General features: G+C 70.2%; 48 protein-coding genes (1 of these 48 running past the window's edge). 19 read left to right on the forward strand and 29 right to left on the reverse strand.

What is annotated here, in order from left to right; all coding sequences use genetic code 11:
- Positions 1–357 (forward strand): transposase (locus ACT54X_RS00005; protein ID WP_476344373.1); only part of this gene is annotated, 357 nt, incomplete at its 5' end.
- 680 nt (positions 358–1,037) lie between these two features.
- Here ACT54X_RS00005 and ACT54X_RS00010 read toward each other — a convergent pair.
- The 7 genes from ACT54X_RS00010 to ACT54X_RS00040 form a co-directional block, all read right to left on the reverse strand.
- Positions 1,038–1,802 (reverse strand): ABC transporter ATP-binding protein, encoded by a 765-nt coding sequence (locus ACT54X_RS00010; protein WP_017758024.1) that lies wholly within the window; start codon positions 1,800–1,802, stop codon positions 1,038–1,040.
- Between the two features lie 43 nt (positions 1,803–1,845).
- A complete protein-coding gene (locus tag ACT54X_RS00015; protein ID WP_294365979.1) occupies positions 1,846–3,801 on the reverse strand; it encodes an ABC transporter permease in 1,956 nt (651 codons plus the stop codon).
- 30 nt (positions 3,802–3,831) lie between these two features.
- Positions 3,832–5,046 (reverse strand): ABC transporter substrate-binding protein, encoded by a 1,215-nt coding sequence (locus ACT54X_RS00020; RefSeq protein WP_476344375.1) that lies wholly within the window; start codon positions 5,044–5,046, stop codon positions 3,832–3,834.
- A 70-nt stretch (positions 5,047–5,116) separates the two neighbouring features.
- The gene (locus ACT54X_RS00025) at positions 5,117–5,701 is read right to left on the reverse strand and encodes an amino acid synthesis family protein (RefSeq protein WP_294365982.1); all 585 of its coding nucleotides are present in this window, start codon (positions 5,699–5,701) and stop codon (positions 5,117–5,119) included.
- 28 nt (positions 5,702–5,729) lie between these two features.
- Entirely contained in the window at positions 5,730–6,371 is a 642-nt protein-coding gene (locus ACT54X_RS00030) for an amino acid synthesis family protein (protein WP_294365984.1), read from the reverse strand.
- 24 nt (positions 6,372–6,395) lie between these two features.
- Positions 6,396–7,286 (reverse strand): UPF0280 family protein, encoded by an 891-nt coding sequence (locus ACT54X_RS00035; RefSeq protein ID WP_294365986.1) that lies wholly within the window; start codon positions 7,284–7,286, stop codon positions 6,396–6,398.
- Positions 7,287–7,307: 21 nt separating this feature from the next.
- Entirely contained in the window at positions 7,308–8,936 is a 1,629-nt protein-coding gene (locus ACT54X_RS00040) for a 6-hydroxynicotinate reductase (protein ID WP_294366007.1), read from the reverse strand.
- Positions 8,937–9,225: 289 nt separating this feature from the next.
- Here ACT54X_RS00040 and ACT54X_RS00045 point away from each other — a divergent pair, with 289 nt between their 5' ends.
- The 3 genes from ACT54X_RS00045 to ACT54X_RS00055 are packed head-to-tail and all read left to right on the forward strand — an operon-like array spanning position 9,226 to position 11,911.
- A complete protein-coding gene (locus ACT54X_RS00045) occupies positions 9,226–9,999 on the forward strand; it encodes a ferredoxin--NADP reductase (protein WP_017758775.1) in 774 nt (257 codons plus the stop codon).
- A gap of 5 nt (positions 10,000–10,004) precedes the next feature.
- Positions 10,005–10,766 (forward strand): TetR/AcrR family transcriptional regulator, encoded by a 762-nt coding sequence (locus ACT54X_RS00050; RefSeq protein WP_476344379.1) that lies wholly within the window; start codon positions 10,005–10,007, stop codon positions 10,764–10,766.
- The gene (locus ACT54X_RS00055; RefSeq protein ID WP_294366012.1) at positions 10,712–11,911 is read left to right on the forward strand and encodes an amidohydrolase family protein; all 1,200 of its coding nucleotides are present in this window, start codon (positions 10,712–10,714) and stop codon (positions 11,909–11,911) included. The genes ACT54X_RS00050 and ACT54X_RS00055 overlap by 55 nt, the downstream gene beginning before the upstream one ends.
- A gap of 18 nt (positions 11,912–11,929) precedes the next feature.
- Here ACT54X_RS00055 and ACT54X_RS00060 read toward each other — a convergent pair whose 3' ends face one another.
- The 5 genes from ACT54X_RS00060 to ACT54X_RS00080 all read right to left on the reverse strand — a co-directional run bounded on the left by ACT54X_RS00060 (position 11,930) and on the right by ACT54X_RS00080 (position 18,605).
- Complete coding sequence (locus tag ACT54X_RS00060) at positions 11,930–12,325, reverse strand: GtrA family protein (protein ID WP_234193479.1); 396 nt, start codon at positions 12,323–12,325, stop codon at positions 11,930–11,932.
- A gap of 34 nt (positions 12,326–12,359) precedes the next feature.
- Positions 12,360–13,307, reverse strand: a complete 948-nt coding sequence (locus ACT54X_RS00065) for a glycosyltransferase family 2 protein (protein ID WP_294366017.1) — start codon at positions 13,305–13,307, stop codon at positions 12,360–12,362.
- A gap of 49 nt (positions 13,308–13,356) precedes the next feature.
- Entirely contained in the window at positions 13,357–15,126 is a 1,770-nt protein-coding gene (locus ACT54X_RS00070; protein WP_476344382.1) for an ArnT family glycosyltransferase, read from the reverse strand.
- A gap of 49 nt (positions 15,127–15,175) precedes the next feature.
- Positions 15,176–17,893 (reverse strand): methionine synthase, encoded by a 2,718-nt coding sequence (gene metH, locus ACT54X_RS00075; protein WP_476345081.1) that lies wholly within the window; start codon positions 17,891–17,893, stop codon positions 15,176–15,178.
- Positions 17,894–18,164: 271 nt separating this feature from the next.
- The gene (locus tag ACT54X_RS00080; protein ID WP_476344384.1) at positions 18,165–18,605 is read right to left on the reverse strand and encodes a PACE efflux transporter; all 441 of its coding nucleotides are present in this window, start codon (positions 18,603–18,605) and stop codon (positions 18,165–18,167) included.
- Positions 18,606–18,709: 104 nt separating this feature from the next.
- Here ACT54X_RS00080 and ACT54X_RS00085 point away from each other — a divergent pair, with 104 nt between their 5' ends.
- A complete protein-coding gene (locus ACT54X_RS00085; RefSeq protein WP_476344386.1) occupies positions 18,710–19,618 on the forward strand; it encodes a LysR family transcriptional regulator in 909 nt (302 codons plus the stop codon).
- 195 nt (positions 19,619–19,813) lie between these two features.
- On the opposite strand, the gene moaC is transcribed toward ACT54X_RS00085, so the two are convergent.
- Entirely contained in the window at positions 19,814–20,296 is a 483-nt protein-coding gene (moaC, locus tag ACT54X_RS00090; RefSeq protein WP_354319188.1) for a cyclic pyranopterin monophosphate synthase MoaC, read from the reverse strand.
- Positions 20,297–20,388: 92 nt separating this feature from the next.
- Here moaC and ACT54X_RS00095 point away from each other — a divergent pair, with 92 nt between their 5' ends.
- The gene (locus ACT54X_RS00095; protein ID WP_476344388.1) at positions 20,389–21,996 is read left to right on the forward strand and encodes a M48 family metalloprotease; all 1,608 of its coding nucleotides are present in this window, start codon (positions 20,389–20,391) and stop codon (positions 21,994–21,996) included.
- A gap of 50 nt (positions 21,997–22,046) precedes the next feature.
- Here the strand turns inward: ACT54X_RS00095 and ACT54X_RS00100 are convergent, their stop codons facing one another.
- The 3 genes from ACT54X_RS00100 to ACT54X_RS00110 form a co-directional block, all read right to left on the reverse strand.
- Entirely contained in the window at positions 22,047–22,394 is a 348-nt protein-coding gene (locus tag ACT54X_RS00100) for a phage holin family protein (RefSeq protein ID WP_234193488.1), read from the reverse strand.
- Positions 22,395–22,455: 61 nt separating this feature from the next.
- Complete coding sequence (locus ACT54X_RS00105; protein ID WP_476344390.1) at positions 22,456–22,929, reverse strand: hypothetical protein; 474 nt, start codon at positions 22,927–22,929, stop codon at positions 22,456–22,458.
- Positions 22,930–23,011: 82 nt separating this feature from the next.
- Entirely contained in the window at positions 23,012–23,737 is a 726-nt protein-coding gene (locus ACT54X_RS00110) for a TerC family protein (protein ID WP_294366035.1), read from the reverse strand.
- A gap of 396 nt (positions 23,738–24,133) precedes the next feature.
- Here ACT54X_RS00110 and ACT54X_RS00115 point away from each other — a divergent pair, with 396 nt between their 5' ends.
- Together ACT54X_RS00115 and ACT54X_RS00120 are read left to right on the forward strand one after the other, a co-directional pair.
- Positions 24,134–24,610 (forward strand): DUF3717 domain-containing protein, encoded by a 477-nt coding sequence (locus ACT54X_RS00115; RefSeq protein ID WP_294366036.1) that lies wholly within the window; start codon positions 24,134–24,136, stop codon positions 24,608–24,610.
- Positions 24,611–24,628: 18 nt separating this feature from the next.
- On the forward strand, positions 24,629–24,934 hold the full coding sequence (locus tag ACT54X_RS00120) for a putative signal transducing protein (RefSeq protein WP_294366037.1): 306 nt from the start codon (positions 24,629–24,631) through the stop codon (positions 24,932–24,934).
- A 117-nt stretch (positions 24,935–25,051) separates the two neighbouring features.
- Here the strand turns inward: ACT54X_RS00120 and ACT54X_RS00125 are convergent, their stop codons facing one another.
- Both ACT54X_RS00125 and purB read right to left on the reverse strand, forming a co-directional pair.
- The gene (locus tag ACT54X_RS00125) at positions 25,052–25,612 is read right to left on the reverse strand and encodes a YaeQ family protein (protein WP_476344393.1); all 561 of its coding nucleotides are present in this window, start codon (positions 25,610–25,612) and stop codon (positions 25,052–25,054) included.
- Complete coding sequence (gene purB / locus ACT54X_RS00130) at positions 25,612–27,006, reverse strand: adenylosuccinate lyase (protein ID WP_076504976.1); 1,395 nt, start codon at positions 27,004–27,006, stop codon at positions 25,612–25,614. Before purB ends, ACT54X_RS00125 begins: the two co-directional genes overlap by 1 nt.
- A 114-nt stretch (positions 27,007–27,120) precedes the next feature.
- On the opposite strand from purB, the gene ACT54X_RS00135 reads away from it, so the two are divergent.
- Positions 27,121–27,735, forward strand: a complete 615-nt coding sequence (locus ACT54X_RS00135; protein ID WP_294366043.1) for a glutathione S-transferase N-terminal domain-containing protein — start codon at positions 27,121–27,123, stop codon at positions 27,733–27,735.
- A 416-nt stretch (positions 27,736–28,151) separates the two neighbouring features.
- Positions 28,152–29,015 carry a ferritin family protein gene (locus ACT54X_RS00140; protein WP_294366045.1) on the forward strand — a complete coding sequence of 288 codons (864 nt, stop codon included), beginning with the start codon at positions 28,152–28,154 and terminating at the stop codon, positions 29,013–29,015.
- Between the two features lie 58 nt (positions 29,016–29,073).
- Here ACT54X_RS00140 and ACT54X_RS00145 read toward each other — a convergent pair whose 3' ends face one another.
- Together ACT54X_RS00145 and glnE are read right to left on the reverse strand one after the other, a co-directional pair.
- Entirely contained in the window at positions 29,074–30,327 is a 1,254-nt protein-coding gene (locus tag ACT54X_RS00145) for a septal ring lytic transglycosylase RlpA family protein (protein WP_476344396.1), read from the reverse strand.
- Positions 30,328–30,334: 7 nt separating this feature from the next.
- Positions 30,335–33,070: a bifunctional [glutamate--ammonia ligase]-adenylyl-L-tyrosine phosphorylase/[glutamate--ammonia-ligase] adenylyltransferase gene (gene glnE, locus ACT54X_RS00150; RefSeq protein ID WP_476344398.1), complete on the reverse strand. Its 2,736-nt coding sequence runs from the start codon at positions 33,068–33,070 to the stop codon at positions 30,335–30,337.
- A gap of 127 nt (positions 33,071–33,197) precedes the next feature.
- Here glnE and ACT54X_RS00155 point away from each other — a divergent pair, with 127 nt between their 5' ends.
- From ACT54X_RS00155 to ACT54X_RS00170, 4 genes are read left to right on the forward strand one after another with little or no spacing between them, the layout of a single operon-like run.
- Complete coding sequence (locus ACT54X_RS00155) at positions 33,198–37,247, forward strand: YhdP family protein (protein ID WP_294366051.1); 4,050 nt, start codon at positions 33,198–33,200, stop codon at positions 37,245–37,247.
- Positions 37,244–38,062 (forward strand): carbon-nitrogen hydrolase family protein, encoded by an 819-nt coding sequence (locus ACT54X_RS00160; RefSeq protein WP_294366053.1) that lies wholly within the window; start codon positions 37,244–37,246, stop codon positions 38,060–38,062. The genes ACT54X_RS00155 and ACT54X_RS00160 overlap by 4 nt, the downstream gene beginning before the upstream one ends.
- Before the next feature lie 16 nt (positions 38,063–38,078).
- On the forward strand, positions 38,079–40,151 hold the full coding sequence (locus ACT54X_RS00165; protein ID WP_476344401.1) for an ATP-binding protein: 2,073 nt from the start codon (positions 38,079–38,081) through the stop codon (positions 40,149–40,151).
- 5 nt (positions 40,152–40,156) lie between these two features.
- Positions 40,157–40,792 carry a response regulator transcription factor gene (locus ACT54X_RS00170; protein ID WP_354319180.1) on the forward strand — a complete coding sequence of 212 codons (636 nt, stop codon included), beginning with the start codon at positions 40,157–40,159 and terminating at the stop codon, positions 40,790–40,792.
- Positions 40,793–40,902: 110 nt separating this feature from the next.
- Here ACT54X_RS00170 and ACT54X_RS00175 read toward each other — a convergent pair whose 3' ends face one another.
- Positions 40,903–41,571, reverse strand: coding sequence for a YiaD family glycine zipper/OmpA-like lipoprotein (locus tag ACT54X_RS00175; RefSeq protein WP_294366055.1), 669 nt, complete (start codon positions 41,569–41,571; stop codon positions 40,903–40,905).
- Positions 41,572–41,884: 313 nt separating this feature from the next.
- Here ACT54X_RS00175 and mltA point away from each other — a divergent pair, with 313 nt between their 5' ends.
- Positions 41,885–43,231, forward strand: a complete 1,347-nt coding sequence (gene mltA, locus ACT54X_RS00180) for a murein transglycosylase A (protein WP_476344403.1) — start codon at positions 41,885–41,887, stop codon at positions 43,229–43,231.
- A 156-nt stretch (positions 43,232–43,387) separates the two neighbouring features.
- A complete protein-coding gene (locus tag ACT54X_RS00185; protein ID WP_354319177.1) occupies positions 43,388–45,391 on the forward strand; it encodes a PhoX family protein in 2,004 nt (667 codons plus the stop codon).
- Positions 45,392–45,470: 79 nt separating this feature from the next.
- Here the strand turns inward: ACT54X_RS00185 and ACT54X_RS00190 are convergent, their stop codons facing one another.
- Positions 45,471–45,767, reverse strand: a complete 297-nt coding sequence (locus ACT54X_RS00190; RefSeq protein WP_244917632.1) for a hypothetical protein — start codon at positions 45,765–45,767, stop codon at positions 45,471–45,473.
- Positions 45,768–46,026: 259 nt separating this feature from the next.
- Between ACT54X_RS00190 and ACT54X_RS00195 the strand changes: the two genes are divergently transcribed.
- Entirely contained in the window at positions 46,027–46,530 is a 504-nt protein-coding gene (locus ACT54X_RS00195) for a hypothetical protein (protein ID WP_043117100.1), read from the forward strand.
- Positions 46,531–46,742: 212 nt separating this feature from the next.
- The gene (locus ACT54X_RS00200) at positions 46,743–47,927 is read left to right on the forward strand and encodes a metallophosphoesterase (RefSeq protein WP_476344405.1); all 1,185 of its coding nucleotides are present in this window, start codon (positions 46,743–46,745) and stop codon (positions 47,925–47,927) included.
- Here the strand turns inward: ACT54X_RS00200 and ACT54X_RS00205 are convergent.
- The 5 genes from ACT54X_RS00205 to ACT54X_RS00225 all read right to left on the reverse strand — a co-directional run bounded on the left by ACT54X_RS00205 (position 47,902) and on the right by ACT54X_RS00225 (position 54,057).
- Positions 47,902–49,461 (reverse strand): UdgX family uracil-DNA binding protein, encoded by a 1,560-nt coding sequence (locus ACT54X_RS00205; RefSeq protein ID WP_476344406.1) that lies wholly within the window; start codon positions 49,459–49,461, stop codon positions 47,902–47,904. The genes ACT54X_RS00200 and ACT54X_RS00205 overlap by 26 nt on opposite strands.
- A 178-nt stretch (positions 49,462–49,639) precedes the next feature.
- Positions 49,640–50,923, reverse strand: coding sequence for a putative DNA modification/repair radical SAM protein (locus ACT54X_RS00210; protein WP_476344407.1), 1,284 nt, complete (start codon positions 50,921–50,923; stop codon positions 49,640–49,642).
- Between the two features lie 51 nt (positions 50,924–50,974).
- Positions 50,975–51,952: a lysylphosphatidylglycerol synthase domain-containing protein gene (locus tag ACT54X_RS00215; RefSeq protein WP_476344408.1), complete on the reverse strand. Its 978-nt coding sequence runs from the start codon at positions 51,950–51,952 to the stop codon at positions 50,975–50,977.
- A gap of 5 nt (positions 51,953–51,957) precedes the next feature.
- Positions 51,958–53,247: a cardiolipin synthase ClsB gene (gene clsB / locus ACT54X_RS00220; RefSeq protein ID WP_294366069.1), complete on the reverse strand. Its 1,290-nt coding sequence runs from the start codon at positions 53,245–53,247 to the stop codon at positions 51,958–51,960.
- 27 nt (positions 53,248–53,274) lie between these two features.
- Positions 53,275–54,057: an endonuclease/exonuclease/phosphatase family protein gene (locus tag ACT54X_RS00225; protein ID WP_354319172.1), complete on the reverse strand. Its 783-nt coding sequence runs from the start codon at positions 54,055–54,057 to the stop codon at positions 53,275–53,277.
- 263 nt (positions 54,058–54,320) lie between these two features.
- Here ACT54X_RS00225 and ACT54X_RS00230 point away from each other — a divergent pair, with 263 nt between their 5' ends.
- Positions 54,321–54,740, forward strand: a complete 420-nt coding sequence (locus ACT54X_RS00230; RefSeq protein WP_476344409.1) for a serine/threonine protein kinase — start codon at positions 54,321–54,323, stop codon at positions 54,738–54,740.
- Between the two features lie 88 nt (positions 54,741–54,828).
- Here ACT54X_RS00230 and ACT54X_RS00235 read toward each other — a convergent pair whose 3' ends face one another.
- Both ACT54X_RS00235 and ACT54X_RS00240 read right to left on the reverse strand, forming a co-directional pair.
- Positions 54,829–55,359, reverse strand: a complete 531-nt coding sequence (locus tag ACT54X_RS00235) for a Spy/CpxP family protein refolding chaperone (protein ID WP_476344411.1) — start codon at positions 55,357–55,359, stop codon at positions 54,829–54,831.
- Between the two features lie 191 nt (positions 55,360–55,550).
- Positions 55,551–56,414: the 3' portion of a flavodoxin family protein gene (locus ACT54X_RS00240; RefSeq protein ID WP_354319171.1), read on the reverse strand. The gene runs 216 nt beyond the window's last position; the window shows 864 of its 1,080 coding nt (coding positions 217–1,080); the start codon falls outside the window, past its right edge — the gene reads right to left on this strand; its stop codon occupies positions 55,551–55,553.

Raw genomic sequence — 56,414 nt, forward strand, 5'->3', positions numbered from 1 at the left:
CTGGCGGCGCTGGCCGCAGCAGTCCAGTTGCGACGACCACCTGCGGGCTGCATTCATCACAGCGACCGCGGTGCGCCATATGCCAGCCGTGCTTACCGCAAGGCGTTGCAGGAGGCGGGCCTGCGCAGTTCGATGAGCAGTGCAGGCAACCCGTATCACAATGCCCAGGCCGAGAGCTTCATGAAGACGCTGAAGGTCGAGCAGGTCTATCTGGCCGGCTACGAAGACTTCCAGGACGTCGTCAGCCACCTGCCTCAGTTCATTGACCAGGTCTACAACGCCACCCGACTGCACTCGGCGCTGGGCTACGTCCCACCCAACGAATTCGAAGATCAACTCGCCCGGCAAGCAGCTTAGTTCTGTGCCACCTCTGTGGTCCAGCCGCAGGGGTTCACTCCAAGCTCCGCTCAGACAAATGCGACAAGTCAGATCACGAAGCGCGCGTGTCTTCGCACGCGCGCCACCCCCTGCCCTGCGCTTCTCGCCACCACCGAAATCGCCCCTGGCAGCCCAGCCCCGCCGCGCGGATACGTTGCGCTCGATGGGACGCACACGTGCCCGCGGCTCTGGCGAGGCAACCGCGCGAACTGAGTTCTGGCTCGTGGCGCAGGTGGGGGCGGAGGCGGAAGCGCCGACGGGGATGGAGACGGCGGTCAACGCAACAGCACGCGCTGAGGCACGGACACGCACCTGGGCGCAGGCAGAGGCGGAAGCGCCAGCGTCACCGCCGTCACTGACCACCGCATGTCCCGCCCTGGTCGGGGCCTGGCCTGGGGCGGCTGCGTGTGCGTCGCCGAGAAGCGGAGGTTGGCCGGGCTGCGGGCCTGCCGAAGGACAGGCCCGCTTCGTGAACTGACTCGCGGCGTTTGTTTGAGCGGAGCTGCCGCAGGCAGCGCAGCGAGTTATGCCGCGGCCCGGCTGCCCGAGCATCGCAGGGGAGTCGGCCCGCAGGGCCGACCGACGAACTCGCAGCCGCCCCAGGCCAGGCCCCGGCCAGGGCGCGCCCCGAAGAGTCCCGACGACGAGGCCCAAAAACATCAAGCCGCCTTCTTCTCGAAAGTCTTGCCCGAGCCGAAGTACACCTCCTGCACCTTCGGATGGTCCCGGATCTCCAGCGGCTTGCCTTCGGCGATCAGGCGCCCGCGCGCCAGCACGATCATGCGGTCGGCGTACGCGAACACCACGTCCATGCTGTGTTCGGTGAACAGCACCGCCATGCCGCGGTCGATCACCAGCTGCTTGGTCAGCGCCATCAGCGAATTGCGCTCCTTCGGTGCCATGCCGGCCGTGGGCTCGTCCATGAGCAGAAGCTTGGGGTCGTTGGCCATGGCAATGGCCAGCTCCACCCGCTTGACGTCGCCATAGGCCAGCACGCTGCAGGGCCGGTCGGCCTGCGACTTCATGCCCACCTGGTCGAGCAGCGCCAGCGCCTCGTCACGCTTGTGGTCGGACGCCCGACGCCACATCGCGAACAGCTTGGCGTCGTGCGACAGCAGCGCCATCTGCACGTTCTCCACCACCGTCAGCGACGAGAAGGTCTCGGCGATCTGGAAGGTGCGGCCCACACCCAGTCGCCAGATCTCGCGCGGCTTCTTGCCGACCAGCTCCGTGCCGTCCAGCGTGATGGAACCCTGGTCGGCCTTGAGCTGGCCGTTGACCATGTTGAAGGTGGTGGACTTGCCGGCGCCGTTGGGGCCGATCAGCGCCAGCAGCTCGCCCTTGGCCAGCGTGAAGCTGATGCCGTCGACGGCCTTCACGCCACCGAAGGACTTGCCCAGGTTCTGGACATGCAGCAGGGACATCAGAGCACCTCCAGGCCGATGAAGAACAAGTTGAAGGGTCGGCTCATCGCGCGCCCTCCCCCGCCGCAGCTGCGGCCTGCATCGGCGCCTTGGCCGCCTCGTCGGCCGCCACGTCGTCGCGCCGGCCGCGCCACTTGTCGGCCAACTGCTTGATCGAGCCCGCGATGCCCTGCGGGAACAGCAGCACCAGGATCAGGATGATGGCGCCCAGCATGGCACGCCAGTAGTCGGTGTTGCGCGCCACCATGTCGTGCAGCCAGGTGAAGGTGAAGGCCCCCACCACCGGGCCGGCCAGCGTCTGGATGCCGCCCAGCAGCACCATCACCAGGCCGTCGACCGAGCGGCCCACCGCCAGCGTCTCCGGCGAGATGCTGCCCTTGGAGTACGCGAACAGCCCGCCCGCCAGACCCGCCACCGCACCGGCCACCACGAAGGCCGCCCATTGCATGCGCTTGACGTCGATGCCGATGGCGTCGGCGCGCAGCACCGAGTCGCGGCCTGCACGCAGCGCGTAGCCGAAGGGCGAGAACAGCACGCGGCGCAGCCACCACAGGCCACCGCCCACCAGCACCAGCGTGAGCCAGTAGTAGGCGCGCTTGTCATTGAGCCATTCCGACGGCCACACGCCCGTGAGGCCGTTGCTGCCGCCGGTGAAGCTGTCCCACTGGTAGACGATGGCCCAGGTGATCTGCGCGAAGGCCAGCGTCAGCATGGCCAGGTACACGCCCGACAACCGCACGGCGAACCAGCCATAGACCAGCGCCCCGAGGCCCGCCACCACCGGTGCCAGCACCAGCGTGAGTTCCATCGGCAGGCCGGCGGCGCGCGCCAGCAGCGCCGCGCCATACGCGCCCAGGCCGAAGTAGGCGGCATGGCCGAAGGAATGCATGCCTGCCGGACCCATGATGAAGTGCAGGCTGGCCGCGAAGAGCGCCGCGATCAGCAGGTCGATCATCAGCACCGTGGTGTAGGGCGAGCTGGCCGTCAGCACCGGCATGGCGGCCAGCACCAGGGCCAGCACGCCCACCGCCGCCACGTAGGAGCCGCCCGCGCGGCGCAGCGGCTCTTCCTGCATGCCCACATAGCGGCTGGGCGCCTGCGGTCGGCCCATCAGGCCCCAGGGCCGCCAGACAAGCACCGCGGCCATGACCAGGAAGTCGACCACGAGCGTGAGCTTGGAGAAGGAAATGGCGATGCCCGCGATCTCGACCACGCCCAGCCAGATGCACAGGGCCTTGATCTCGGCGATGAGCAAGGCGGCTACGTAAGCGCCAGGGAGTGAACCCATGCCACCCACCACCACCACCACGAAGGCGGCGCCGATGGTGTTGAGGTCCATCTCCAGCGTGGCCGGCTCGCGCGGCAACTGCAGCGCGCCGCCCAGGCCGGCCAGCAGCGCACCCAGCGCGAACACGGCCGTGAACAGCCAGGCCTGGTTGACGCCAAGCGCGCTGACCATCTCGCGGTCCTGCGTGGCGGCGCGCACCAGGGTGCCGAAGCGCGTGCGGGTGAGCAACAGCCACACCAGGCCCAGCACCACTGGGCCGACGACGATCAGGAACAGGTCGTAGGCCGGGAACTGCCGGCCCAGGATCTCGACCGAGCCACGCAGGCCCGGCGCGCGCGGGCCCAGCAGCTCGTCGGGCCCCCAGAGCCACAGCACCGCGTCCTTGATGACCAGCACCAGCGCGAAGGTGGCCAGGAGCTGGAAGAGCTCGGGCGCCTTGTAGATGCGCCGCAGCAGCACGACCTCGATGACCGCGCCGAGCACGCCCACCGCGACGGCCGCCAGCGGCAGCGCCACCCAGAAGCCCGCGCCGCCCAGCTTGTCGGCCAGGGTGTAGGCGACGTAGATGCCCACCATGAAGAAGGAGCCATGCGCGAAGTTGACGATGCGCGTCACACCGAAGATCAGCGACAGGCCCGCCGCCACCAGGAACAGCGAGGACGCAGACGCCAGCCCGTTGAGGAGCTGGACGATCAGGCCGGAAAAACTCATGGCAAGGCTCTCTTCAGGGGGCAGCAGTGGTCAGTCCGCGCTGCGCGACTTCTTCACGTCGGCGGCGGGCGGCTGGAAGCGCGCATCGGCGCCGTCGTAGTAGACGTAGTCCACCATCACGCCCTTGCCGCCGTCGTTCTTGGTCTTGCCCACGAAGGCGCCCATGGTCGATTGATGGTCTTCGGCGCGGTAGCTGATCTTGCCGAAGGGGCTGTCCACCTGCAGGCCCTTGAAGGCGGCGACGAGCTTGTCGGCGTCGGTGCTGCCGGCCTTGGCAATGCCGGCGGCGGCCGACTTGATCATCGAATAGCCCACCACCGAGCCCAGGCGCGGGTAGTCCTTGAACTTGGCCTGGTAGGCATCGAGGAAGGCCTTGTGCTCGGGCGTCTTGATGCCGTAGTACGGGTAGCCGGTCACGATCCAGCCATCGGGCGCCTCGTCCTTGAGCGGATCGAGGTATTCGGGTTCGCCGGTCAGCACGCTGACCACCGTACGGTCCTTGAACAGGCCGCGGGTGTTGCCCTCGCGCACGAACTTCGACAGGTCGGCGCCGAACAGCACGTTGAAGATGGCGTCGGGCTTGGCATCGGCCAGGGCCTGCACCACGCTGCCGGCGTCGACCTTGCCCAGCGGCGTGGCCTGCTCGGTGACGAACTCCACGTCGGGCTGCGCGGCCTTCAGCAGGTTCTTGAAGGCGGCCACGGCCGACTGGCCGTATTCGTAGTTGGGGTAGACCAGCGCCCAGCGCTTCTTCTTCTGCTTGACGGCCTCAGGCACCAGCATGGCGGCCTGCATGTAGGTGCCGGGGCGCAGGCGGAAGGTGTACTGGTTGCCACCCTGCCAGGTCATCTTGTCGGTCAGCGGCTCGCCGGCCAGGTAGAAGAACTTCTTCTGCTTGGCGAAGTCGGCCAGCGCCAGGCCCGTGTTGGACAGGAAGGCGCCCGCCAGCACGTCCACCTTCTCGCGCGAGACCAGTTCCTCGGCCATGCGCACCGCATCGCCCGGGTTGGCGTTGTCGTCGCGGGTGATCAGCTCGATCTTCTTGCCGTTGACGCCGCCCTTGGCGTTGATCTCGTCCACGGCCAGCTCCATGCCCTTCTTGTAGGGCTCCAGGAAGGCCGGCTGGGCCTTGTAGCTGTTGACCTCGCCGATCTTGATGACGTTCTGGGCGTGGGCCGGCATCAGCGTGCCGGCAGCCAGGGCCAGCGCCGCGGCGGCACCGAAATGGAGGCGGAAGGGTTGCATGGGGAACTCCTCGTCGGATGGGATGGAAAACCGGGGGAAATGAAGCAGGCGAAGAATAGCCGCGCCGCGTTCAGCGAAGACCGTCCACGCCCTTGATCTCGGACACCTGCAGCCCGCCGATGCGCGGCAGCGGCCGGCCGCTGTCGGTCACCGCCACGGCCACCACGATCTCGCCCGCGCGCGGCGCGTCGCTCACGCGGGCCTCGACGGCGTCGAAATGGCTGCGCACGAAGGCTGCATCCTTATGGCCCAGCGGCACGTCGATGGCCGTGCCCAGCGTGCCCTGCTTCTTGGCCGAAGGCACCAGCGCGGCACCCTTCTCGACCGCCACGCGCAACGGCGCGCCCAGCTTGGGATGCAGGATGGCGGCGGCATGCTCCAGCTCGCCGGCCTCGCCGACGATGGCGGCCTTGCCGTAGCTCTGGGCCTGGCCGGGCTCGATGCCCAGCGCGGCCACGGCCTTCTGGCCGAGCAGGCCGCCGAGCTCCTCGCCGATGGCGATGAGCTCGTCCAGGTTCTCGCTGTAGCGGCCGGCATAGGGGTTGGCGATGACGGCGATGGCGACGGCGCGGCGCGTGGGCGGGTCGATGGTCTGGCCCATCTCCTTGCGCGTTTCGTCGACCTGCACGATCAGTTTGCGGATGTCTGCTGGCATGGGTTCTCCTCGTTCTGCGGCGTGCGTTTCAGCGCAGGCCGTTCCATTGGCTGATGTCCTCGGCCCGGAGCCCACCGACGCGGGCATGCACGCGGTAGCCGGTGGTCATGGCGAGGATGAAGACGATCTCGTCGGCAGCAGGCGCGCCGGGCACGCGCACCTCGATGGCGTCGAACTGGCCGCGCACATAGCTGGCGTTGATGTTGGTGAGCGGCACATCGAGGGCGGCGCCGGGGGGGCCCACCTTCTTGGTGGACGGCACGATGGACAGCGCGTTGCCCGGCTGCCCGCTCTTGGCCTCGCCCTGGCCGGCAGTGTAGGCCGCACGGTCGCCCTTCCAACCCAGCAACTCGCGCATCGCGTAGCCGCCCGGCACATGCCACAGCGCACCATGCTCCAGCTCGCCCGCCGCGCCGACGATGGCGCCCTTGCCGTAGGTGGCGATGGCTTCGCGCGGCACGTCCATGGCGGCCAGCAGGCGCTGGGCCATGTCCACGCCCACCGGGTCCAGCAGCGCCATCATGGGCAGGATGTCCGGCTCGTAGCGGCCGGCGAACGGGTTGGCGAGCACGGCTGCGATGGCGCCGCGCACCAGCGGCTGCTCGGCGCGGGGGCCGAACTCGTGGTGGATGTGCTCGACTTGGGTGAAGACGCGGCGGATGTCGATCATCGTGGTGAAGGGGTGTGCAATTCGTTAAGCAAATACTGAACCAACGGCCGGCGCGAGCACGGCCTCGTCGCGTGCCGACAGCACTCTCCATTGCCCTTGGCACACGATCACGGCGGCGTGGATGAGGCCGTGCAACTGCAGTTCCGTCGCGCGTCGCAGCCCCGATTCGACCGCATCGCGCACCACGGTGGTGGGCAGCGGCGGCACCTGCACGGTGACGGGCAGCGCACCGAGGTCGCTGTCGTCCTTGCATTCGTTGGCGGGGCGACGCTCGATGGCGGGGTGGTCCGCATCGACGGCGTTGGCAACGATGGACGCCGCCGCATCGGCCTGCGCGGCCGTGGCCGCGAGGATGGTCACGCTGTCCGCGATGCCGAGCGAGAAGCTGCGGCCCCGCCAGCCGCTGGTGGCGATGCCACGCACCGGGTCTGCCGCAGCAACGCTGAACTGCCCGTCGGTGCGCAGGCGCTCGGCGTCGCGCGGGTCGAAGCGGGCGAGGTCCGCATAAAGGCCGACCCGCGCCTCGGTGCCAGGCGCCAGATGCAGCGCAATGTCGCCGCCGTTGTTGATCCAGGCGCGGGTAATGCCGGGACGTTGGTAGAAGGCGATCAGCTCCTGCGCCACCGCGCCGGCCACGGCCGCCATCGGCGTGATGAAGGCCGGCAGGAAGGGCAGGCAGGCGGCCTGCATGCGCCGCGCCACTGGGCCGCGCAGGCTTGCATGCTCCGACACCGGCCGGCGCAACGAAGGCAGCTCGGCGACCAGCTCGTCCAGCAGGCCTTCGAAGCGCGCCCAGGCCGCCTCGTGCGCCTCGGCCACGGCGCGCGCCTCACCCTCGGCCTGGACCACGAGGTCGATGGGACCGTGGTGCCAGTGCCAGCGCTGGTCGTCGAGGGCTTGGAGTTGGGCGGGCATGCGTCGCTGCGGCGCGAGAGATCAGCCCAGCATGGGCTTGTGGCCCAGCGGCCACGGGTTGTCGCTGGCCTGGCCGACAAAGCGGCGAGCAAGCGGCGCGCCGTCGTCCTGCCAGGCGCCGCGGCGCAGTGCCTGCTCCAGCGACATCACATGCTCCATGTGGCCACCCAGGTCTGCGTAGTCCTGCAGCCGCATGCTGAACTCGATGGGCGCGATGATGGCCGGCGTGGGCACGGTGCCGAAGCTGTTGTCGGGCATGCGCATGACATCGGCCATCACCGTGATGCCACCCCCTGGCCACACATAGGCCGGCGCGCCGCCGCAGGTCACGTTGACCAGCGCGCGCTTGATCGCCCGCGTGAGCAGGATCGGGTTCTCGGTCACGCCCGCACGCAGACTGCCGCCCGCGCCGCCCAGGAAGAGCACCGTGGTAAGCGAGGGCTCGCAGTTCTCGCCGATGCGCTCGACCACCTTGCGCACGGCTTCGGGCATGGGCTGCGGCACGGGGCGCAGCTCGTCGTCCAGCACGTACCACTCGGCCTGCTCGCCGGTGGTGGAGGTCATCAGCAGCTTGAGGCCCGGCTTGGCCACGCCGGGCTCCCAGCCTTCGATGATGGCCAGCGGGTCGGCGATGTCGGTGCCGCCCCAGCCACTGCCCGGATTGGCGACCTGGAAGTAGCGCCCCGGCGTGGACTTGCGCCCGCGCATCTGGATGCCCGAAGGCGGCATGGCCAGGCAGCGGCCGGCCTGGTGCTCGGTGAGCACGCCGGTGATGTGGTCGTCCACCACCACCACCTCGTCGGCCAGGCCCAGCAGCTGCTTGGCGAAGATGCCCACCGTGGCCGAGCCGCAGCCCACGCGCATGCGCTGCTCTTCGACGCCGTTGACGATGGGCGCGCGGCCGGCCTGGATCACCAAGCTGGCGCCGCCGTCGATGGTGCATTCGGCCGCCTGCTTGTTGCACAGCCGCTGCATCATCTCCAGCGTCATGCGGCCTTCCTTCTTGCTGCCGCCAGTGAGGTGGTGCACGCCGCCCAGCGACAGCATCTGCGAGCCGTACTCGGCCGTGGTCACATGGCCCACCACCTCGCCCTTGTAGCGGACGTTGGCCTGCTCGCTGCCCAGGAAGCGGTCGGTGTCGATCTTCACCTTCACGCTGCAGTAGCTGAAGATGCCTTCGGTGACCACGGTGACCATGTCCACACCCTGCGCCTTGGAGGCCACGATGAAGGGCGCCGGCTTGTAGTCGGGGTAGGTGGTGGAACTGCCGATGCCGGTGACGAAGACCTGGTCGGCCAGCAGCAGGTCGCCGTTCCAGTCGTCCTGCGGTGCATCGGCCGCGGCGGCTTCGACGGTGTCGGCCGCCGGCCGGGCGAAGGGCACCAGGGCCGGCTCGGGCGAGTCGAGCTCGCGCCGCAGCATCACCACCGGGTCGGTGCGCACCAGCACGCCCTCGCGGTTGGCGTAGCGGTCGCAGGCGCCGGTGCGGCCTTCGGAGATCTGGCACAGCACCGGGCAGGCATTGCATTCGACCTTGCTCGTGCTCATGCGCTCGTTGCGCGCGGGGGCGCGGCCCAGGCCGTCGGGCGTGGTGGGCAGGGCCGGCACGTCGATGCCGGGCAGGCCGTCGGTCTTGGTGTGTTCTGTCATCGTGGGCTTTCGTGCAACGCGGCCTGTGTGTGCAACAAGCATGCCGGAAATCGGCTTGGCGGCGATGCACCGTTTGTGTAGCATCCGCTCCATATTCATGTTGTGATCGCTACATGAAACGAATCTAGCGGCCCGGCGCGATGCTTGCATGGGTGTTTTCCAGAGTGCACGACTCCCCTTCCTGGTGCGTCGTGAACGAAAATGGGCAGCACCAGCCAGTGGCGCCGCAAGCCTGATGCGCATGCCCTCGTGCCACCCGCCAGCTTCCCTTTCATTTGGTTATTAGCTTATGAGTGCCTTCGCCGAAGAACGCGTCCTGACCGTCCACCACTGGACCGACCGCCTGTTCAGCTTCACCACCACGCGCGACCCTGCCCTGCGCTTTTCCAACGGGCACTTCACGATGATCGGCCTCAAGGTCGACGGCAAGCCGCTGCTGCGTGCCTACAGCATCGTGAGCGCGAACTACGAGGAGCACCTCGAGTTCCTGAGCATCAAGGTGCCCGACGGCCCGCTCACCTCCCGGCTGCAGCACATCAAGGTCGGCGACACCATCGTGGTGGGCCGCAAGCCCACAGGCACGCTGCTGATCGACTACACACTGCCCGGCAAGCGCCTGTACCTGTTCGGCACCGGCACCGGCGTGGCGCCCTTCCTGAGCGTGATCCGCGACCCCGAGACCTACGAGAAGTTCGAGAAGGTCATCCTGGTGCACGGCGTGCGCGAGGTGGCCGAGCTGGCCTACCACGACACCATCACGCAGGACCTGCCGCACCACGAGTTCCTGGGCGAGATGGTGAGCGAGCAGCTGCTGTACTACCCCACCGTCACGCGCGAGCCCTTCCGCAACCAGGGCCGCATCACGGACCTGATCACCAGCAACAAGCTCACCGACGACCTGGGCCTGCCGCCGCTCAACCCCGCGGAAGACCGCGTGATGCTGTGCGGCAGCCCGATGCTGCTGGCCGACATGAAGCTGATCCTGGAGCAGCGCGGCTTCCACGAAGGCAACACGACCACCCCCGGCGACTACGTTGTCGAACGTGCCTTTGTAGAGAAGTAACCCAGGTGGCCACGCGCAAGACGCCCGCCAAGCCGCAGCGCAAGACCGGCGTGCGCGAGGCGCAGGCGCAGGCCTCGCGCGAGGCCATCCTGCGTGCGGCCACCAAGGTGTTCGCCAGGTACGGCTACGAGGGCGGCAGCGTGGAGAAGATCTCGCGCGCGGCCAAGTCGTACGACCGGATGATCTATTACTACTTCGGCAGCAAGGAAGGCCTGTTCGTGGCCGTGCTGGAGGGCATCTACCAGCGCATGGACGAGGCCGAGGCCGCCATGGCGCTGGACATGGCCCGCCCGGTCGAGGCGCTGACCGAGGTGATCCGCTTCGTGCTGGGCTACTACCGGCGCAATCCCGACTTCGTCACCCTGCTCAACACCGAGAACCTGCACAAGGGCCGGCACATCGCCAAGTCGGTGCGCGCGCGCGAATACTCGTCGCGGGCGGTGGCGGTGATCGCCTCGATTCTGGAGAGCGGTGCGGCCCAGGGCCTGTTCCGCCCCGACCTGGCCGCGCGCGACGTGTACCTGCTGATCGCGGCGACGGGCTACTTCTACATGTCCAACCGCTACACGCTCGCCAGCTTCCTGGGCGAGCAGCTCGACGCACCCGAGGCCGCCCAGCACTGGGAGGCCTTCGTCACTGAGACGGTGCTGCGCACCGTGCGGCAGGACGACAGCACGGAATCCATTTCCCCCCACGACAAGGACACGAACAAATGGCAGAAGTCGCCGCCGCCGGCAAGTCGGGCAAGGTCGTCATCCAGAACATAGGGCTGCTGCTCTCGGGCGACATCGACCAGCCCATCCTGCAGGCCGACACCATCGTGGTCGAGGACGGCCTGATCGCCGCCGTCGGCCGCTACAAGGACTGTGACGTCGAAGGCGCCACCACCGTCATCGACGCGCGCCAGACCTGCGTGGCGCCGGGTCTGATCGACAGCCACGTGCACCCCGTGGCCGGCGACTGGACGCCGCGCCAGAGCCAGCTCAACTGGATCGAGTCCAGCATGAATGGCGGCGTCACCACCATGATCTCCGCGGGCGAGGTGCACTACCCCGGCCGGCCCAAGGACATCGTCGGCCTCAAGGCCCTGGCCATCACCGCGCAGCGCGCCTTCGACGCCTTCCGCCCCGGCGGCGTGAAGGTGCTGGCCGGCGCGCCGGTGATCGAGAAGGGCATGGTCGAGAGCGACTTCAAGGAACTGGCCGAGGCCGGCGTCGGCCTGCTGGGCGAGGTGGGCCTGGGCAGCGTCAAGGCCGGCTACGAGGCCAAGGAGATGGTGGCCTGGGCCCGCAAGTACGGCATCCAGAGCACCATCCACACGGGCGGCCCGTCCATCCCGGGCTCGGGCCTGATCGACAAGGACGTGGTGCTGGAGGCCGACGCCGACATCATCGGCCACATCAACGGCGGCCACACCTCGCTGCCCGAGGCGCATGTGTGCGAGCTGTGCGAGAAGAGCACCCGCGGCATCGAGATCGTGCACAACGGCAACGAGCGCGTGGCCATCGCGGCGGCCAGGGCGGCGCTCGAACTCAAGTGCCCGCACCGCGTGATCCTGGGCACCGACGGCCCGGCCGGCTCGGGCGTGCAGCCGCTGGGCATCCTGCGCATGATCGCCATGCTCTCGTCGCTGGCCAACATCCCGGCCGAGCTGGTGTTCTGCTTCGCCACCGGCAACACGGCCCGCATGCGCAAGCTCAACTGCGGCCTGATCGACAAGGGCTATGCGGCCGACTTCGTCTTCCTGGACCGCGCCCAGCACACGGCCGGCCGCACGCTGCTCGAAAGCGTGCAGCTGGGCGACCTGCCGGGCGTGGGCATGGTGATGATCGACGGCATCGTGCGCTGCGGCCGCAGCCGCAACACGCCGCCCGCCACGGAAGTGCCCGTGGTCGTGTCCGGCGCGCATTGAGTCGGCGCGCCGCCCGGCTCAGCGTCTGAAGACCAGGTAGCGCGCCGACAGGTAGTTGACGCCCATGCCGGCGATGCTGCCGGCGGCCACGCCGAGCAGCGGTGCCGCCGGGCCCTGCAGCGCATGCAGCACGGCCACGTAGGCCGCGTAGTTGACGAGGGCGCCGCCCAGCATGGCGGCGAGGTAGCGCAGGTATTCGTGCCACAGCGGCAGGCGCCGCGCGCCATCGGCAAAGGTGAAGCGCCGGTTGATCAGCCAGGTGGCCGTGGCCGCGCCCCAGAAGGACAGCACCCGCCCCGCATACCAGCCCACATGCGGCGCCAGCAGGTACAGCAGGCCGGCATCGACGGCGAAGCCGATGACGCCCGCGATGCCGAAGCTCAGCAGGCGGCGCAGCAGCGGGCCGGAGATCACCGCAGCACTTTCGCCGGACCAGCCGGGCGGACGTTCACTGCACGCTCGCCGGCGTTGCCAGCCGCGCCGCGCCGGGAATGGCGAGGTAGGCGATGCGCTTGACCTCGCGGCGACCCAGCGTGACGGTGCGCAGCACGGCGCCGCAGCTGGCCGACAGCATGGCGGCGAGCATCAGGCCGGTGGCCAGCACCGCGGTGGGCAGGCGCGGCACCAGCCCGGTGTGCAGGTAGGTCAGCAGCAGCGGGAAGGCCAGGCCCAGCGAGGCCAGCGCCAATACCGCCGTCACGATCATGAAGAACAGCAGCGGCCGCTCGCTCACGAACAGCTTGGTGATGGTGACCAGGATGCGCCAGCCGTCGCGGTAGGTCGACAGCTTGCTTTCCGAGCCTTCGGGACGCGCGAGATAGCGTACCGGCAGCTCGTCCCAGGGCATGCGCAGTTCCAGCGCATGCACCGTGAGCTCGGTCTCGGTCTCGAAGCCCTGCGACAGCGCCGGGAAGGACTTCACATACCGGCGCGAGAAGACGCGCAGGCCCGACAGCATGTCGCTGAACTCGCCGCCGAAGAGCTTGACCACGGCCCCCGTCAGCATGCGGTTGCCGAGGCGATGGCCGCGGCGGTAGGTCTGCGCGTCTTGTTGATCGTCCTGCCGGGCGCCCACCACCATGTCGAGGTTGCCCTGCACCAGCATGTCGATCATCTCGGGCAGCCGGGCCAGGTCGTAGGTGGCGTCACCGTCGACCATGATGTAGATGTCGGCCTCGACGTCGGCGAACATGCGCCGCACCACGTTGCCCTTGCCGCGCAGGCGCACGGTGGTCACCCGCGCCCCATGGGCCCGGGCCACGGCGGCGGTGTCGTCGCTGGACGCGTTGTCGAACACATGCACCTGGGCCTGCGGCAGATGGGTGCGGAAGCCTTCGATCACCTGGGCGATGGCCAGGGCTTCGTTGTAGCAGGGAATGACGGCGGCAATGCGCATGCGGGCAGATCGGTGGTGGTGACGAGGCAGCGGAAGAGCGGCCGAGGCATCAGGACGGGTCCGGGACGATCCGGTACGCCTTCACGCCATCGCGCTCGACCAGCAGCTTGAAGTGGTGCTCGAAGCCGGGCTTGCCATCGACATAGGGCCCGAGCGCCGTCTGGACGACGATGGTACCGAAGCCGTGCTGCACCAACTTGCGCGCCATCTCGGGGGCGGGCAGCAGCAGGAAGTCGACGTAGCGGTAGGGACCGAACACATCGCCCCAGACCGGGTTGGGCGCGAAGTAGATCGCGTCGCTCAGACCCACCTGATAGAGGCGGCCGGGCTGCGGATGCGCGCGCAGCCAGCTCAGCACCACGTAACCCGGCACGTTGCGGGCCAGGAAGGCCTCGCGCGTCTCGGGCGTGGGCGCGATCTGGCGGACGTGGTTCCACAGCCGCACCCCGCCGGCGACGACGAGCACGGACAGAAGGGCGACGCCGAGCCCGGCCACCGACCGGGCGCGCGCCCGGTCGCCGACGTGCCGCTGCAGCGCGGCAGCGGCCCAGCGCCACAGCTGGCACCAGCCGATCGCGCCCAGCCAGGCCAGGATCGGGAACGAGGCCGCCATGTAGCGCGGATAGCGCGAGGTGGCCAGCCACACCAGCACCGACCAGGCGCCGAACAGCGCCGCGGCGCGCACCGCGGGCCGCGTCTTCCAGACCGCCGCGAAGGGCACCAGCAGCGCCGGCCACAGCATGACGTTGGGCAGGGCTGCGTGGGCACGCACGTCGTCGACCTGGCGCTGGTAGTCGTCCAGGTTCCAGTTGGTGAAGCCGAACACCTTGGCGCCGATGGGATTGAACGGATCGCCCGTCTGCAGCCAGTTGCGGCCGAACCAGTAGAGGCACGGCAGCAGGAAGCAGCCCAGGGCCAGGAGCCAGGGCCCTGGCCGGCGCTCGCGCCAGGCCACGCACACGGCCACCAGCGGCAGGAAGGTGAGCGCCTGGTACTTGCTGCCCGCCGCAACGCCCAGGTAGAAGGCGGCCAGGCCCAGCCAGCGCGCCGGCCGCCGCGGCTGCGCCGGCGTGACCGGCGTGCTCCACCACAACCAGAGCACGGTAAAGGCCGCCACCACGAACAGCGCCACGCCCATGTCGATGAGGGCGTTGAAGAACTCGCCCATCATCAGCCACACCGCCGCCGCAATCGCGGCGCAGATGCGGTCGGTGTGCGTGATGGCCAGTCGCCATACCAGCGCAGCCGCCAGCCAGCCGCCCAGTGCATGCAGCAGGTGCGGGAACACGTCGCCCGCCAGCGGCAGCGCGGCCGCATAGAGCAGGTCGTAGTTGTAGGGGAACCAGGGGTAGCGCAGCCAGTCGTGAATGCCCAGCGCGCCGCTCTCCGCCACCTGCCGCGCATAGGGCAGGTGGTACATCATCTCGTCGAAGGCATGCGGCGGTGCCATCGGCTCGAACAGGCTGATGACGAAGGCCCCGATGGCAACCACGGTCGCCACGCGCTCGGCGCGGCCCAGCGGCGGGCCCGGCGGCAGGGTCAGCAGCAGCCGCCACTGGGCAGGCAGGCGCCAGAGGGCCAGCACGAGCCCGATGGCCAGCAGCGCCAGAGTGCCCGGCGGCCGCAGCGCGCCCGCGACGCCCAGCGCCTGCAGCGCCACGATCGCCAGGCCGAGGCCGGTGGCGGCGGACAGCGCCATGCGCAGCCAGGGGTCGTCGCGCCCCGGCGTGCCGGGCGCGCCAGCCCACAGCCGGCGCATGACGGCATCGCCCGCACCCCAGAGCGCCAGCAGCACCACGGCCAGGCCGAGCAGGTGCACGGCCGTGAAGCTCAGCTTCTGCAGCAGGAGAAGAATGGCAGCCTCCGCTTCAGAGGTTCGGCGCCAAGAGCCGCTCTAGCTCGGATTCCGCGAGCCGGCGACGTGCTGCCTGGTCCTGCAGCTGGTCGTGCCCGATCTTGCCCACGTTGAAGTAGGTGCTGTCGGGATGGCTCAGGTAGAAGCCCGACACGCTCGCCGCCGGCGTCATCGCCAGCGATTCAGTCAGGCCCATGCCGATCTCGGCGCACTGCAGCAGCTCGAACATCGGTCCCTTGACGCTGTGATCCGGGCAGGCCGGATAGCCCGGCGCCGGGCGGATGCCGCGGTACTGCTCCTTGATCATCTCGTCATTGCTCAGCTGCTCGTCAGCGGCATAGCCCCAGAGGTCCAGGCGCACGCGATGGTGCAGCGCCTCGGCAAAGGCTTCGGCCAGGCGGTCGGCCAGGGCCTTGAACATGATGGCCGAGTAGTCGTCCAGGTCGTCGAGGAAGTACTTCTCGCGCTTCTCGGCACCGATGCCCGCGGTGACGGCGAAGGCGCCCACATAGTCGGCCACGCCCGAGTCGCGCGGCGCGACGAAGTCGGCCAGGCAGCGGCTCGGGCGCATCACGCCATCCACGGCCTGCTTCTCGGTCTGCTGGCGCAGGCCGTACCAGGTGAGCAGCGGTGTCTCGCGCGACTCGTCGGCATACAGCACGATGTCGTCGTCGCGCTCGGTGTTGGCCGGCCAGAAGCCCACCACCGCGTTGGCCGTGAGCCAGCGGCCCTCGATCAGCCGCTGCAGCATGCGCTTGCCGTCGCTGAAGACGCGCTGGGCCTCGGTGCCGACGATCTCGTCCTTCAGGATCTGCGGGAAGGGCCCGGCCAGGTCCCAGGTCTGGAAGAAGGGGCCCCAGTCGATGTACTTGGCCAAGTCCGCCAGGTCGTAGTTGCGGAACACGCGCCGGCCGATGAACTTCGGCTTGGGCGGCTGGTAGCCGGTCCAGGCGATGGGCGTCTTGTTGGCGCGGGCCTTGGTCAGGGGCCACAGCGGCACCTGCTTCTTGTTGGCATGCTGCTGGCGCACCTTGTCGTAGTCGGCATTGAGCTCGGCGATGTAGTTCGCCGCCTGCTCCGACAGCAGGCTCTGCGCCACGCTCACGCTGCGCGAGGCATCGGGCACATAGACCACCGGGCCCTCGTAGTGCGGCGCGATCTTCACGGCCGTGTGCACCCGGCTGGTGGTGGCGCCGCCGATCAGCAGCGGGATCTTCTTGACGCGGAAGTGCTCGTCCTTCTGCATCTCGCCGGCCACGTACTGCATCTCTTCGAGGCTGGGCGTGATCAGGCCCGACAGGCCCACGATGTCCGCGCCCTCGACCTTGGCGCGGGCCAGGATCTCGTGGCACGGGACCATCACGCCCATGTTCACCACCTCGAAGTTGTTGCACTGGAGCACGACGGTGACGATGTTCTTGCCGATGTCGTGCACGTCGCCCTTGACGGTGGCGATGACGATCTTGCCCTTGCTGCGCACGTCGCGGCCCGCGGCCTCGTCGCGCTTCTTCTCTTCTTCGATGTAGGGAATGAGGTGGGCCACGGCCTGCTTCATCACGCGGGCGCTCTTGACCACCTGCGGCAGGAACATCTTGCCGGCGCCGAACAGGTCGCCCACGATGTTCATGCCATCCATCAGTGGGCCTTCGATGACGTGCAGCGGCCGGCCGCCCGGCTGGGCCACGATGGCCTGGTAGGCCTCTTCGGTGTCCTCGACGATGAAGTCGGTGATGCCGTGCACCAGCGCGTGGGCCAGGCGCTCGTCCACGGACTTCGGCTGTTCGGGCGTGCCGCGCCATTCGAGCTTCTTGCTCTCGTCCTTGGCGCCGCTGCGAGCGGTCTCGGCGATCTCGACCAGGCGCTCGCCGGCGTCGGGGCGCCGGTTGAGCACCACGTCTTCCACGCGCTCCCGCAGCTGCGGCTCCAGGTCGTCGTACACGCCCACCATGCCGGCGTTGACGATGCCCATGTCCATGCCCGCCTGGATGGCGTGGTACAGGAAGACGGTGTGGATCGCCTCGCGCACCGGGTCGTTGCCGCGGAAGCTGAAGCTCACGTTCGACACGCCGCCCGACACCTTGGCGCCCGGCAGGTTCTGCTTGATCCAGCGCGTGGCCTCGATGAAATCGACGGCGTAGTTGTTGTGCTCCTCGATGCCCGTGGCCACCGCGAAGATGTTGGGGTCGAAGATGATGTCCTCGGGCGGAAAGCCCACCTCGTCCACCAGCACGCGGTAGGCCCGCTCGCAGATCTCGATCTTGCGGGCATAGGTGTCGGCCTGGCCCTGCTCGTCGAAGGCCATCACCACGGCGGCGGCGCCGTAGCGGCGGATCAGCCGCGCCTCGTGCTTGAACTTGTCCACCCCCTCCTTCATGGAGATGGAATTGACAATGCCCTTGCCCTGGATGCAGCGCAGGCCGGCCTCGATCACCTCCCACTTGGAGCTGTCCACCATGATCGGCACGCGCGCGATGTCGGGCTCGCTGGCGATCAGGTTCAGAAAGCGCACCATGGCCGCCTTGCTGTCCAGCATGGCCTCGTCCATGTTGATGTCGATCACCTGGGCGCCGTTCTCCACCTGCTGGCGGGCCACGGCCAGTGCTTCCTCGAACTGGCCGTTCAGGATCATGCGGGCGAAGGCCTTGGAGCCCGTGACGTTGGTGCGCTCGCCGATGTTGACGAACAGCGTGCCCGCGTCGATGACGACCGGCTCCAGGCCGGACAGCAGCATCGGGGGAACGGAAGGGGCGGAGGAACTCATGGACGGCACACCTGGGGGCGGGAATCAGGTGAGCGTCGTTGCAGCCGGCGCCTGGCGGCCGGCGTCCGGTCCCGCCAAGCCTCACGGTCCGGGCCGCTCGGGCGCCACCGCAGGTGGTGTGCCGGGGCCCGCCGTTGCAACGCTCCTTGCGCGGGGAGCGCGGATTTTATAGGGCTCGACCCGGGATAACCCCGAAAGACCGGCGCGCACCCCGGCCTCCGTCAGCGCGGCGCGGCAGCCCTCAGGTGGCGCTGACCGGCCGTGCCGCCGCCGAGGCGGGCAGCCCGAACACGGCGTCGAACACCCAGTTGAAGACGAAGGTGTAGACCAGGAAGAACACCACCAGCGCCAGGTCCATCACCAGCGCCTCCCACAGGCTGATCTCCAGCCACCAGGCGATGGTGGGGACCAGCAGCATCACCAGCCCGCCCTCGAATCCGATGGCATGCGCCACCCGGCGGCCCAGGCTGCGGCCGCGCTTGGCCTGGCGCGCCTCCCAGCGCTCGAACAGGGTGTTGAACAGCAGGTTCCAGGCGATGGCAATGGCCGAGGCCATCACCGCCACCACGCCGGAATGGCCCACGCCCTGCCCCGACATCCAAGCCAGTCCCAGGCTGGCGACCACGATGGCGATGCCTTCGTAGAGGGTGATGTAGACGACGCGCCGCTTGATGCCCTGCATGGCTTTCTTCTTTCTGGACGGGAAACTTTGGATCACGATCTCACTGTATTTCTGTCGCACTGACACATAAAGTCAGCTTCTTTCAGATTCGCTGAAAGATCGCCATGCTCAGCAGCGACGACGTCGCCCTCTTCCTCGCGGTCCTCGACCACGGCTCCTTCTCGGCCGCCGCGCGCGCTCTGCGGCGGGTGCCCTCGGCGGTGAGCATGGGCATCGCCCAGCTCGAAGCCCAGTTGGACCTGCAACTCTTCGACCGCGGCGGCCGCGAGCCGCGCCCCACCGCCGCCGCCCGCTCGCTGGAGCCGCAGGCCCGGCTGCTCGCCGCCCAGCTCAAGGCGCTGGAGGTGCAGGCGCTGGCCCTGACGCAAGGGCTGGAGGAGCGGCTGACGCTCGCCATCGCGCCGGAACTGCTGAGCGGCCCCTGGAGCCAGCCACTGGCCGCACTGGCGCAGACGCATCCATCCCTGGAGGTGGAGGTGCTCGCGGCCCCGCAGGCCGACGCGCTGGCCCTGCTGCACAGCGGCCGGGCGCAGCTCGCACTGGTCTTCGAGCGGCCCAGCCTCGATGGCCGCGAGGGCTTCCAGGAGGTGGCGACCGAGACGCTGGTCGCCGTGATGGCACCCGACCATCCGGTGCTGGTCGCCGCCGGCGGCCGCCTGCGCGAGCAACACCTGATCGACACCCGCCAGATCGTGGTGGCCGGCCGCGACCCGGCGCAGCGCGATCCGCGCACCGTGTTCGCCCGTCACACCTGGCGCACCGACAACGCGCTGGCGGCGCTGAGCCTGCTGACGGCCGGCCTGGGCTGGGGCTGGTTGCCCCGGCCCTCCGTGCAGCCGCATGTGGCGGCGGGTGCGCTGGTGGAGATCCCCTTCGAGAACCTCAGCAACCGGCTGGACCTGTGGGTGGATGTGGTCTGGTCCAAGGAGCGCCCGCTGGGGCTGGGTGCCCGGCAGGTGATCGAGGCGCTGCGGCGCAAGCGGCCGGACGAGGAGGAACGCGACGGAAGCTGAAGGCGCTCATCCTCCCAGCGGCCTGGCCCTTCGGACTCCGAATGCGAAGCCACGCCTTGCGCTTGCTACGGTCGCGCGCTGACGATCAACAGGCGTCGGAGCAGGCCATGCCCGGGCACCCGAGGAACTGGCTTTGCCAGGCCTCTGGGTGCGCCCCCTCCAAGCCGAAGGCGACCGCGAAGCGGCATGGGGGTGTCAGCGCGCGATGTACGAGCCCGACTTCCCGCCGTGCTTCTCCAGCACCTGCACACCGTCGATCACCATGCCGCGGTCGGCCGCCTTGCACATGTCGTAGATGGTCAGCAGCGCCACCTGCACAGCGGTGAGTGCCTCCATCTCGACGCCCGTCGGGCCGACCGTCTCGACCGTCGCGCGGCAGCGCACGGCGGGCACGTCGCCCGGCTCGGTCTCGAACTCGACCGCCACGCGGGTGATGGCCAGCGGATGGCACAGCGGGATCAGGTCGCTGGTCTTCTTGGCCGCCTGGATGCCGGCGATGCGCGCCACGCCCAGCACGTCGCCCTTCTTGGCCGTGCCCGACTCGACCAGCGCCAGCGTGGCCGCCTGCATGCGGATGCGCCCTTCCGCGATCGCGGTGCGGTGCGTGGCCGGCTTGGCCGCCACGTCCACCATGTGGGCCTGGCCCTGGGCGTCGAAATGGGTGAGGGGTGAGGACATGGGGCTGAACGATCCGGCGGGAGGCGCATCATACGGGCCGGAAAAAGCCACCGATGCTGCGTCCGATGCCGTCTTCTGCCACCCTCCGCGACATGCCTGCCCCGCCGTCCGCCGCTGCGCGCGGTATCTCTTCGCTGCCTGGGCCGCGACGACCGCGGCGGGCTGCGCGCGTCGCGCTGGCCGTGGCCCTGGCGGGCGCCCAGCTCGCTGCCGTGCCCCTCCATGCCCAGACCCTGACGCCGGCCCGCCCGCTGCCCGGCCTGGGCGATGGCGCCGAAATGAGCACCGGCACCGAGCGCGAACTGGGCGACCGCATCGCCCGCGAGCTCTACCGTGACCCGGATTTCATCGACGACCCGGTGCTCGCCGACTACGTCCAGGGCATCTGGCAGCCGCTGCTGGCCGCGGCCCGCCAGCGCGGCGAGCTCACGCCCGAGCTGGACGAACGCTTCGCCTGGGTGCTGCTGATCGGCCGCGACCGCAGCATCAATGCTTTCGCGTTGCCCGGCGGCTACCTCGGCGTGAACACGGGGCTCATCGCCATCGTCGGCAGCCGCGACGAGCTCGCCTCGGTGCTGGCCCACGAACTCACCCACGTCACGCAGCGGCACATCTCCCGCATGCTCACGCAGCAGAGCCGGCAGATGCCGCTGATGCTGGCGGCCATGCTGCTGGGCGGCCTGGCGATGAGCAAGAGCGGCCGCAGCGGTGGCGACCTGGGCTCGGCCATGATGGTCGGCGGCCAGGCCATGGCCATGCAGAAGCAGCTGGACTTCTCGCGCGACATGGAGCGCGAGGCCGACCGCATCGGCTTCGGCGTGATGAGCCAGGCTGGCTTCGCGCCGCAGGGCGCCGCCGTCATGTTCGAGAAGCTGCAGTACGCCTCGCGGCTGAACGACAACGGCAGCTATCCCTACCTGCGCAGCCACCCGCTGACCAGCGAGCGCATCACCGAGATGCAGGCGCGCGTGCAGTTCCGCGAAGGGGCGCCCCCGCCGACTGTGGCCCTGACACCCGAGCACGCCATGATCGCGGCCCGTGCCAGCGTGCTGGGCCGCCCGGGCGTGGACCTGCTGCGCCAGTGGGTGCAGGCCGCGCAGGGCAGCACGGCACCTGCCAGTGCGGCCACCGCCGGCACCCTCTATGCGGGCGCCATGGCCGCCAGGGAGCTGCGCGATCTGCCCGCTGCGCGCAGCCTGGCGCAGAAGCTGCGCACGCAGGTCGGCACGGCCGGCGAGCCGGCCCGGCTGGCGCGGCTGCTGGCGGCCGAGATCGAGATGGGCGCCGGCAATGCGCCCGCGGCCGTCGCCCTGCTCGACGTGCGCGCCAGAACCCGTGGCGAGATGCTGATGGCCGGCCAGGCCGCCCTGCTGACCCGGACCCATGCCGCGGAGGCCGCGCCGGTGCTGCGCGACTGGGTGGCCACGCATCCGCGCGACGCGACCGTGTGGCGGCTGCTCGGCGGGCTGTACGACGTGGAAGGCGACACCCTGCGCGCCATCCGCGCCGAAGCCGAGGCGCAGGTCGCCCAGCTGGACTACGTGGCGGCACGCGACCGCTTCCGCGCGGCCCAGGACTACGTGCGCGAGACCACCGCCAAGGGCGGCCGCGTCGACCACATCGAGGCCTCGATCGTGGACGTGCGTGCGCGCGAGATCGAACGCCTCGCGCGCGAGCAGATGGAAGAGAAGCCGATGTAGCCGGCCGAGCCGCCCAACAGGCGGCGTGGCGCATCAGCGGTGCCGCGGCCTCAGCGCCGGCTGGCGCCGATGGCGGCCTCGATGATCACGCCGAAGATCGAGTACAGCAGCGAGCCGAACAGCGCCGCCCAGAAGCCGTCGACATGGAAGCCGGGCAGCAGCCCCGAGGCCATCCAGAAGATGAGCGCATTGACGACGAAGAGGAACAGCCCGAGCGTGATCAGCGTGACCGGCAGGGTCAGGATCACCAGCACGGGCCGCACGAAGACGTTGAGCAGCGCGAGCACGGCCGCCGCGATCATCGCGCTGCCGAATCCCGAGATCTGCACCCCGCCGTAGAGGTAGGTGACCATCAGCAGCGCCAAGGCGCTGAGCACCCATTTGAGGATCAATCGCATGGCGCCAGCATAGCCGGTGGACCTGACGGCGGGCAGCATGCCGGCCCGGCCGGCACGCCGCTCAGTCAGCCAGGCCGGGCGCCAGCAGCAGGAAGGCGGCCAGCCCCGCCAAGCCACCCGGCAAGGCCCGCGCGCCGGGCACGAGCGGGTGGCGCGGTGCCGACTCGGCCGCCGCCGGCACCACCGGCTCCATGGTCGAGCCGATGCGAGGACGGCGCGCATCCACCACGCGGGCCGCGCCGTGCTCCAGATGCAGACGCTGCGTCAGTTCGACCAGCGGCCCCTTGGCCAGCACGGCGGTGGTCTGCGCGCCCTCGCGGGCCAGCAGGGGCCCCAGCGCTTCCTGCACGCGGGCGAACCACTTGGCGCGCCAGTTCTCGCGCGCGCTGTGGCTCACCCACTTGCTGATGCGGTGGGTCATGCGCGGCGCGCAGGCCACCACGATCCAGTGCCGGTCCGGCGCGGCCGGTGCCAGCTGGTCCAGGTGTTCCACGGCATAGGCCGCGTCGTCCACGTACAGGATGATCTTGTCCATCGAGGGGCTCCTTGGGCCGGGAAAGTGGGGAGGACAGAAGGAGGCCGGCCCACCGAAAAGGTTCAGCCGGCCTCGAACGCGATCAATGCACGGCCACCTGCTTGCTGCGGCGGGCCAGCACGGCCTTGCCGATGGCCAGCACCAGCAGCGCGCCAGCGATCTGGGCACCGTACTTGATCACGTCGGTCTGCGGCAGCTTCAGCATCCACTGCCAGCGGTCGGGGTTGGCCAGCACCGGATCGGTGACCAGCATGCCGCCGGCGATCCAGCCCAGCAGCATGCCGCCGAGGGTGATGATCAGCGGATAGCGCTCCATCAGCTTGATGACCAGCTGGCTGCCCCAGACGATGATCGGGATCGAGATCACGAGGCCCAGCACCACCAGCAGCAGCGAGTGGTCGCCGGCGTTCTGGGCGGCGCCGGCGATGGCGATGACGTTGTCCACGCTCATCACCAGGTCGGCCACGATGATGGTCTTGATGGCGGCGAACAGGCGGTCGCTGCTCGCGACCTCGCCGTGGCCCTCTTCATCGGGCGCCAGCAGCTTGATGCCGATCCACACCAGCAGCAATGCGCCGACCAGCTTCAGGAAGGGCAGATTCAGCAGCGTCATCGCGAAGGCGATGAGCACCACCCGCAGGATGATGGCACCGGCGGTGCCCCAGATGATGCCCTTGGTGCGCTGCGCGGGCGGCAGCTTGCGGCAGGCCAGCGCGATCACGACCGCGTTGTCGCCACCCAGCAGGATGTCGATGATGATGATCTGCCCGAGTGCGACCCAGAACTCGGGAGAAGTCAGAAAGTCCATAGATTCCTCAATACCTGTGACCGATGAGCAGGCGGCTGGCGCCTGCCGGGGAGGGCAGCCCGCTGCGGGCTGATCGAGGAAGGTGCACCGAGGGGTGCACCATGGAACCGAAGGACGGCCTTGATCAGCCCGAAGCGGGCTCATCAAAGGTCTTGCTCGGAACGGCTCCTTTGCGGATACCGGACCCGGAACTGCCGGAAGCTTGCGCTTCGTACTGACGACAGGACCGACAGCGCCGGCGTGGGGCCGGGCCGGGAGCTACTCCCCTTCGAACGGCGCGATTGGAACACAGCGCCCTCGCGAGGCGCAAGGCGGGAACCATGGCGATAAGATCGCCGGCCCTCATTTCGATCAAGACGGCATTCCGGCCGTCGCGGTCGCCACGTTTCCTCCTGCATGGCCGGCATCCACATCACCGACATCGAGGCCGCCATCAACCACTGGCGGCGACTGAAGCCATCGCCCGACGGCATCAGCCTGGCACCCGAGGTGCGCGCGCTGGCCGAGGTCTATGCGCTGATGGTCTTCCACCGCGAGGACGAGGCCGACGAGTTCGGCTTTCCGCCGAAGGCCTGGGCGGCGTGGGCGGCCTGGTATGAGACCACCCCCGACACGCCGTGCATCGCCATCTGCTCGACCAGCCAGGGCGACGACGAATGCAAGGGCTGCGGCCGCAGCTTCGACGAGGTGCAGCACTGGCCTGCGATGAGCCCGGCCGAGAAGCGGCAGACCTGGCGCCGCATCACCATGCAGGACACGGCGTGGCGCTTCAACCGCTATGCCGAACGTGCGCGTGAGGCGGATGCGCCTGCCGCAGACGAGCCGCCGCCCTCGGACCCCGCCGCGCCGGCGGTCGGCGATCCGACACCCTGAGCGAATCCCCGTACGCCCATGCGCCGCCTGGCCCAGGCCCCCAATCTGGCATTGGCCACCCTGTGGGCCGATGCCCTGCGGGCACAGGGGCTGTCGGTGAGCGTGCAGCGCGAGTACCTGGGCGCCGCCGCAGGCCAGTTGCCGCCGGACCAGTGCCTGCCGGAGCTGTGGGTCGAGCACGACGACGACCACAGCCGCGCCCTGCGCCTGCTGGGCGCGCTGCAGCGCCCCCCGCAGCGCCAGTGGCACTGCCGCTGCGGGGAGTTCGTGGAAGGCGGCTTCGAGCAGTGCTGGAACTGCGGCGCGCCGATGCCGGGGCTCTGATCGGGCAGCCAGAGCGCGACGCATCGAACCGCCGTCTGCCAAAGAGAGTGCGCCTGCCGACGCCCTCTCCCGCAGCACGATGCGCTGCGCGAACGCCGTGTTAGCGCGAGCCCGCGCTCACTTCAAGCGCTGTGGCTCGATGTCGACGGAGCGCTCGCCGTCGCCAAGCATCAGCACGCCCTCCTGGACCGTGGCCTGCAACTGCATGCTGCGCTGGGCCAGGGCCGACAGTTGCTGCGAGGCCGCCGTGGGAATGCGCCACACCTGCAGGTTCTGCGGCCGGGTCAGCCTGGTCTCGATGCCGCGCCACCAGACCTCGGCGGAGCTGGCGAAGGCGTAAACCACCACCTGGTCCGCCTTGCCGCAGGCCTTGGTCACCGGCTTGTCCTCGGGCTGGCCCACCTCGATCCACAGCCGCGTGCGACCGGTGAAGTCGCGCAGCCAGACATCGGGTTCGTCCGGGTCGGACAGGCCGGCGCCGAAGGCCAGCTGGCCGTCGCCGCCGCACATGGCCTCCAGCTGGTGCGCCTGAAGGGCCAGCGCCGCCAGGCGGATCATCATGCGTTCGTCGGTCTCGCTCGGATGGCGGGCCAGGGTCAGCGCATGGTCGGCGTAGTAGCCGTGGTCGATGTCGGCCACGGCCAGGTTGGCCTTGAAGATGGTGGACTTGAGCGCCATCAGGCTTGGCCGCCGCCCACGCGTCGGGCCAGCTCGGCCGCCTTGCCGGTGTAGCTGCCGGGCGTCATCGCCAGCAGTCGCTCCTTCTCGGCCTCGGGGATCTCGAGCGAGCGGATCAGCCCGTGCAGCGCCTCGGCCGTCACCGCCTGGCCGCGGGTCACTTCCTTGAGCTTCTCGTAGGCGCCGGCCACGCCGTAGCGGCGCATCACGGTCTGGATCGGCTCGGCCAGCACTTCCCAGCTGCTGTCCAGGTCCTCGGCCAGGGCGGCCTCGTTGAGCTCCAGCTTGCCCAGACCGGTGGCCAGGCTGGCATACGCCAGCACGGCATAGCCGAAGGCCACGCCAACGTTGCGCAGCACGGTCGAATCGGTCAGGTCGCGCTGCCAGCGGCTGATGGGCAGCTTTTCCGACAGGTGGCGCAGCAGCGCATTGGCCAGGCCCAGGTTGCCTTCGGCGTTCTCGAAGTCGATCGGATTGACCTTGTGCGGCATGGTCGACGAGCCGATCTCGCCCGCCTTGAGCCGCTGCTTGAAGTAGCCCAGGCTGATGTAGCCCCACACATCGCGCGAGAAGTCGACCAGGATGGTGTTGGCCCGCGCCAGCGCGTCGAACAGCTCGGCCATGTAGTCGTGCGGCTCGATCTGGATGCTGAAGGGCTGGAAGACCAGACCCAGGCCCTGCGGCGCCGGCGTCTCGACCACCTTGCGGCTGAAGGCCTCCCAGTCGAAGTCGGGCCAGGCGGCCAGGTGGGCGTTGTAGTTGCCCACGGCGCCGTTCATCTTGCCCATGAGCTTGACCGCGGCGATCTGCTCGCGCGCCTTGGCCAGGCGCACCGCGACGTTGGCGATCTCCTTGCCCACGGTCGTCGGGCTGGCGGTCTGGCCGTGGGTGCGGCTGAGCATGGGCACGGCGGCGAAGTCCCCAGCCATCTTGCGCAGCGTGGCGAGGATGCCGTCCAGCGCCGGCAGCACCACCTGGTCGCGCGCGGCCTGGATCTGCAGCGCATGGCTGGTGTTGTTGATGTCCTCGCTGGTGCAGGCGAAGTGCACGAACTCGGCGGCGGACTCCAGCTCGGGCCGGGCCTCGAACTTGGACTTGATCCAGTACTCCACGGCCTTGACGTCGTGGTTGGTGGTCTTCTCGATCTCCTTGATGGCCAGCGCGTCGGCCTCGGAGAAGTGCGAGACCAGGCCCATCAGGTACTTGCGGGCGCCCGGCGTCAGCGGCTTGAACTCCGCGAAGCCGGCATCGGACAGGGCGATGAACCAGGCCACTTCGACCTGGACGCGGCGGTGCATGTAGCCCTGCTCGCTCATCAGCGGGCGAAGCGGCGCGAGCTTGCCGGCATAGCGGCCATCGAGGGGCGAAAGGGCGGAAACGGGCGCGAAACTCATCCCGGGATTGTAGGTGGCGCCTTGGCGGCAGGCGCCTTGGGCGGCCCGGCGGCGCTCCCTCTAGAATCCGCCGCGCCCCGCCTCCCCTGGCCCACTTTCGAGGATCCTGCCTGCATGAAACTCATCGGATCGACGTCCAGCCCCTACGTGCGTAAGGTGCGCGTCGTCATGGCCGAGAAGCGCCTGGACTACGAGTTCGTGCAGGAAGACGTGTGGGCCGACGACACCACCATCGCCACCTCCAACCCTCTGGGCAAGGTGCCCTGCCTGGTGATGGACGGCGGCGACGCCATGTTCGACTCGCGCGTGATCGTCGAGTACCTCGACACCCTGTCGCCGGTGGGCAAGCTCATCCCCGCCTCGGGCCGGGAGCGCGCCGAGGTGAAGACCTGGGAAGCCCTGGCCGACGGCGTGATGGACGCCGGGGTGCTCTGGCGCATGGAAGCCGTCTGGCCCAAGCGCGCCGACAGCGAGCGCAGCCAGGCCTGGATGGACCGCCAGCGCGGCAAGGTCGAGGCCGGCATCGCCGCCATGGCCAAGGGCCTGGGCGACAAGCCCTTCTGCAGCGGCATCCATCTGAGCCTTTCGGACATCGCGGTCGTTTGCGCCCTGGACTGGATCGGCTTCCGCTTTCCCGACCTGGACTGGCGGGCGGAGCATCCTTCGCTGGCCCGCCTGTGCGACAAGCTCCACCAGCGGCCGAGCATCAAGGACACGGCCCCCCGCTGAGCGCCGCCTCACCCGTCGCAGCGGCGCCCCTGCGCCAAAGAAAAAGGCGCGATGGAAATCGCGCCTCGGAGAGGGCACTGCGACGCTGCCGGGCACCGGTGCCAATTGTTAAAAAGATGCTGCGAGATATCCCGACACGAAGGAGGGAGGGAGGGAGGAGGAGAAGAGTCGCCTCGGGATGCTTCGACCGGCTCTGAATCCGGAAGATCTCGCAGCATCGAAAACCGTTGAGCGGAATGGTCCGCGCTCACCCTTTCTCCGAGCGTAGGCCGACTTCCATGGTTCCCGTGGGAGTCTGTAAATTTCCGTAAGCCCGTCTTCGCGGCACGGCGGAAGACCCCGCGGCGGCTCGGACAACGGCACCGATGCGCCCGGGCGACCGGGACAATGCAAGGTTCACCCACAGACCTTCGGACATGCTTTACCCCGATCTCTTCAAGCAGCTCGAATCGGTTCGCTGGGACATGGCGACCGACATCCCCTGGCAGGACTTCGACGGCGCGCGCCTGTCCGACGAACAGGCGCAGACCATCAAGATGAACGCCATCACCGAATGGGCGGCGCTGCCGGCGACCGAGATGTTCCTCCGGGACAACCGGCACGACAGCGACTTCAGCGCCTTCATGTCCATCTGGTTCTTCGAGGAGCAGAAGCATTCGCTGGTGCTGATGGAGTACCTGCGGCGCTTCCGCCCCGACTGCGTGCCCAGCGAGGAAGAACTCCATCAGGTGCGCTTCGACTTCGACCCCGCGCCGCCGCTGGAGACGCTGATGCTGCACTTCTGCGGCGAGATCCGGCTGAACCACTGGTACCGCCGCGCGGCCGAATGGCACAGCGAGCCCGTCATCAAGCACATCTACACCACGCTCTCGCAGGACGAGGCGCGCCACGGCGGGGCCTACCTGCGCTACATGCGCCGCGCACTCGAGAAGTGCGGCGACGAGGCGCGTGCGGCCTTCGCCAAGGTGGGCGTGCTCATGGCCAGCGCCCGCCGCACCGCCCAGGCGCTGCACCCGACCAACCTGCACGTCAACAAGGCGCTGTTCCCGCGCGACACGGTGCAAAGCCGCATGCCCGATCCGGACTGGCTGGAACACTGGCTCGACCAGCAGATCCGCTTCGACGCCGTGTGGGAAGGCAAGGTGGGCGAGCGCATCCTGCACAACCTGGGGCTGCTGTTCAACCGCAGCTTCAAGACGGTGCAGGACCTGAATCGCTACCGCAAGGAACTGACGAGCCGGATCGGCTCGCCGGCCGGACCCGCCCCGCAGGGCACCTGAGCCGCACTCGGCCGCTGCGCCCGGATCGGCCCGGGGCGGAAGCCGTCGGGGCAGGCCTTCAGCGGCGTTCCACCGCGAAGGGCGACAGGCCCAGCGCACCGCGCAGGGGTCCGACCGCCGCCTGCGCGGCGTCGCGCGTGGCATAGGGGCCGACCTGCACCTTGTGCGCCCCCGCTTCTTCGACGATGCGCAGGCGGCCCGCCAGTTCGGGCTGGGAGGCGGCCACGCGCGCCAGCAGCGTCTGCGCCCCATCGCGCTCGCGGAAGGCACCGAGTTGCATCCATACGCCTGCAGCGATGGCTGACGAGGCAGACGCTGCCGCGCCTGCGGCGGACGGTGGCGACACGCCAGGGGCGGCCGCCGAGCCGGGCAGCGTTGCGGCAGGAGCAGCAGCCGGGGGCGCCGGCACGGGCGCTGGCGTCATCGGCGCCAGCGGCGCGACTTCCATGTTGCGGAAACGCGGCGGCGGCTTGGCGGGCGGTGACGCTGCAGGCGTAATGGCTGCGGGCAGCTCGGGCCCCGCTGAAGCAGGTGCCGCATCGCTGGTCACGGCCGTGGACGCCTGCGCCAGCCGCCAGACCGGCACCGGTGCGGATGTCGAAGGCGACGCCGCCGCGTTCGCCGGGACCGCCGCGACCGGCTGCACCCAGGCGGCCGGCACAGGCACGGCCTCGGCCTGCGCCGACGACGCCACCGCTCGTGACGACGCGACGGCAGTCGACGCCGCGGCCAGCTGCGTGTCCGACGGCCGGCGCCAGGCGCCGGTGCGGATCGCCTCGTTGGTCAGCCGCTCCACCTCCACCGGCGCCACGCCGCGCAGCAGGTCCAGCCGCAGCGCCGCCGTGTAGCTCAGGTCGATGATGCGGTCGTCGCGGAAGGGGCCGCGGTCGTTCACCCGCACGATCACCTCGCGCCCGTTGGCCGGGTTGCGCACCCGCGCGTAACTCGGCAACGGCATGGTGCGATGGGCGGCCGTCATGGCATACATGTCGTAGGGCTCGCCGTTCGCGGTGGAGCGCGCATGGAAACCCTGGCCGTACCAGGAGGCCAGACCGCGCTCGACCAGCGGCCGGTCGTCGGTGAGGGGCGTGTAGCTGCGGCCGGCGACGGTGTAGGGCCGGCTGGTCCCGCCCTCTGCGCGGATGGGCTCGACGCGAGGCTCGGCATCGGGCGTCTGCGCCAGGCCCGCGGGTGGATTGCGGGGCGGGCCATCGCGCGGCGCACTGGCGCATCCGGCCAGCACGGCGGCGACGCAGGCCGCCGTCCAGGTCGCCCACCGCAAAGGCATGCCGACGAGCGCGTGGCCGCGCATGCCCGCCTCAGCCAAAGACCGCCTCCCACAGCGCCAGCATGGCGGCGCGCTCGCGGGCCGCCAGCTCGGGCGGCACCTGCGTGGGCGCTTCGTCCAGCCGCGCGCGATGCTGCAGGCGGCGCAGCTCGCGGTAGGCATCGCCGGCTGCGCGGCCCACGCCGGCCGGCAGCAGGCCGGCGGCCTCGGCGCGTTGCAGCAGCGCGATGTTGCCCACGTTGTCCAGCAGCGCCGGTACCTCGCCCGAATGGGCCAGCACCAGGTACTGCACGGCGAACTCGGCGTCCACCATGCCGCCCGCGCTGTGCTTGACGTCGAAGCGGCCAGGGCGCACCGGGTGGGCGGCGCGCACCTTCTCGCGCATGGCGACGATCTCCTTGCGCAGGGCGGCACGGTCACGCGGGGCGGCGATGACGGCGTGACGCACCGCGTTGAAGCGCGCGCCCAGCTCCGCGCTGCCCAGCACATAGCGGGCGCGGGTCATGGCCTGGTGTTCCCAGGTCCAGGCGGTGTTGCTGCCGCGGCCCAACTGGTACTTCTCGTAGGCGTTGAAGGTGATGGTCAGCAGGCCCGAGTTGCCGTTGGGCCGCAGCGCGGTGTCGATCTCGAACAGGTCGCCTTCGCGCGTCTTGATGGTCAGCCAGTTGATGAGCTTGCGCACGTAGGCCGCGTAGACCTCGGGCGCGCGCTCGTCCTCGTCTTCATAGACGAACACGATGTCCAGGTCGCTGCCGTAGCCCAGCTCCTTGCCGCCGAGCTTGCCGTAGCCGATGACGGCGAAGCGTGGCAGTTCGGCGTGCCGGTTGCGCACATGCGGCCAGCACCAGCGCGCGGTGATGGCCAGCACGGTGTCGGCCAGCGCACTCAGGTCGTCGGCCACTTGCTCCACCGTCAGCCGGCCTTCGAGGTCGCGCGCCAGGATGCGGAAGACTTCGGCATGGTGGGCGCGGCGCAGCAGGTTCATCAGCGCCTCCTCGTCGGCCTCGCCGGTGCGCGAGAGCGAGCGGTGGCGGGCTTCCAGCTCGCCCTCGAACTCCGGGGCCGAGAAGCGCGCGGCCAGCATGTCGGGGCTGGCGAGTTCGTCGATCACGCCGGGGTGCTGCAGCAGGTAGCGCGCCGGCCACTTGGCCGCGCCCAGCAGGCGCAGCAGGCGCTCGTGCACGCCGGGGCGCTCGACCAGCAGCGCCAGGTAGCTTTCGCGGCGCAGCAGCGGCTCGATCCAGTCGGCCCATCGGAGCGCCGCGTCCACGGGATGGGCACAACGGTCGCCTGCGGTCGAGGCCTCGGCCTCCTGCAGCCAGCGGCCGGTGCGGATCACCAGTTGCCGCAGCCGCGCGCGGGCCTCGTCGCGCAGGGCGGCGATGCGCGGGTTGTCCGCCCAATGGCGCACGCGCTCGGCGAAGGGCGCGGGCAGGCTGGCCAGCAGCTCACCCAGATCCTGCGGCGCCGCACGCTGGCCGGCGCCGCCGCGCTGGCAGCTGCCGCCGCTGCAGCGCTTTTCGCCGCCGAGCAGCGTGTCGAATTCCTGGGCCACGAACTCGCGGTAGGTGTCCAGCTTCTCCAGGAAGGCACAGCAGTCCGGAAAGTCCAGCGTGGCGGAGATCCAGCGCAGGTCTTCGTCGGCCACGGGCAGCATGTGGGTCTGCTGGTCGTCCAGGTACTGGATGCGGTGCTCCACCTGGCGCAGGAAGCGGTAAGCGCGGTCGAGCTCGTCGGCCGTGGCCTGGGGCATGAGGCCGGCACGCGCCAGACGCTGCAGGGCGTCGAGCGTGGGCCGCGTGCGCAGCTCCGGAAACTGCCCGCCGCGCACCACCTGCAGCAGCTGCACGATGAATTCGATCTCGCGGATGCCGCCGCGCGAGAGCTTGACGTCATTGGCCCGCTCGGGTCGGCCAGCGCTGCGGCGCATGGCCTGCTCGCGGATCTGGCGGTGCAGCGAACGCAGCGCGTCGAACACGCTGTAGTCCAGGTAGCGGCGGAAGACGAAGGGCAGCACCACGCCGCGCAGGGCCTGGGCGCTGCCCGATTCGATGGCCGCCGTGGGCGCCACCACGCGGCTCTTGAGCCAGGCGAAGCGTTCCCATTCGCGGCCCTGGACCTGGAAGTACTCCTCCAGGGCATCGAGCGAGACCACGCTGGGGCCCGAGTTGCCGTTGGGCCGCAGCGCCAGGTCGACGCGAAAGACGAAGCCGTGCTCGGTCGTGTCGCCCACCAGCTGGTAGATGCGCTTGACCGCGCGACCGAAGTAATCCTGGTTGGCGATGCTGCCGCGGCCCTGGGCGTCGCCGGCGGTGTCGCCGTCCTGGTCGTACAGGTAGATGAGGTCGATGTCGCTGGAGACGTTGAGCTCGCGCGCGCCCAGCTTGCCCATGCCCACGATCCACAGCTGGGCCCGCTGGCCGTCGGCGGTGCGTGGCGCGCCATGCACGGCGTCGAGTTCGGCGCAGGCCTCGCGGCAGGCGGTGTCGAGGGCGAACTCGGCCAGCTCGGTGACGGCCAGCAGCACTTCCTCGAGGGGCGCGCGCTCATCGCAGTCGCGGGCGATCAGGCGCTCCATGACCAGCTGGCGCACGATGCGCAGCGCATCGCCCGTGGGCCGGCCGGCCGCGCGCAATGCGGCGAGCGCGCTCTCCATATGGGGGCGGCGGGGCGCCCCGGGGGGCAGCAGCGTCAGTTCGTCGGCGTAGCGCCGGCGCAGCCGCTGCACGAAACGAGAGCCCGATGAAAGCCCTCGCGAGGGCGGCATGGCGGCCGACGAGACAGCCGGCTGCGCATGCTCCGAAATCGGACGGTTTGAGGGGCCGTCTCCGCCGGCCGGCTCGGAACCGGGCCAGGGGCGGCCGGTCATAATTTCCGACACAGCGCGATCCTTCATGAATGTCACGACGCCATCTCCTCCACGTCTGCTCAGGATCGCAGCTGCCGCAGCACGCTGGCTGCTGGCCCTGGTGGTGGCCGGCTGGTTGCTCGTCGGCCTGTGCGTCGTCGTCCTACACGCGTGGATTGTGCCGCGGATCGGCGAGTGGCGCGGCGCGCTGGAGGCGCAAGCCAGCCGTCTCGCAGGGGTACCCGTTCGCATCGGCTCGCTGGAGGCGTACTCCAGGAGCCTGTTCCCGACCATCGAGCTGCACGACGTCGTGCTGGAAGACCCCGGCCGCGGCGAGGCGTTGCGGCTGGCGCGCGTCGTGGCCAGCGTGTCGCCGCGCTCCCTGTGGCACCGCGGCTTCGAGCAGCTCTACATCGAGCGGCCCGAGCTCGACGTGCGGCGCGATGCCGACGGCCGGCTGCGCATCGCCGGCGTGGTGCTCAACCCCGACGACCGCAAGGACGACAGCCCGGGCGCCGACTGGCTCTTCTCCCAGCGCGAGGTGGTGGTCGAGCACGGCACGGTGCGCTGGACCGACGAGACACGCGATGCGCCCACGCTCACGTTGGCAGACGTGCGCTTCGTGGTGCGCAATGGCGTGCGCAGCCACGCGATGCGGCTGGACGCCACGCCCCCCGAGGGCTGGGGGCAGCGCTTCTCCATCAACGGCCGATTCCGCCAGCCGCTGCTGAGCCTGCGCAGCGGCGACTGGCGCGACTGGAGCGGCCAGCTCTATGCCGACCTGCCCGCCATCGACGTCACCCGGCTGGGCCAGTACGTCAAGCTCGACGCCCGCATCCGCGAGGGCGAAGGTGCCGTGCGGGCCTGGATCGACGTCGAATCCGGCCGGGCCGTGGGCGGCGCGGCCGACCTGGCCCTGTCGCGCATCGACGCCGTGCTCGGGGCCCAGCTCGAGCCCCTGCAACTGCGCGACCTGACCGGGCGCCTCGCGGTACGCGCCACCGACCAGCTGTTCGAGTTCTCGACGCAGAACCTGCAGTTCGCCACCGGCGACGGACAGCGCTGGCCCGGCGGCAACTTCTGGCTGCGCACCCAGCCGGCCAACGGGCGCACGCCCGAGAGCGGCGCCCTGCGCGCGGACCAGCTGGACCTGGGCGCGATGGCCCTCATTGCCGACCGGCTGCCCATCGGCACCCAGGTGCGGCGCCTGCTCGCGGTGCGGGCGCCGCGCGGCCTGCTCGAACACATCGAGGGCAGCTGGCAGGGCCCGGCCGATTCGCCCACGCGCTACCAGGCCAGGCTGCGCGTGAAGGGCTTGGCGGTGGCGGCGGACGGACGCAACGCCACGCCCGATGGCCACCAACTGGGTTCGCCTGGCGTGCGTGGCCTGGATGCCGAGGTCGACCTGAACCAGGCCGGCGGCACCGCCCGGTTGGCGATCCGCAACGGCGCGGTCGACGTGCCGGGCGTGTTCGAGGAACCCTCGGTGCCGGTCGACCGGCTCGACACCACCGTGCACTGGAGCCGCAAGGACGAGGACATCGAGGTTCAGCTGCCCGATCTGCGCCTGACCAATGCCGACGCGGAAGGCAGCGCGCAGATCCGCTGGCACACCGGGCAGCCCGCACCCGCCGGGCAGGGCCGCTTTCCGGGCGTGCTCGATCTCACGGCCCAGCTCACCCGCGCCGACGGCACCCGTGTGCACCGCTACCTGCCGCTGGGCATCCCGGCCGAGACGCGCCACTACGTGCGCGACGCCGTGGTCAAGGGCCGCGCCAGCGACGTGCAGTTCCGCATCCGCGGCGACCTGCACCATGTGCCTTCGGCGGCGCCGCAGGACGCCTTCCGCATCACAGCCCAGGTGCAGGACGTGCACTTCAACTACGTGCCGCATGTGCCCACCGGCCACGCGGCCTGGCCGGCCGTTACCGGCCTGTCGGGCGAACTGGTGTTCGACCGGCAGACGATGCAGGTGCTGAACGCCCGCGGGCGCATGGCGGGGGCGCCCTCCATCGAACTGGTCAAGGGCGAGGCCCGCATTCCCGACCTCGCCCATGCGCCCCGGCTGCTGCTGCAGTTGCAGGCCCGCGGCCCGGTGGCCGACCTGTTGCGCCAGGGCGCGCCGCTCACCGGCGACGCCCGCAGCTTCATCGGGGGCATCCAGGCCAGCGGAAACGCCGACTACCGCTTCGACATGGACATGCCGCTCACGCAGATGGCGCAGACGCAGGTCAAGGCCAGCGTCGCCCTGCCGGGCAACGACGTGCGGCTGGTGCCGAATTCGCCATCGTTCACGCAGGTCAAGGGCACGCTGCAGTTCACCGACAGCGGCTTCTCGCTGGCCGGCGTGCAGGCCCAGTTGGCCGGCGGCCCCATCCGCATCGAAGGCCAGGGCGGCTACGGCGGCACCACCAAGCCGCTTGCGCTCAAGGCCCAGGGCCAGTTCACGGCCGAAGGCCTGCGCACGGTGGAAGGCCAGCCCGAACTCAACGGTTTGGCCGGCCGGCTGCAGGGCGGCAGCAGCTACACGGCCAGCCTGCAGCTGCAGAACGGCGTCCCCGACTTCCAGTTCGAGAGCAGCCTGCAGGGTCTGGGCATGGACCTGCCGGCACCCCTGGGCAAATCTGCCGAAGCGACGCGCCCGCTTCGCCTCGGCCTGCGCCAGGCCGAGGAAGCGCGCCGCGGCCGCACCGAGACCATCGACGTGCGCCTGGGCGACGTGGCCTCGGCCGAGTACGTGCGCGAGCTCGACACGCCGCAGCCCACCGTGGTGCGCGGCGCGCTGCGTGTCGGCACGGCCGTGGCCGGCTCGAAGACGCTGCCGGCCAACGGCGTGCTGGCGCAGATCCACCTGGACGACATCGACGTGGACGCCTGGCGCGCCCTGGCGACGCAGAAGGCGCCGGCCGCCCCGGCCACGCCCGCACCGCCGGGCACCGCCCAGGCGGTGGCCGCCTCGCCCTGGCTGCCCAACCGCGTTGCGCTGCAGGCCGGCCGCCTGCAGGTGGCCGGCCGCACGCTGCACGATCTGACGGTGGACGGCACCATCGAAGGTAATCTGTACAAGGCCAAGGTGCAGGCCCGCGAGCTGAGCGGCAGCGTCGAGTACCGCAACCAGGCGCCCGCCCAGGTGAAGGCGCGGCTGGCCTACCTGCGCATCGCGCCGGGCGAGTCGCGCGAGCAGGTGGAGTCGCTGCTCGACACCGCCCCGCCCGAGGACCTGCCGGCGCTGGACGTGGTGGTGGACGACCTGGAACTGCTCGGCCGCCACCTGGGCCGGGCCGAGATCGTGGCGGCCACGCAGTCCGCCGAAGGCGGCCGGCGCGAATGGCGGCTCGACAAGCTGGCCTTCACGCTGCCCGAGGCGCGCCTGGAGGCCAAGGGCCGCTGGGCACCGCCCACCTCCACGGGCGCCAAGCGCCACATGATGCTGGACTTCACGCTCGACATGCAGGATGCCGGCGCGCTGCTCGGCCGCTTCGGCATGCCGGGCGTGCTGGCCTCCGGCAAGGGCCGGCTGGGCGGCGACGTCCATTGGCAGGGCTCGCCCTTCGACCTGGACCTGGCCTCGCTGGGCGGCCAGCTGCACGTGGACGTGACGAGCGGCCAGTTCCTCAAGGCCGAGCCCGGCATCGCCAAGCTGCTGGGCGTGATCAACCTGCAGGCGCTGCCGCGCCGGCTGACGCTGGACTTCCGCGACCTGTTCAGCGCCGGCTTCGCCTTCGACCAGATCCGCGGCGACGCGCGCATCGCCAACGGCATCGCCAGCACCAACAACCTGCAGATGAAGGGTGTGAATGCCGCCGTCTTCATGGACGGCTCGGCCGACATCGCGCACGAGACGCAGCAGCTGCGGGTGGTGGTGATTCCCGAGATCAACGCCGGCACGGCCGCGCTGGTGGCCACGGCCATCAATCCGGCAATCGGCCTGGGCACCTTCCTGGCGCAGATGGTGTTGAGCCGTCCGCTGGTGGCCGCCACCACGCAGGAGTTCCTGATCGACGGCACCTGGGCCGATCCGCGCGTGGTCAAGGTGCCGCGCGCGGCGGCACAACCGGGCGCCGGCACTGCCACCGACAACGAAGCCAAACCATGAAGATCGCCGCCATCCAGATGGTCTCGGGCCCCGTGCGCGAGGACAACCTCGCGCGGGCCCGCGCCCTGCTCGCCCAGGCCGCCGAGGCGGGTGCCGAACTGGCCGCGCTGCCCGAGTATTTCTGCCTCATGGGCCACCGCGACACCGACAAGCTGCCGCTGCGCGAAGCGCCCGGCCAGGGGCCCGTGCAGGACTTCCTGGCGGCCTGCGCCCGCGAGTTCGGCCTGTGGATCGTGGGCGGCACGCTGCCCCTGCAGGCGGCGGACGAGGCCCATGTGTTCAACACCTCGCTCGCCTATGCGCCGACGGGCGAATGCGTGGCGCGCTACGACAAGATCCATCTCTTCTGCTTCGACAACGGCCGCGAGCGCTACGACGAGGCGCGCGTCATTGCGCCGGGCGGCAGCCCGACGCTGTTCGAGCTGCCCTCGCGCGACGGCCATCGCTGGAAGGTGGGCCTGTCGGTCTGCTACGACCTGCGCTTTCCGGAGCTCTACCGCCAACTCTCGGCGCAGGGCGCGGAGCTGCTGCTGGTGCCGGCCGCCTTCACCCACACCACCGGCGAGGCGCACTGGGAGCTGCTGCTGCGCGCCCGCGCCATCGAGAACCTGGCCTTCGTGGCCGCGCCCGCCCAGGGCGGGCGGCACGAGAACGGCCGGCGCACCTGGGGCCAGACGCTGGTGGCCGAGCCCTGGGGCCAGCTGCTGGCCGAACGTCGCGACGAGGGCGAAGGCGTGGTGATCGCCGAGCTGGACATCGCGCGCCTGGCCGCCTGCCGCGAACAGCTGCCGGCGCTGGGCCACCGCGTGCTGTGAGCCGGGCCCGTCGTCGATGAGCGCCAGCCTGCCCGCCGCCGATCTGCCGATCGAGGCCGCCGCACTGCCGCCGCCGGGCTGGCGGCGCCTGCGCTCGATGTGGCGGCGCTGGTTCCTGTGGGTGCTGATGGCGCTGCTGGTGATGGGTCTGCTCATCACGGTGGTCTGGCTGGCGGGGCGCCACGAGATCGAGCAGGTGCAGCAGCGGCTGGAGCGCGACACCGCCGACGCCACGTCCGAGCTGCGCTCCGCGCTCGCGCGCAACCTGCAGAGCCTGCAGGCCACCGATGCCGACCCGCAGCGCTTTTCCAATGAAGCGGCGCAGCTGCTGCGCGGGCACCGCGAGTGGCTGCGCATCGAGCGGCGCGACGCCTCGCTGGTGCTGCAGACGGCCGAGGACACGCCCTACCGGCCGCATCCGCTGGACCTGCAGCAGCGCCCGTCCAGCCTGCCGGAGCTGGTTCAGGCCTGCACCGCGGCCGAGCGCCAGCGCGGCGGCGCCTATGCGCCCTCGCACTACCTGCCACTGCCCGGCGGCGGCGGCATCGAGGTGCTGGAGGTCTGCCTGCCCTCGCGCCACGGCGGCTACCTGATCGCCCTCTATTCGCTGCGCGGCGTGCTCTCCGAGATGCTGGACGCGAGCATGACCCGCGGCCAGGAGGTCTCGCTGCTGGAGCTGGACGGCACGCGCCTGGCCAGCATCGGCACCGCCCGGCGCGCCGGCAACCGCGTGTTCACGGCGCAGCAGGCGCTGGAACTGCCCGGCCTCACGCTGATGCTGCGCGTGGATGGCTGGCGCAGCGCGCCGGACCTCTTCCCCAACCTGCTCACCGGCCTGGTCACGGCCATGTCCATCGCGCTGGTGTCGGTGCTGGTGCTGCTGGCGCGCGACACGCGCAGGCGGCTGCGCGTGGAACACGACCTGTCGAACACCCTCGCCTTCCGCAAGGCGATGGAGGACTCGGTGCTCACCGGCCTGCGCGCCCGCGATCTGGACGGCCGCGTCACCTACGTCAATGCCGCCTTCTGCGACATGGTGGGCTTCACCGCCGAAGAGCTGCTGGGCCGCGCGGACGAGATGCCCTACTGGCCGCCCGAACTGGCCGCGGAATACCGCAACCGCCAGCACATGCGCCAGGCCAGCGGCGGCACGGCGCGCGAAGGCTACGAGTCGGTGTTCCGCCGCAAGGACGGCAGTCGCTTCCCGGTGCTGATCTTCGAGACGCCGCTGATCGACGACCGGCGGGTGCAGACCGGCTGGATGAGCGCCATCGTCGACCTGAGCGAGCAGCGCCGCATCGAGGAGATGTCGCGCGCCAGCCAGGAGCGGCTGCAGGCCACCGCCCGCCTGGCCACGGTGGGCGAGATGGCCTCGCTGCTGAGCCACGAGCTCAACCAGCCGCTGGCCGCCATCGCCAGCTATGCGACCGGGTCGATCAATCTGCTCGAAAGTCCGCCGCTGCCCGGCCAGGAGGCCGAGGACCGCCATCAGCTGGCGCTGGCCATGCGCCGCATCGCCGAGCAGGCCGAGCGCGCCGGCCGCGTGATCCGCAGCGTGCACGACTTCGTGCGCCGCCGCGAGCGCGCGCGCGAGCCGGTGACGCCGCTGCAGCTGTTCGAAGCCGTGATGCCGCTGGTGCAGCTGCAGGCCCGCAAGCTGGACGTGCGTGTCGAACTGAAGGTGCCCGCCAATCTGCCGCCGGTGTTGTGCGACCGCTCGCTGGTCGAGCAGGTGCTGCTCAACCTCGCGCGCAACGGCATGCAGGCCATGGACCGGCCCGAGCTGCGGCGCCGCGTGCTCACGCTCGGCGCAGAACTTGCGGACGGCGGTGCCGGCGACACCCGCCGCTGGATCGCCTTCAGCGTCGCCGACGAGGGCTGCGGCATCGACGCCGAAGTGCAGGAACGCCTGTTCACCCCCTTCTTCACCACCCGACGCGACGGCATGGGGCTCGGTCTGAGCCTGTGCCGCACGGTGGTCGAGCAGCACGGCGGCGCCCTCGGACACGCGCCCAACCGCCCGCGCGGCACCGTCTTCCGCTTCACGCTGCCGACGGGCCGCGGCGAGGCGGCGCCCCTTTCCTTCTGACCCCCATGCAACCCCTCATCGACGCCCTCATCTTCATCGTCGACGACGACGCGAGCGTGCGCGAGGCCCTGGCCTGGCTGCTGCGCTCGCGCCGCCTGGCCAGCGAGCATTTCGCCAGTGCCGACGCCTTCACCGCCCGGCTGGAGGAGAGCACCGCCTTCCGCAACCAGCCCCGCTGCCTGCTGCTGGACGTGCGCATGCCCGGAACCAGCGGCCTGGCGCTGTTCGACCGTCTGGCCGGCGCTGGCCAGCTGAACGAGATGCCCGTGATCTTCCTCACCGGCCATGCCGACGTGCCCACGGCGGTCGACGCCGTCAAGCGCGGCGCCTTCGACTTCTGCGAGAAGCCCTTCTCGGACAACGCCCTGGTGGACCGCGTGGAGGAGGCGCTGCGCCTGTCGCAGGCCGCCATCGACGTGCGGCAGGCGCGTCAGCGCATCCAGCAGCGGCTGGAGGAGCTGACAGAGCGCGAGCGCGAGGTATTGCGCCGTGTGGTGCGCGGACTGCCCAACAAGCTGATCGCCGACGAGCTGTCGATCAGCGTGCGCACGGTGGAAGTGCACCGCGCGCGCGTGTTCGACAAGATGGAAGTGAAGTCGGCCGTCGAGCTGGCCAACCTGCTGCGCGGCGCGGACGCCTGAGTGCGCCGCGCCCGGCCGGACGCGACAACGCCGCGGCCAGTCCCGAGGGACCGGTCCACGGCGTTTGGTCGTCCGACGCCGCCCACGGAGAAGGCAGGCGGCGCTGTGGATCAACCGCGGTTGGGGGCGCGCTCGCCGACGTAGATCTCGACGCGGCGGTTCTGCGCGCGGCCGGCGTCGGTGGCGTTGCTGGCCACGGGCTCGCGCGAGCCGCGGCCGTCGATCTGGATGGCCCGCGCCGGCACGCCGCGCGAGGTCAGGTAGTCGCGGGTGGCGGCGGCGCGCTGCACCGACAGCGGGTCGTTGATGGCGTCGGTGCCCGTGTTGTCGGTGTGGCCGATGATGCGCACTTCGGCGTTCGGGTTGTTGCGCAGGCCGGTGGCGAACTGGTCCAGCACGCCCGCCAGGGTCGGGCGGATGTTGGCGCGGCCGGTGTCGAAGCCGGCGTCGCTCGGGATGGCCAGCTTCAGCTCGTTGTTGGCGGTCTGGGACACGGCGATGCCGGTGCCCTGGGTGGCCTGCTCCATCTGGCGCTTCTGGTTCTCCATGCGCTGCGACCACAGGTAGCCGCCCAGGGCGCCCACGCCGGCCCCGATGGCCGCGCCGGTGGCGGCCGTGCGGCTGTTGCCGGTGGCGGCGCCGATGGCCGCGCCGCCCAGCGCGCCGATGCCGGCGCCCATGCCGGTGGTGCGTTGGGTGTCGCTCATGTTGGCGCAGCCGGTCAGGGCCACGGCCAGGGTGGCGGCACTGAGGACGAGCTTGCCGGAAAGTCTTTGCATGGTTGTTTCTCCTTGGATGGCACCCGCCTGACCATGGCCGGGACGTCCGTCCACCCGGCGGGTTGGCGCCATTATGGGAGGCGCCCGGCCTGGCGGCGAGGCATCGGAGGCAGCGGGTCCTGCCCCCTCAATATGCGGATCTTTCTTTGTCGGCAAGACTTGATTGCTATCAAAAATGAACCGCCCGACCCTTTGGCGCCCGGCAGGTCGCATGCCCTTCCCACAGAGCGCTGGCCGACTGTCCGACAGGGTTCAGGGCTTCTGCTCGGGGTCCTCGTCCGGGGGCAGTTCACCCCCGCGACGACCGTGGAACATGGTCCACCACACAATCAGCACCAACACCGCCAATGCGGCGAATGCCTCCAGCAAAATCAAGTACATGCGTCCCAATGCTCCACAAGTTTCGCGGCTGCTCACCCTGGAGGGCCGCCTGGCCATTTCGCCCGAGCCAACGCCCTCGCGCAGCGGCACGGCCCTGCGCCGGCACGGCCCCGGGCGCTGGCGCGGCCTGGCGGCCGTGGCCGCGGCGGCCATCGTAGCGGTGCTGGCCGGCTGCGCCTCGGCGCCGGTACCTCCCGCGCGCACGGTGGCGCCCACCGCGCCACCGCCCCAGCCGCCGCTGGCGCCGCTCACGGGGCCGCTCACCCATCCCAAGAGCCGCTGGGTCCCCGTCGATTGGTCCGAATTGCCCGGCGTGCAGGACGACGCCATGCACGAGGCCTGGATCGTGCTCATGGCCAACTGCCAGCGTCCCAACGCCGTGATCTCGCCGCTGTGCCAGGAGCTGCGCCGGCTGTCGATCGGCACGCCCGAGGAGCAGCGCGCCTTCCTGATGGAGCGGCTGCAGCCCTACCGCGTGGAGGCGGCCGATGGCCAGTCGCAGGGCATGCTCACCAGCTACTACGAGCCCGTCTTCGAGGCCAGCCGCACACCCTCTTCGACCTATGCCGTGCCGCTCTACCAGACGCCGGCCGGCTGGGCGCCGCGCCGGCCCTGGTACACCCGCCAGCAAATCGACACCCTGCCCGAGGCCCAGGCGGCGCTGCGCGGGCGCGAGATCGCCTGGCTGTCCGACCCGGTCGATGCACTGATGCTGCACATCCAGGGCTCCGGCCGGCTGCAGGTCACCGAGCCCGACGGCAGCCGCCGCACGGTGCGCCTGGCCTTCGCCGGCACCAACGAGCAGCCCTACCGCAGCGTGCAGCAGTGGCTGGCCAGCCAAGGCGTGTCGCCCATCGGCCGCTGGCCGGAGGACGTGAAGGACTGGGCGCGCCAGAACCCCCAGCGCGTGCAGCAGATGCTGTGGAGCAACCCGCGCTACGTGTTCTTCCGCGAGGAGCCGCTGACCGAGCTGGATGCCGCCTTCGGCCCGCGCGGTGCCCAGGGCGTGCCGCTGACGGCGGGGCGTTCCATCGCGGTGGACCGCGAGTCCATCCCCTACGGCACGCCGGTGTGGCTGGCCACCAGCGGCCCGGTGGCGCAGATGTCGCGGCTGGTGGTGGCGCAGGACACGGGCAGCGCCATCCTGGGTGCCGTGCGCGCCGACTTCTTCGCCGGCACCGGCGCCGAGGCCGGCCGCTTCGCGGCGCGCATGAAGCAGCCGCTGCGGCTGTGGGCGCTGTGGCCGCGCGGGGTGGATCCCTCGGGCGCCGGATTCTGAGGAGCCCCGGCCGGCCTGGCGCCTATCGCAAAAAACTGCCACCAGGCTGACCATTTCACGCCGCTGTCATCGAGCGGCGCCATCGTCACGGCTTTCGGCCAGCGCCCGACCTCCGCGGCGGCCCGGCCTTGTTCTCCCCAGTTAGAGAGTCCGACGATGACGACCCACGACAGCACCCTTTCCGTCCCCACGCGCCGCAAGGCGCTGAAGCTCTTCGGCACCGCGCCGCTGCTGCCGCTGGGCGGCGCCGCCCTGCTGACCGCCTGCGGCGGCGGCAGCGACGGCAACTTCAACTTCGCGGGCGTGACGCCCAGCCCGGCGCCCGCCCCTGCGCCCGTTCCGGCACCCGCCGCGCAGTACGTGTCCACCGAGTTCAGCAGCATGCCCGCGCCATCGCTCGTCAAGCCGGCCGAGATGGCGACCACGACGACCAGCTCGGTCATGAAGGTCGCGTTCAACGACGGCAGCAGCGTCAGCTACAACCTGGCCTACCAGCCCTACTTCATCAGCGGGCAGATGGTGCCGGACGGCAAGGGCGGCACCGTCCTGGCCGGCGGCTACTACGACATCAACAACAAGCCGATCATCGACAGCTCGGTGGCCGGCAAGGAGCGCCAGTTCTTCTCGGACTGCGCCGATGGCAGCTCGCTGCTGACGGTGCCGGGCGCCAAGGTGAGCGGCGTCAAGGGCAATGCGGTGTTCGCCGTGGTGCAGTTCGAGTACACCAGCCTGGCGCAGGATCGCAAGACCGACATGTATGGCAAGCTGCCCTCGCCCATCGCCGTGCTCACGCTCGATCAGGACCCGAAGACGGGCAAGCTGTCGCTGGTCAAGTACCACAACGTCGACACCTCGGCCGCGCATGGCCTGTGGATCACCTGCGGCGCCAGCCTGTCGCCCTGGGGCACCCATCTGTCGAGCGAGGAGTACGAGCCGGACGCCTTCACCATCGCCTCCAACACGATGTTCCAGGCCTACAGCAAGAACGTGTTCGGCGATGCGACCAAGGCCAACCCGTACCACTACGGCCATCTGCCCGAGATCACCGTCAATGCCGACGGCACCGGCAGCTGCAAGAAGCATTACTGCCTGGGCCGCATCTCGCACGAGCTGATCCACGTCATGCCCGACGAGCGCACCGCGCTGATGGGCGACGACGCCACCAACGGCGGCCTGTTCATGTTCGTGGCCGACAAGGCCCGTGATCTGTCGGCTGGCACGCTGTACGTGGCGCGCTACGACGAGGTGCTGACGGACACCAGCACCGCCAGGCTCACGTGGATCAACCTCGGCCATGCCACGAGCGCGGAGATCGAGGCGCTGGCCAACGCCCTGGTGCCCACGGACATCATGGACGTGCAGACCGCCGATCCGGCCGACGCGACGTACACCCGGATCATGTACAGCGGCAAGGCCAACTGGATCAAGGTCAAGACCAACAAGGACAAGGCCGCCGCCTTCCTGGAAACCCACCGCTATGCCGCCCTCAAGGGCGGCAGCATGGCCTTCACCAAGATGGAAGGCACGACGGTGAACGTCAAGGACAAGGTGGCCTACTCGGCGCTTGCCAATGTGCAGAGCTCGATGGTCAACGGCAACAGCGCCTGGATGAGCAGCGCCAACGTGACCTTCCCCAAGGTGCTGAACTGCGGCGTGGTGCTGGAGCACAAGCTGGGCGGCGGCGCCAAGGATTCCTCCGGCGCGGCCATCGACAGCGAATGGGTGGCGGTGAGCTCGCGCGTGCTGCTCACGGGCGAGGACCTGAGCACCCCCGACAGCCTGGGCAACACGACCAACCCGGACAAGATCTCCAGCGCGGACAACCTGAAGTTCTCCGAGAAGATGCGCACGCTCTTCATCGGTGAAGACAGCGGCCACCACGTCAACAACTTCCTGTGGGCGTACAACGTGGACACGAAGAAGCTGTCGCGCATCCTCTCGACGCCGGCCGGCGCCGAATCCACCGGCCTGCATGCGGTGGACGAGATCAATGGCTGGACCTACATCATGAGCAACTTCCAGCACCCGGGCGACTGGGGAAGCATCCACAACGTCGTCAAGGGCACGCTGGAGCCGCTGATCCGCTCGAACTACGGCGACGGTTGCGCGGTCGGCTACCTCACCGCAGACCCCGTCCAGTACCGACTGGTCAAGGGCTGAGCGCGCAGGGCGGCCCGGCGCGATGCCGCCCGGCCGCCTCGAAGGCGCGTCCGTCGTGGCCTGACGGGCGCGCCCTTCCTCAGGTGACCTTGGAGATGACCCGCGCCACGCGGGCCACGCCGCCGGTGCCGCTGGCGGCGCGTGCCACCAGGGCACCGCCGGCCGCCGCCTTGACCAGCCGGCCCAGGATCGAGCGGCTCCGGCCCGAGGACAGCAGCAGGGCCACCCCCAGGCCCAGCACCACCAGGTGCTCGCCCGGCAGGTCGGGGCGTCGGGCATCGAAGGCCTTCATCGCGTCGAGCCAGGATTGCTGGCCGTCGGTGCGGGCGGGCTCAACGGGCGAGTCGGGCGTCTGGGGGAAACCGGGCTGGGTCATGGCAGGCATCGGAAATAGGCAGAGAAGCGACGCTTGTAGACCGCCGGGCGGCCCCCGCCTGTAGGTGCACGCCCGCTGCCGATGCCCCATGCTGGCGCATTCCGGCGCCAAAGCCCGCCCGTGCCGGCGCCTGCTGTCAAGGGGAGCAGTCCCCAGACTGCGCCCGATTCTTGCTGAGCACAATGGCCCGGCCGCCGTTGCGGCCCGCAAGGCCGGGTCGATCCGGGCCGCGCACCGTCCACCGTTGTTGAAGAAGTCCATGTCCTTCCGGCTCTCCCGTCTTCTTTCCGCCGCCGTCACCGCCGGCGCCTGCGTCCTGTCTGCGGGCCCTGCCTCCGCCGCGCCGCTGCCGGACATCCTCATGGCGCCGCAGGGCACCGAATACATGTGCGGTGGCGTGGGTCGAGAACAGCAGGCCTTCATGGAGATGGTCTCGCCGCGCTGGGGCGCCACGCTCGAGTTCGCGGTCTCGCGCGGCCAGCGCGGCCAGTTCGACGAGCCCGTGAAGGTGCGCGTGGTCAACAAGTACAACGGCGAACAGGTGCTCGACGCGGTCGCCCATGGTCCGTACATGCTGGCGCGGCTGGCTCCCGGCACCTACGACGTGCAGGCGACGCTCGGGCCGTTGACGCTCACGCAGACGCTCAACGTGGCGCTGGGCGCCCCGGGACGGACGCTGTTCCTGTGGCCGTCCAACTTCGACATCGCCGCCGCCACGCATCCGCCGCAGGCCCTGGCCCAAGGTCCGCAGGCCGACCACTGACAAGGTGTGAACGGCCCCGACATGCCCGCTCGTCCACGCCGGATTCATTCACACCTTGTGAGCGCGGGGCGTCCGGGGTCGCCCGCCGGTTGGCTCACACGCCGGCGGTAATTTCTTACCTTTAGCGCTTTTTATTACCCGCTTCTGCAAGGACAGCGGGTTTCCCCACGTGCGCATTTTGCTGCGGCGCAGCAAAATGGCGCCCGCCTGCCATGCCTCTCGCTCCCCTCGCCTTTCTGACCACGCTGCTGCACGTCTTCCTGGCCGTGCGGCTGCTGCCTGCCCTGGCGCAGGCGACCGGCGCCTGGCCGGTCTTCGCGCTGCTGCTGCTGCTGTCGGCCGTGACCATGCCGCTGCCCTTCCTTCGCCAACTGCCCCTGCCCGACGTGCTGCGCGCCCCGGTGCGCTGGGTCGGCCTGCTGGCCATGGGCTGGTTCTCCTCGGTGTTCGTGCTGGCGGTGCTGCGCGACATCGGGCTGCTCTCGGCCTGGGCCGTCACGCGGCTCGCCGATCTGTCCATGGACCGCGCCTCGTGGGAACAGGGCAGCGCCCTGGCCGTCATGGCACTGGCCACGGCCGATTCGCTGGTGGGCTTGTTCTTTGCCCGGCGCACGCCGCCGGTGCGCCGCGTGGAGGTGCCCATCGCCGGGCTGCCCGCGCGCCTGGCCGGCTTCACCATCGCCCAGTTGAGCGACCTGCATGTGGGCCCGACCATCCGCGCCGCCTACATCGCCCGGATCGTGGAGGAGGTGAACCGGCTTGGCGCCGACATGGTGGCCATCACCGGCGACCTGGTCGACGGCTCGGTGGCCGAACTGCGCGCGCATGTGGCACCGCTCGCGCGGCTGCGGGCGCGCCACGGCACCTTCGTGGTGACCGGCAACCACGAGTACTACGCCGGCGCTCATGCCTGGATCGACGAACTGCGCCGCCTGGGCCTGAAGGTGCTGCTGAACGAGCATGTCGTGCTGCAGACGCGCAGCGTGCACGGCGCGCAGACCGACGAGGAGATCCTCGACAGCGCGCTGCTGGTGGCCGGCGTGACCGACTACACCGCCGGCCACTTCGACGCCGCGCATGAAAGCGATCCCCAGGAGGCGCTGCGCGATGCGCCTCCGATGGTGGCGACGCGCATCCTGCTCGCCCACCAGCCCCGCAGCGCGCCTGCGGCTGCCGAGGCCGGGTTCCAGCTCCAGCTGTCGGGCCACACGCATGGCGGACAGTTCTTTCCCTGGAACCTGTTCGTGCCGCTGCAACAGCCCTTCACGGCGGGCCTGCACCGGCTGCAGGACATGTGGGTCTACGTGAGCCGGGGCACCGGCTACTGGGGACCGCCCAAGCGCCTGGGTGCCCCCTCGGAGATCACGCTCGTCACGCTGCGGCGCGCGGACGATTGAAGGCCGGATCCTCTCCGCGCAGGTAGCCGCCGGCGAGGGCGAGGTCGTCCAGCCAGGCGCGCCAGGCCGTCTCCCGGTCGGCGGGGTCGCCCCGCAGCAGCGCCGAAGGATGCAGCGTGACGAGCACCGGCAGATCGTCCAGTCCGGTGAGCCACTGCCCGCGCTCGCTCATCACCGGCACGGCGCGCCCCACCAGCGCACGGGCGGCGGTGGCGCCCAGGGCCACGAAGGCCTGGGGACGCACCAGCGCGATCTCCCGCTCCAGCCACTGCTGGCAGGCCAGCACTTCGCGCTGGCCCGGGCTCTTGTGGATGCGGCGCGTGCCGCGCAGCTCGAACTTGAAATGCTTCACCGCATTGGTGAGGAAGAGCGCCTCGCGCGGCCAGCCCAGCTCCTCCAGTGCACGGTCCAGCAGGCGACCGGCCGGACCAACGAAGGGATGACCCACCAGGTCCTCCTGGTCGCCGGGCTGTTCGCCCACCAGCATCAGCGGCGGACGCAGCGCGCCCTCGCCGAAGACGACCTGCGTGGCGTGCTCGCCGAGCGGACAGTCGCGGCAGCGATCGGCGGCCTTGGCGAGGGAGGTGAGCGTCAGCGCGGGGTCCTGGGCCGTGTCCACCGGCGGCAGCGGGGCGCGGGCGGGAATGCGGCGGCGCGGCTCGGCCGGCACGGTCTGCACCATCCGGCCCGTGCGCTCGGCCGCCTGCGCCGCCAGGGGCGCGATGAGTTGCGCCTCCGGCAGGTTCGCCCAGTACTTGCGCGGCATCTCCCGCGCCATCATCGACAGCTTGAGCCGGGCGGGATTGAAGACGTGGGCGTAGTAGGTGAGCCACAGCGCCTCGCCCTCATCCGGCCCTGGGGCCTGGGCCCGCGAGGCGCCGGGGCCGAACTCCAGTTCGCCGGGCAGGGCCTCGTCACCCGCCAGGGGCGGCGTGTCCTTGGGCGCCGGCGTCCAGCGGACGGAGCACTCGGGCGTCAGGATGGCCCAGTGCATCTGCGTGAAGCGCCGCACGAAGAAGGGCGCCACCGCTTCGACGATGTGGTGCTCCGGCTCGAACCACGCCACGGAGAGCGCCGGCTCGCCTTCGGGCTGGCCGACGGGACGGAAGCGCACGAAGGCCTTCATCTTGTGCATGTCGCGCCGCACGGACTGGAGCATCTGCCGCGCGCGCAGGCGATCGGGGTCCAGCGGGTCCTGCCGCAGTCCGCGCTCGTGCACCAGCCGCCACAGCAGGCGGTAGAGCAGCGCGAAGCGTTGCGGGTCCTGATGCAGCACCACCTTCTCACACAGCGTGATGAAGGCGGGTGGCACCACCAGCCTCCCGGGCCGCGACGCACTGAGCGGACGATGCGCCGCCGCAGGGGCGAGAGGCGCAGGCGCGGCCTCGGCCTGCCACAGCTGCGGCGCGGGGTGGCCCGGCGTCTGCCACACCACCTCGTCGGGCGGGACCAAGGACGCCAGCAGCGTGCGTGCCTCACGACGGAAGCCCGGCCAATCGATCTCGCTTTCCAGGGTGATGACACGGGGACTCATGGCATGCAAGGTAGGGAGGCGGAAGCGCCCGTTCTGTAGGCAGGTGACCCGCGGCGCACAGGTCGGATTCATGCGCCTGGGTCAGCGGGGGACTGCAGCACGTGCGCAGACCTGCGTGATGCGCGCGGGCCGGCGCCCGCCGCGTTGCGCGCCCGCCCTGACGCGCCACGCCGGGCGCTCAGAACAGGCTGGCCTGGACGGGCGCCGCGGGCGTGCTGAGCGTGGCGCGCAACGCGGGCGACTCCAGCGCCCGTGCGGGACGATGGCCATCGAGCTGCACGAAGGGCATCACGCGCGCCACGGGCACGCGCAGGCGGCGCAGGTCCTCGGCCCGCAGGCGTCGGTGGCGACGCGCGGCCACCAGCTGCTGCACGGCCCGCACACCGAGGCCGGGCACGCGCAGCAGCAGCTCGCGCGGGGCGGTGTTGAGGTCGATGGGAAAGCGCTCGCGGTGCGCGAGCGCCCAGGCCAGCTTGGGGTCGACGTCCAGCGCCAGCATGCCCTGCTGCGAGGCCGGCACGATCTCGTGGTGCTCGAAGCCATAGAAGCGCATGAGCCAGTCGGCCTGGTAGAGGCGGTGCTCGCGCATCAGCGGGGGCGCTGCGGGCGGGAGGCGGCTGGCCGCATCGGGGATGGGGCTGAAAGCCGAGTAGTACACGCGCCGCAGCCGATAGGCGCCGTAGAGGTTGGCGCTGGTGTCGAGGATGGCCACGTCGGTGGCCGCATCGGCGCCGACGATCATCTGCGTGCTCTGGCCGGCGGGCGCGAAGCGCGGCGCCTTGCCGCGGCGCGGGCCGGTGACGGGCAGGGAGACGGCCTTGGCCGCGGCCACCGCGTCGTCGCCGGCCTGGCCCTTGGCCTCGCCGATGTGCACCGCCATGCGGGCCATCGAACGGCGGATGGCCGTGGCGTCCTTTTCCGGCGCGAGGGCCTCGAGGCCGGCGGGCGTGGGCAGCTCGACGTTGATGCTCAGCCGGTCGGCATAGCGCCCGGCGCGGGCCAGCAGCACCGGATCGGCATCGGGGATGGTCTTGAGGTGGATGTAGCCGCGGAAATCGTGCGCCTCGCGCAGGATGCGCGCCACCTCGACCAGCTGCTCCATGGTGTAGTCGGGGCTGCGGATGATGCCGCTGGACAGGAACAGGCCCTCGATGCAATTGCGGGCGTAGAAGTCGAGCGTGAGGTGCACCACCTCGTCCACCGAGAAGCGGGCCCGCGGCACGTTGCTGCTCACGCGGTTGATGCAGTAGAGGCAGTCGTACTGGCAGAAGTTGGTGAGCAGGATCTTCAGCAGCGAGATGCAGCGTCCATCGGGCGCATAGCTGTGGCAGATGCCCATGCCCTCGGTCGAGCCCATGCCGCGACCGCCCCGCGAGTCGCGCTTGTCCGTGCCGGAGGAGGCACAGGAGGCGTCGTACTTGGCCGCGTCGGCGAGGATGGCGAGTTTGCGCTGGAGGTCCACTGGATGAATATACAGCCCCGCGCCGCCGTTGCGCGAAGGCCCCGCGCGCGATCAGGTCTTGTGCCGGTGGCGCGCCCGCCACTCGGTGACGCCATAGAGCATCACCGCCACGACGAGCGGGAGCAGGTAGTACACCGCCCGATAGGCGAGCAGCGCCCCCAGCAGCGGCGCCTGCGGCACCCGGTGCGACAGCAGCGCGACGAAGACCGCCTCCAGCACGCCCAGCCCCGCGGGCACATGGGTGATGACGCCGGCCACGGCCGCGACCAGCAGCACGGCCAGCACCTGCGGATAGTCGACACGCCCCTGCAGCAACAGCCAGACGATGGCGCCCATCAATGACCAGTTGGCCGCGGACAGCAGCAGCTGGAGCGCACCCATGCGCAGCGAGGGCACTTCCAGCGCATGGCCGCGCACCGTCATCGAGCGCCCGCCCGCGAAGGCGCACAGCAGCAGGTAGACGAGGGCCACGGCCGCCAGCACGACGCCGAGCACGCGAAGCCCACCACTGTCGATGCGCCACTCCGGCGGCAGGGCGAGCGGCGACAGCGCGAAGGCGGCGCCCGCCACCAGCAGGTAGCCGATCCAGTTGGTGAGCATCGAGAAGCCCAGCACCCGCGTGATGTCCGAGGCGCGCAGCCCGAGCCGCGAATAAAGCCGATAGCGGAAGGCCACGCCGCCCACCAGCGAGCCGAAGTTCAGGTTGAAGGCGTAACTGATGAAGGCCACGCCCATGACGGTGGGCGCGCGCAGGCCATGGCCGGTGAGGTGACGGCCGAGCAGGTCGAAGGTGGTGTAGAGCGCAAAGCTGAGGGCCGCGAGGGCCGCCGCGGCGGCCACCAGGGCGAGCGGCAGCGCTTGCAATGCGTCCAGCACCTCGTCCCATTCGATGGTGCGGGCCTGCCGCACGATCAGCCATCCGACCCCCAGCAGGAAGACCCACAGCGCGCCGCGCTTGAGCCAGGGCCACCAGCGCCGCTCGGACGCCGCCGGCCGGGCTGGCGCGCGGGCAGAGGCGGCCGTCGGCATGGCCGTCAGACGGCGTCGGCCGGCTGCGCGCCCAGGGGCGCGGCCGCAGCCGGCGGCACCGCCGGCTTGAGCTGCGGCGCGTGGCGCGGCAGCCAGCTGGTGAGCGAGGGATACCAGCGCAGGAAGTGAAAGACGAAGAAGCTGCGCACCAGGCGCCAGCCGCTCCACTCCTCGGCCAGGTCTTCGGGCGCGATCTGCTTGCAGCTGTGGCGCATCAGGTGCTCCAGCCGCTCGGACAGCACGCGGTTGAAGCCCTCGCCGCGCAGCACCACGTTGGCCTCGAGGTTGAGCGAAAGCGACAGCGGATCGAGGTTGCTCGATCCCACGGTGCTCCATTCGTCGTCCACCAGCGCGACCTTGCCGTGCAGCGGGCGCTCGCAGTATTCGTAGATGCGCACACCGGCATGCAGCAGGTGGTGGTAGAGCATGCTCGCCGCCTTCTTCACGATGGGCATGTCGGGCTCGCCCTGCAGGATCAGCCGCACATCCACGCCCCGCCGCGCCGCCTGCCGCAAGGCCTTGATGAAGCGGTAGCCCGGAAAGAAATAGGCATTGGCGATCACCACGCGCCGACGCGCCTTGCGGATCGCCTCCAGGTAATGGCGCTCGATGTCCGTCGTGTGATGGCGGTTGTCGCGCGTGACCAGCAGGGCCTGCATGCCCTGCGACGCCTGCGGCCCGCGCAGCCGGGTGGCCGTGGGCGGTGCGTCATGGTGGGCGGGCGACTGCTGCAGCGCCTGCACCCGCTTCATGCGCCGCCGGTACCAGCGCGGCTTGCGTGCCCCCAGCGCGATCTCGCGCAGCACAAAGCGGTGCAGCTCGCCCACGATGGGGCCGCGCAGCTCGACCGAATAGTCCTGCTTGGCCTCGGGGCCGAAGTCGGCCAGGTGGTCGGCGGAGTAGTTGATGCCGCCGATGAAGGCGCGCCAGCCATCGACCACGACGATCTTGCGATGCATGCGGCGGAACACGTTGAGCCGCTTGCCGAAGAAGCGCTCGCCGGGGTCGAACACGCGCACCTTCACGCCGGCCGAGGCCAGCTCGCCGAGGAAGCGCGCCGACAGGTCGGGCGAGCCGAAGCCGTCGATCATGAGGTCGACGCTCACGCCACGGCGGCCCGCCTCGCACAGTGCCTCATGCAGCGCAAGGCCGACCTTGTCCTCGAAGAGGATGAAGGTCTCGATGACCACCTCGCGCTCGGCGCGGCGGATGGCCTCGAAGACACGCGGGAAGAAGGCCTCGCCGTTCTCCAGCAGTTCGACGTCGTTGTCAGCGTGCCATGCGGGCGCGGTCATGAGGGCAGTCGCTCCATGGGGCAGGGATCAGAAATGGATTTCGGCCACCAGCGGCGCGTGGTCCGACAGGTGGGACCAGGGCGTGCGCGGCAGCACCACCGGCGAAGAGACGCCGGCATTGCGCACGTAGATGCGGTCCAGCGGCAGCAGCGGAAAGCGGGCCGGGAAGGTGCGGGCGGGCTTGCCCGTGGCGGTCATGAAGACCTCCTTCAGGCCGGCGCCGTCTTCCAGCACGGCATTGGCGCGGCTGCGCCAGTCGTTGAAGTCACCCGCCACGACCAGGGGCGCATCGGCGGGCACCTCGTCGCGGACGATGTGGCAAAGCAGCTCCAGCTGCTGCTGCCGGTGCGCCTCGGCCAGGCCCAGGTGGGCACAGATGGCATGCAGGTCGCCCGCCAGGCCGGGCATGCGGATCACGCAATGCAGAAGGCCGCGCTTCTCCGGCCCCGCCACCGACACGTCATGGTTGCGATGCTGGACGATCGGGAACTTGGACAGCAGCGCATTGCCATGGTGGCCGCGCGGATAGACCGCATTGCGGCCATAGGCGAACTGCGGCCACATGGTGTCCGCGAGGAATTCGTAGTGCGGTGCCTCGGGCCAGTTGTCGACGCGGCGGGCATGCCGCTCGTGCGTGCCCAGCACCTCCTGCAGGAAGACCACGTCGGCACCGACCGTGCGCACGGCCTCGCGCAGTTCCGGCAGGATGAAGCGCCGGTTGAAGGTGGTGAAGCCCTTGTGCGTGTTCACCGTCATCACCTTGAGGCGACGCGCGGGCGCGGGCGCCGCGGCCGGCTCGGGCGGGGGCATGGACAGATCGGATCGGAGCAGTGAGGACACGGGCCGTGTTGTAGGCCGAGGGCCGGAAACGCCCTGTAGGAGCGCGTCCGGTTCCCCACGCCCATTTTTTCGCCAGCCGGTTTCGCTTCGGCAGCGGCCCTTGCGGATGCGGCTCCTACAGGGGCGCGCAGCCGACGCCCACACGGGTGTCGCAATCGGCCCCGCTACGGTGCTTGCACGTCGTCGGGATGGCGACGTCATCCCGCAACTTCATCCAATCGAAGGAGAGACCCATGACCCGCACCACTCGCACCCTGTCCGCACTCGCCGCCGCCGGCCTGATGGCCATCAGCGCGAGCGCCATCGCGCAGACCACGGTGCCCGCGACGCAAGGCCAGGCCAGCACCATGACGCCGGCTGGCGTGCCCAACCCCACGCAGCGCCCCGACGGCACCATGCCCGCCCAGCGCGACAACGTGCGTGCCGAGGCCCGGGCCAACAACCGCATGCCCGACAACACCACGACACCCAGCGGCCAGCCGAGCACCGTGATGAACGGCCAGCCCAATCCGACGCCTCCGGTGAACCAGAACACCCGCGCCGAAGTCCGTGCCGACACCAAGGCCGACATGCAGCGCCGGCCCTATGGCAACACCGGCGAACGTCCCGACGTGCCCACCAACCCCAAGAACATGACCGGCACGCCGAAGTGATCGGCATCGGCGCCGCACCGCGGTGCCGCACGAAAAAAAACCCCGGCCGATAGACCGGGGTTTTTTTCATGGGCAGCCGCTCAGCGTGTCAGCCGCGGGGAGCGTCTCCAGGGCGCGGACCGTGGCCGTGCGGATGCTCGCCCCGTGCATGCATGCGCGGCAGCGTCTCGGCATCGAAGGTCTGGCGCTGCTGCGGCGACAGCTGCGCATAGAAGCCGCGGGTCGCATCGGCCACCTTGGCGAAACGGGCCTGGCGTTCCGCCTGGCGGGCCTGCATGCGGTCCAGCCGCTCGGGGGTGCTGAGCTTGGCCAGATCTTCACGCGCCGCCGGGGGACGCGCTGGCGGCGTGAAGGCGCTGGCATAGGCGTCCCAGGCGGGCTGCTGGGCCGGCGTCAGCTGCAGCTTGGCCTTGAGGGCCTCCATGCGCTTGGCATGGTGCTCCTTCATGCGCTCCATGCGCTGCTGCGGGTCCATGGCCTTGCCAGGGCGCTGGCCGTGCATGCCGGCCGGCGGCGGGGCGCCCTCTGCCGGGGCCGACGGCGCGGGCTGCGCGGAGGCGGCAAAGGCGGCACAGGCCAGCAGGCCGGCCGCGAGGAGGGAATGACGACGGGATTTCATGGTGCTTCCTTTCCGAAGACCGCCACCGGATCGGCAGCGTGCAGACGACTGTGCGCCCCGCAGGTCAAGACGGCGTTCGCCCTCGGTAAGCGACAGGTGTGTCGAGGTAAAGAAGCGTGAAGCCTGCCGCGTGATCGGGCAGGAATCGAGGAGCCGCAACCCCGCGACCCTCGCGCGGGCGTTGCAGCTGCTTACTTGGGCCGCGGCCTCTTCAGGCGCGCATCGGGCGGGGAAAGGCGACCGGCGCGCAGCATCCCTACGGCCGTCGCCACCGCGCGGGCGGCATTGCGGGCCTCTTCCTGCATGGCCTCGTCGGCGTCCAGTGTCTGGTGGCTGGTCGCGTACGGCTCGTAGTAGCCGATGTAGCGGTCGAGTCTGGCCTGGGTGCCCGCGTCGATGAGGCCCATCCAGTCGAGCCAGTCGCAGAGGTTGCGACGCAGGCTTTCGATGCCCGCCACGTCGCCATGCACCACCACGCCATAGGCCCGACCTTCCAGGTGCTTGGGATAGTCCCAGCCCTGGAGCTCCAGCGCCTTGGCTTGCGCGGCCTTCTTGCCGTGGGTGGACGTGGGATCGGGATTGCCGCCGTCGGCACAGACCAGCCGGTCGATCATCGCCTTGAGCGGCGTGGGCGCCTGGTACCAGTGGGTGGGCGTGAAGATCATCACGCCGTGTGCCGCCACCCAGCGCTCGTAGATCTCGTTCATCCAGTCGCCCGTCTGCCGCAGCGAATGGTTGGGATAGCAGCTGCAGGGCCAGTGGCACAGCGGCATGGCGGTGGAGGCGCAGCCCTTGCACGGATGGATGTGCCGGCCGTAGTCGGAGGTGACCCGGCTCAGGTCCAGCACGTCGCACTGCAGGCCCTGGCCCTCGAGCACCTCGCGCGCCAGCTGCAGAAGGCGCCAGCTCTTGGACATCTCGCCGGGGCAGCTGCCGTCGTTGCGCGGCGAGCCGTTGATCAGCAGCACGCGCGAGCGCGTCTCGGGCCGGCTCCATGCGGCCTGCGCCGCGTCGATGCGCGCACGCGCCTCGATCCAGTCCACGGACAGCGCATA

Source organism: Pseudacidovorax sp. DMC4 (genome assembly GCF_056314265.1).

What these genes read in the sequence shown, in the direction of transcription:
- ACT54X_RS00135 (WP_294366043.1), top strand. Translation starts at nt 27,121, where the DNA reads ATGAAACTCATCGGATCGACGTCCAGCCCCTACGTGCGTAAGGTGCGC.
- ACT54X_RS00115 (WP_294366036.1), top strand. Translation starts at nt 24,134, where the DNA reads ATGGCCGGCATCCACATCACCGACATCGAGGCCGCCATCAACCACTGG.
- ACT54X_RS00155 (WP_294366051.1), top strand. Translation starts at nt 33,198, where the DNA reads ATGAATGTCACGACGCCATCTCCTCCACGTCTGCTCAGGATCGCAGCT.
- ACT54X_RS00035 (WP_294365986.1), bottom strand. Translation starts at nt 7,286, where the DNA reads ATGCCCGCCCAACTCCAAGCCCTCGACGACCAGCGCTGGCACTGGCAC.
- ACT54X_RS00100 (WP_234193488.1), bottom strand. Translation starts at nt 22,394, where the DNA reads ATGCGATTGATCCTCAAATGGGTGCTCAGCGCCTTGGCGCTGCTGATG.
- ACT54X_RS00045 (WP_017758775.1), top strand. Translation starts at nt 9,226, where the DNA reads ATGAGTGCCTTCGCCGAAGAACGCGTCCTGACCGTCCACCACTGGACC.
- ACT54X_RS00025 (WP_294365982.1), bottom strand. Translation starts at nt 5,701, where the DNA reads ATGCCAGCAGACATCCGCAAACTGATCGTGCAGGTCGACGAAACGCGC.
- ACT54X_RS00235 (WP_476344411.1), bottom strand. Translation starts at nt 55,359, where the DNA reads ATGAAATCCCGTCGTCATTCCCTCCTCGCGGCCGGCCTGCTGGCCTGT.
- ACT54X_RS00190 (WP_244917632.1), bottom strand. Translation starts at nt 45,767, where the DNA reads ATGACCCAGCCCGGTTTCCCCCAGACGCCCGACTCGCCCGTTGAGCCC.
- ACT54X_RS00120 (WP_294366037.1), top strand. Translation starts at nt 24,629, where the DNA reads ATGCGCCGCCTGGCCCAGGCCCCCAATCTGGCATTGGCCACCCTGTGG.
- ACT54X_RS00055 (WP_294366012.1), top strand. Translation starts at nt 10,712, where the DNA reads ATGGCAGAAGTCGCCGCCGCCGGCAAGTCGGGCAAGGTCGTCATCCAG.
- ACT54X_RS00230 (WP_476344409.1), top strand. Translation starts at nt 54,321, where the DNA reads ATGACCCGCACCACTCGCACCCTGTCCGCACTCGCCGCCGCCGGCCTG.
- moaC (WP_354319188.1), bottom strand. Translation starts at nt 20,296, where the DNA reads ATGTCCTCACCCCTCACCCATTTCGACGCCCAGGGCCAGGCCCACATG.
- ACT54X_RS00085 (WP_476344386.1), top strand. Translation starts at nt 18,710, where the DNA reads ATGCTCAGCAGCGACGACGTCGCCCTCTTCCTCGCGGTCCTCGACCAC.
- ACT54X_RS00105 (WP_476344390.1), bottom strand. Translation starts at nt 22,929, where the DNA reads ATGGACAAGATCATCCTGTACGTGGACGACGCGGCCTATGCCGTGGAA.
- mltA (WP_476344403.1), top strand. Translation starts at nt 41,885, where the DNA reads ATGGTCCACCACACAATCAGCACCAACACCGCCAATGCGGCGAATGCC.
- ACT54X_RS00160 (WP_294366053.1), top strand. Translation starts at nt 37,244, where the DNA reads ATGAAGATCGCCGCCATCCAGATGGTCTCGGGCCCCGTGCGCGAGGAC.
- ACT54X_RS00125 (WP_476344393.1), bottom strand. Translation starts at nt 25,612, where the DNA reads ATGGCGCTCAAGTCCACCATCTTCAAGGCCAACCTGGCCGTGGCCGAC.
- ACT54X_RS00140 (WP_294366045.1), top strand. Translation starts at nt 28,152, where the DNA reads ATGCTTTACCCCGATCTCTTCAAGCAGCTCGAATCGGTTCGCTGGGAC.
- ACT54X_RS00030 (WP_294365984.1), bottom strand. Translation starts at nt 6,371, where the DNA reads ATGATCGACATCCGCCGCGTCTTCACCCAAGTCGAGCACATCCACCAC.
- ACT54X_RS00170 (WP_354319180.1), top strand. Translation starts at nt 40,157, where the DNA reads ATGCAACCCCTCATCGACGCCCTCATCTTCATCGTCGACGACGACGCG.
- ACT54X_RS00175 (WP_294366055.1), bottom strand. Translation starts at nt 41,571, where the DNA reads ATGCAAAGACTTTCCGGCAAGCTCGTCCTCAGTGCCGCCACCCTGGCC.
- ACT54X_RS00200 (WP_476344405.1), top strand. Translation starts at nt 46,743, where the DNA reads ATGCCTCTCGCTCCCCTCGCCTTTCTGACCACGCTGCTGCACGTCTTC.
- ACT54X_RS00080 (WP_476344384.1), bottom strand. Translation starts at nt 18,605, where the DNA reads ATGCAGGGCATCAAGCGGCGCGTCGTCTACATCACCCTCTACGAAGGC.
- purB (WP_076504976.1), bottom strand. Translation starts at nt 27,006, where the DNA reads ATGAGTTTCGCGCCCGTTTCCGCCCTTTCGCCCCTCGATGGCCGCTAT.
- ACT54X_RS00165 (WP_476344401.1), top strand. Translation starts at nt 38,079, where the DNA reads ATGAGCGCCAGCCTGCCCGCCGCCGATCTGCCGATCGAGGCCGCCGCA.
- clsB (WP_294366069.1), bottom strand. Translation starts at nt 53,247, where the DNA reads ATGACCGCGCCCGCATGGCACGCTGACAACGACGTCGAACTGCTGGAG.
- glnE (WP_476344398.1), bottom strand. Translation starts at nt 33,070, where the DNA reads ATGCCGCCCTCGCGAGGGCTTTCATCGGGCTCTCGTTTCGTGCAGCGG.
- ACT54X_RS00095 (WP_476344388.1), top strand. Translation starts at nt 20,389, where the DNA reads ATGCCTGCCCCGCCGTCCGCCGCTGCGCGCGGTATCTCTTCGCTGCCT.
- ACT54X_RS00195 (WP_043117100.1), top strand. Translation starts at nt 46,027, where the DNA reads ATGTCCTTCCGGCTCTCCCGTCTTCTTTCCGCCGCCGTCACCGCCGGC.
- ACT54X_RS00185 (WP_354319177.1), top strand. Translation starts at nt 43,388, where the DNA reads ATGACGACCCACGACAGCACCCTTTCCGTCCCCACGCGCCGCAAGGCG.
- ACT54X_RS00015 (WP_294365979.1), bottom strand. Translation starts at nt 3,801, where the DNA reads ATGAGTTTTTCCGGCCTGATCGTCCAGCTCCTCAACGGGCTGGCGTCT.
- ACT54X_RS00205 (WP_476344406.1), bottom strand. Translation starts at nt 49,461, where the DNA reads ATGAGTCCCCGTGTCATCACCCTGGAAAGCGAGATCGATTGGCCGGGC.
- ACT54X_RS00040 (WP_294366007.1), bottom strand. Translation starts at nt 8,936, where the DNA reads ATGACAGAACACACCAAGACCGACGGCCTGCCCGGCATCGACGTGCCG.
- ACT54X_RS00010 (WP_017758024.1), bottom strand. Translation starts at nt 1,802, where the DNA reads ATGTCCCTGCTGCATGTCCAGAACCTGGGCAAGTCCTTCGGTGGCGTG.
- metH (WP_476345081.1), bottom strand. Translation starts at nt 17,893, where the DNA reads ATGCTGCTGTCCGGCCTGGAGCCGGTCGTCATCGACGCGGGCACGCTG.
- ACT54X_RS00225 (WP_354319172.1), bottom strand. Translation starts at nt 54,057, where the DNA reads ATGCCCCCGCCCGAGCCGGCCGCGGCGCCCGCGCCCGCGCGTCGCCTC.
- ACT54X_RS00215 (WP_476344408.1), bottom strand. Translation starts at nt 51,952, where the DNA reads ATGCCGACGGCCGCCTCTGCCCGCGCGCCAGCCCGGCCGGCGGCGTCC.
- ACT54X_RS00020 (WP_476344375.1), bottom strand. Translation starts at nt 5,046, where the DNA reads ATGCAACCCTTCCGCCTCCATTTCGGTGCCGCCGCGGCGCTGGCCCTG.
- ACT54X_RS00110 (WP_294366035.1), bottom strand. Translation starts at nt 23,737, where the DNA reads ATGGACTTTCTGACTTCTCCCGAGTTCTGGGTCGCACTCGGGCAGATC.
- ACT54X_RS00065 (WP_294366017.1), bottom strand. Translation starts at nt 13,307, where the DNA reads ATGCGCATTGCCGCCGTCATTCCCTGCTACAACGAAGCCCTGGCCATC.
- ACT54X_RS00145 (WP_476344396.1), bottom strand. Translation starts at nt 30,327, where the DNA reads ATGCGCGGCCACGCGCTCGTCGGCATGCCTTTGCGGTGGGCGACCTGG.